The 57,671-nt window shown below is 72.3% G+C and carries 47 protein-coding genes and 1 pseudogene (2 of these 48 only partly in view); 31 read left to right on the forward strand and 17 right to left on the reverse strand.

What is annotated here, in order from left to right; genetic code table 11:
- Positions 1–451: the 5' portion of a PEP-utilizing enzyme gene (locus AIF0345_RS03215; protein ID WP_285297137.1), read on the reverse strand. The gene continues 110 nt to the left of window position 1, outside the view; only the first 451 of its 561 coding nucleotides appear in the window; the start codon lies at positions 449–451; the stop codon falls past the left edge of the window.
- A 640-nt stretch (positions 452–1,091) separates the two neighbouring features.
- Here AIF0345_RS03215 and AIF0345_RS03220 point away from each other — a divergent pair.
- Positions 1,092–1,487 carry a VOC family protein gene (locus AIF0345_RS03220; protein WP_268918175.1) on the forward strand — a complete coding sequence of 132 codons (396 nt, stop codon included), beginning with the start codon at positions 1,092–1,094 and terminating at the stop codon, positions 1,485–1,487.
- A gap of 68 nt (positions 1,488–1,555) precedes the next feature.
- Here AIF0345_RS03220 and AIF0345_RS03225 read toward each other — a convergent pair whose 3' ends face one another.
- The 3 genes from AIF0345_RS03225 to AIF0345_RS03235 all read right to left on the reverse strand — a co-directional run bounded on the left by AIF0345_RS03225 (position 1,556) and on the right by AIF0345_RS03235 (position 4,744).
- On the reverse strand, positions 1,556–2,182 hold the full coding sequence (locus AIF0345_RS03225; RefSeq protein ID WP_268918174.1) for an NAD(P)-dependent oxidoreductase: 627 nt from the start codon (positions 2,180–2,182) through the stop codon (positions 1,556–1,558).
- Between the two features lie 114 nt (positions 2,183–2,296).
- Positions 2,297–2,989, reverse strand: a complete 693-nt coding sequence (locus tag AIF0345_RS03230) for an MgtC/SapB family protein (RefSeq protein WP_268918173.1) — start codon at positions 2,987–2,989, stop codon at positions 2,297–2,299.
- Positions 2,990–3,136: 147 nt separating this feature from the next.
- Positions 3,137–4,744: a succinic semialdehyde dehydrogenase gene (locus tag AIF0345_RS03235; RefSeq protein ID WP_285297138.1), complete on the reverse strand. Its 1,608-nt coding sequence runs from the start codon at positions 4,742–4,744 to the stop codon at positions 3,137–3,139.
- Between the two features lie 516 nt (positions 4,745–5,260).
- Here AIF0345_RS03235 and AIF0345_RS03240 point away from each other — a divergent pair.
- The 5 genes from AIF0345_RS03240 (at position 5,261) to AIF0345_RS03260 (ending at position 9,646) form a co-directional block, all read left to right on the forward strand.
- Complete coding sequence (locus tag AIF0345_RS03240; protein WP_268918171.1) at positions 5,261–6,082, forward strand: class I SAM-dependent methyltransferase; 822 nt, start codon at positions 5,261–5,263, stop codon at positions 6,080–6,082.
- A 310-nt stretch (positions 6,083–6,392) separates the two neighbouring features.
- A complete protein-coding gene (locus tag AIF0345_RS03245; protein ID WP_268918170.1) occupies positions 6,393–6,620 on the forward strand; it encodes a FitA-like ribbon-helix-helix domain-containing protein in 228 nt (75 codons plus the stop codon).
- A complete protein-coding gene (locus AIF0345_RS03250) occupies positions 6,617–7,012 on the forward strand; it encodes a type II toxin-antitoxin system VapC family toxin (protein WP_268918169.1) in 396 nt (131 codons plus the stop codon). Before AIF0345_RS03245 ends, AIF0345_RS03250 begins: the two co-directional genes overlap by 4 nt.
- Positions 7,013–7,222: 210 nt before the next feature.
- The gene (locus AIF0345_RS03255; RefSeq protein ID WP_268918168.1) at positions 7,223–7,936 is read left to right on the forward strand and encodes a TetR/AcrR family transcriptional regulator; all 714 of its coding nucleotides are present in this window, start codon (positions 7,223–7,225) and stop codon (positions 7,934–7,936) included.
- 63 nt (positions 7,937–7,999) lie between these two features.
- Positions 8,000–9,646 (forward strand): MDR family MFS transporter, encoded by a 1,647-nt coding sequence (locus tag AIF0345_RS03260; RefSeq protein ID WP_052374877.1) that lies wholly within the window; start codon positions 8,000–8,002, stop codon positions 9,644–9,646.
- A 395-nt stretch (positions 9,647–10,041) separates the two neighbouring features.
- On the opposite strand, the gene AIF0345_RS03265 is transcribed toward AIF0345_RS03260, so the two are convergent.
- The gene (locus tag AIF0345_RS03265) at positions 10,042–10,557 is read right to left on the reverse strand and encodes a lipoprotein LpqH (protein WP_285297140.1); all 516 of its coding nucleotides are present in this window, start codon (positions 10,555–10,557) and stop codon (positions 10,042–10,044) included.
- Positions 10,558–11,604: 1,047 nt separating this feature from the next.
- Positions 11,605–12,852, reverse strand: coding sequence for a hypothetical protein (locus AIF0345_RS03270; RefSeq protein WP_285297141.1), 1,248 nt, complete (start codon positions 12,850–12,852; stop codon positions 11,605–11,607).
- Between the two features lie 777 nt (positions 12,853–13,629).
- On the opposite strand from AIF0345_RS03270, the gene AIF0345_RS03275 reads away from it, so the two are divergent.
- The 3 genes and pseudogenes from AIF0345_RS03275 (at position 13,630) to AIF0345_RS03285 (ending at position 16,193) form a co-directional block, all read left to right on the forward strand.
- Entirely contained in the window at positions 13,630–14,031 is a 402-nt protein-coding gene (locus tag AIF0345_RS03275) for a hypothetical protein (RefSeq protein ID WP_285297142.1), read from the forward strand.
- A 401-nt stretch (positions 14,032–14,432) separates the two neighbouring features.
- Positions 14,433–14,912: pseudogene (locus AIF0345_RS03280) on the forward strand (glutamine synthetase); the annotation flags it as partial.
- 213 nt (positions 14,913–15,125) lie between these two features.
- A complete protein-coding gene (locus tag AIF0345_RS03285) occupies positions 15,126–16,193 on the forward strand; it encodes an LLM class flavin-dependent oxidoreductase (protein ID WP_285297144.1) in 1,068 nt (355 codons plus the stop codon).
- Here the strand turns inward: AIF0345_RS03285 and AIF0345_RS03290 are convergent.
- Both AIF0345_RS03290 and AIF0345_RS03295 read right to left on the reverse strand, forming a co-directional pair.
- On the reverse strand, positions 16,175–17,200 hold the full coding sequence (locus AIF0345_RS03290) for a hypothetical protein (RefSeq protein WP_285297145.1): 1,026 nt from the start codon (positions 17,198–17,200) through the stop codon (positions 16,175–16,177). The two genes, AIF0345_RS03285 and AIF0345_RS03290, sit on opposite strands and share 19 nt — an antisense overlap.
- Before the next feature lie 677 nt (positions 17,201–17,877).
- Positions 17,878–18,783, reverse strand: a complete 906-nt coding sequence (locus AIF0345_RS03295) for a MinD/ParA family ATP-binding protein (RefSeq protein WP_273168713.1) — start codon at positions 18,781–18,783, stop codon at positions 17,878–17,880.
- Here AIF0345_RS03295 and AIF0345_RS03300 point away from each other — a divergent pair.
- The 4 genes from AIF0345_RS03300 (at position 18,770) to AIF0345_RS03315 (ending at position 22,258) form a co-directional block, all read left to right on the forward strand.
- Entirely contained in the window at positions 18,770–18,985 is a 216-nt protein-coding gene (locus tag AIF0345_RS03300; RefSeq protein ID WP_229118455.1) for a hypothetical protein, read from the forward strand. The two genes, AIF0345_RS03295 and AIF0345_RS03300, sit on opposite strands and share 14 nt — an antisense overlap.
- 3 nt (positions 18,986–18,988) lie before the next feature.
- Positions 18,989–19,504, forward strand: a complete 516-nt coding sequence (locus AIF0345_RS03305; protein ID WP_285297147.1) for a hypothetical protein — start codon at positions 18,989–18,991, stop codon at positions 19,502–19,504.
- Between the two features lie 1,171 nt (positions 19,505–20,675).
- Positions 20,676–21,623 (forward strand): CAP domain-containing protein, encoded by a 948-nt coding sequence (locus AIF0345_RS03310; protein WP_285297148.1) that lies wholly within the window; start codon positions 20,676–20,678, stop codon positions 21,621–21,623.
- 26 nt (positions 21,624–21,649) lie between these two features.
- Positions 21,650–22,258, forward strand: coding sequence for a GNAT family N-acetyltransferase (locus AIF0345_RS03315; protein ID WP_285297149.1), 609 nt, complete (start codon positions 21,650–21,652; stop codon positions 22,256–22,258).
- Positions 22,259–22,292: 34 nt separating this feature from the next.
- Here AIF0345_RS03315 and AIF0345_RS03320 read toward each other — a convergent pair whose 3' ends face one another.
- Positions 22,293–23,459, reverse strand: a complete 1,167-nt coding sequence (locus tag AIF0345_RS03320) for a M48 family metallopeptidase (RefSeq protein WP_285297150.1) — start codon at positions 23,457–23,459, stop codon at positions 22,293–22,295.
- 152 nt (positions 23,460–23,611) lie between these two features.
- Between AIF0345_RS03320 and AIF0345_RS03325 the strand changes: the two genes are divergently transcribed.
- Entirely contained in the window at positions 23,612–24,358 is a 747-nt protein-coding gene (locus AIF0345_RS03325) for an aminoacyl-tRNA hydrolase (protein WP_268918154.1), read from the forward strand.
- A 170-nt stretch (positions 24,359–24,528) separates the two neighbouring features.
- On the opposite strand, the gene AIF0345_RS03330 is transcribed toward AIF0345_RS03325, so the two are convergent.
- From AIF0345_RS03330 to AIF0345_RS03350, 5 genes are all read right to left on the reverse strand, one after another.
- Positions 24,529–25,155, reverse strand: a complete 627-nt coding sequence (locus AIF0345_RS03330; protein WP_268918152.1) for a GtrA family protein — start codon at positions 25,153–25,155, stop codon at positions 24,529–24,531.
- A 149-nt stretch (positions 25,156–25,304) separates the two neighbouring features.
- A complete protein-coding gene (locus AIF0345_RS03335; protein WP_268918151.1) occupies positions 25,305–25,958 on the reverse strand; it encodes an HAD-IA family hydrolase in 654 nt (217 codons plus the stop codon).
- Positions 25,959–26,025: 67 nt separating this feature from the next.
- Entirely contained in the window at positions 26,026–27,033 is a 1,008-nt protein-coding gene (locus AIF0345_RS03340) for a LacI family DNA-binding transcriptional regulator (protein ID WP_043562263.1), read from the reverse strand.
- An 88-nt stretch (positions 27,034–27,121) separates the two neighbouring features.
- Positions 27,122–28,441: an anaerobic C4-dicarboxylate transporter family protein gene (locus AIF0345_RS03345; protein WP_285297152.1), complete on the reverse strand. Its 1,320-nt coding sequence runs from the start codon at positions 28,439–28,441 to the stop codon at positions 27,122–27,124.
- 168 nt (positions 28,442–28,609) lie between these two features.
- Positions 28,610–29,554 carry a dihydrodipicolinate synthase family protein gene (locus AIF0345_RS03350; RefSeq protein ID WP_285297154.1) on the reverse strand — a complete coding sequence of 315 codons (945 nt, stop codon included), beginning with the start codon at positions 29,552–29,554 and terminating at the stop codon, positions 28,610–28,612.
- A 248-nt stretch (positions 29,555–29,802) separates the two neighbouring features.
- Between AIF0345_RS03350 and AIF0345_RS03355 the strand changes: the two genes are divergently transcribed.
- Positions 29,803–31,131, forward strand: a complete 1,329-nt coding sequence (locus AIF0345_RS03355; protein ID WP_285297155.1) for a M18 family aminopeptidase — start codon at positions 29,803–29,805, stop codon at positions 31,129–31,131.
- Between the two features lie 86 nt (positions 31,132–31,217).
- Here AIF0345_RS03355 and AIF0345_RS03360 read toward each other — a convergent pair whose 3' ends face one another.
- Complete coding sequence (locus tag AIF0345_RS03360; RefSeq protein WP_285297156.1) at positions 31,218–32,345, reverse strand: oxidoreductase; 1,128 nt, start codon at positions 32,343–32,345, stop codon at positions 31,218–31,220.
- Between the two features lie 143 nt (positions 32,346–32,488).
- Here AIF0345_RS03360 and AIF0345_RS03365 point away from each other — a divergent pair, with 143 nt between their 5' ends.
- Positions 32,489–33,433, forward strand: a complete 945-nt coding sequence (locus AIF0345_RS03365; RefSeq protein ID WP_285297158.1) for a patatin-like phospholipase family protein — start codon at positions 32,489–32,491, stop codon at positions 33,431–33,433.
- 79 nt (positions 33,434–33,512) lie between these two features.
- Here the strand turns inward: AIF0345_RS03365 and AIF0345_RS03370 are convergent, their stop codons facing one another.
- The gene (locus tag AIF0345_RS03370) at positions 33,513–34,031 is read right to left on the reverse strand and encodes an NUDIX hydrolase (protein WP_285297159.1); all 519 of its coding nucleotides are present in this window, start codon (positions 34,029–34,031) and stop codon (positions 33,513–33,515) included.
- Positions 34,032–34,073: 42 nt separating this feature from the next.
- Positions 34,074–35,153 carry a hypothetical protein gene (locus AIF0345_RS03375; protein WP_285297160.1) on the reverse strand — a complete coding sequence of 360 codons (1,080 nt, stop codon included), beginning with the start codon at positions 35,151–35,153 and terminating at the stop codon, positions 34,074–34,076.
- Positions 35,154–35,221: 68 nt separating this feature from the next.
- Here AIF0345_RS03375 and AIF0345_RS03380 point away from each other — a divergent pair, with 68 nt between their 5' ends.
- The 15 genes from AIF0345_RS03380 to AIF0345_RS03450 form a co-directional block, all read left to right on the forward strand.
- Entirely contained in the window at positions 35,222–36,241 is a 1,020-nt protein-coding gene (locus AIF0345_RS03380) for an alpha/beta fold hydrolase (RefSeq protein ID WP_285297161.1), read from the forward strand.
- Positions 36,242–36,320: 79 nt separating this feature from the next.
- Positions 36,321–36,923, forward strand: a complete 603-nt coding sequence (locus tag AIF0345_RS03385) for a biotin transporter BioY (protein ID WP_268918048.1) — start codon at positions 36,321–36,323, stop codon at positions 36,921–36,923.
- Positions 36,924–37,064: 141 nt separating this feature from the next.
- Entirely contained in the window at positions 37,065–38,084 is a 1,020-nt protein-coding gene (locus AIF0345_RS03390; RefSeq protein ID WP_052374882.1) for a bile acid:sodium symporter family protein, read from the forward strand.
- Positions 38,085–38,146: 62 nt separating this feature from the next.
- Positions 38,147–39,229, forward strand: a complete 1,083-nt coding sequence (locus AIF0345_RS03395; protein WP_268918047.1) for an MsnO8 family LLM class oxidoreductase — start codon at positions 38,147–38,149, stop codon at positions 39,227–39,229.
- Positions 39,230–39,393: 164 nt separating this feature from the next.
- Positions 39,394–41,034: an ABC transporter substrate-binding protein gene (locus tag AIF0345_RS03400; protein ID WP_285297162.1), complete on the forward strand. Its 1,641-nt coding sequence runs from the start codon at positions 39,394–39,396 to the stop codon at positions 41,032–41,034.
- 82 nt (positions 41,035–41,116) lie between these two features.
- Positions 41,117–42,046, forward strand: coding sequence for an ABC transporter permease (locus AIF0345_RS03405; protein ID WP_043562278.1), 930 nt, complete (start codon positions 41,117–41,119; stop codon positions 42,044–42,046).
- Positions 42,039–43,040: an ABC transporter permease gene (locus AIF0345_RS03410; protein ID WP_229118459.1), complete on the forward strand. Its 1,002-nt coding sequence runs from the start codon at positions 42,039–42,041 to the stop codon at positions 43,038–43,040. The genes AIF0345_RS03405 and AIF0345_RS03410 overlap by 8 nt, the downstream gene beginning before the upstream one ends.
- Positions 43,037–44,878 carry a dipeptide ABC transporter ATP-binding protein gene (locus tag AIF0345_RS03415; RefSeq protein ID WP_043562279.1) on the forward strand — a complete coding sequence of 614 codons (1,842 nt, stop codon included), beginning with the start codon at positions 43,037–43,039 and terminating at the stop codon, positions 44,876–44,878. The genes AIF0345_RS03410 and AIF0345_RS03415 overlap by 4 nt, the downstream gene beginning before the upstream one ends.
- Before the next feature lie 244 nt (positions 44,879–45,122).
- Complete coding sequence (locus AIF0345_RS03420; protein WP_043562280.1) at positions 45,123–46,082, forward strand: ABC transporter permease; 960 nt, start codon at positions 45,123–45,125, stop codon at positions 46,080–46,082.
- 29 nt (positions 46,083–46,111) lie between these two features.
- Positions 46,112–47,104 (forward strand): ABC transporter permease, encoded by a 993-nt coding sequence (locus tag AIF0345_RS03425; RefSeq protein WP_285297880.1) that lies wholly within the window; start codon positions 46,112–46,114, stop codon positions 47,102–47,104.
- Entirely contained in the window at positions 47,101–49,269 is a 2,169-nt protein-coding gene (locus tag AIF0345_RS03430; RefSeq protein WP_043562281.1) for an ABC transporter ATP-binding protein, read from the forward strand. Before AIF0345_RS03425 ends, AIF0345_RS03430 begins: the two co-directional genes overlap by 4 nt.
- Positions 49,270–49,503: 234 nt before the next feature.
- Positions 49,504–51,177 (forward strand): ABC transporter family substrate-binding protein, encoded by a 1,674-nt coding sequence (locus AIF0345_RS03435; RefSeq protein WP_285297167.1) that lies wholly within the window; start codon positions 49,504–49,506, stop codon positions 51,175–51,177.
- 200 nt (positions 51,178–51,377) lie between these two features.
- Positions 51,378–52,181 carry a PH domain-containing protein gene (locus tag AIF0345_RS03440; RefSeq protein WP_285297169.1) on the forward strand — a complete coding sequence of 268 codons (804 nt, stop codon included), beginning with the start codon at positions 51,378–51,380 and terminating at the stop codon, positions 52,179–52,181.
- A gap of 150 nt (positions 52,182–52,331) precedes the next feature.
- The gene (gene typA, locus AIF0345_RS03445; RefSeq protein WP_285297171.1) at positions 52,332–54,254 is read left to right on the forward strand and encodes a translational GTPase TypA; all 1,923 of its coding nucleotides are present in this window, start codon (positions 52,332–52,334) and stop codon (positions 54,252–54,254) included.
- 14 nt (positions 54,255–54,268) lie between these two features.
- Positions 54,269–57,671, forward strand: partial view of a VanW family protein gene (locus tag AIF0345_RS03450; RefSeq protein ID WP_285297173.1) — the 5' portion only. It continues 35 nt past the right edge of the window; only the first 3,403 of its 3,438 coding nucleotides appear in the window; the start codon lies at positions 54,269–54,271; its stop codon lies beyond the right edge, outside the window.

The raw sequence follows: 57,671 nt of genomic DNA on the forward strand, positions 1-57,671 counted from the left end.
CCCTGGCGACAATGGCCGCGTGCGAGAGCCGGCCGCCGGTCTCGGCCACGACCCCCGCGGCCAGGGCGAACAGCGGGGTCCAGGCCGGGTCGGTCGCTCGGCACACCAGGATGTCGCCCTCCCTCAGCCGCTTGAAGTCGGCGGGCCCGGCGACCACTCGTGCCGGGCCGGTCGCCGCGCCCGGGCTGGCCGCGGTCCCCATCAGCCCGTCGCCGGGGGCGGACTCGACTTGCCGGCCCTCGTTCCACGCCGCCTGCGCGCGCGGCCGGGCCCGGACGCGCCGCTCGACGTCGACGTCGACGGCCCCCGTGCGCAGCCAGCCCAGCAGCTCGTCGAGGGTGAGGCAGCGGACCTGCTCGGGCTCGGCGACCAGCCCGGCCTCCGCCATACGCCGCCCCGCCTCCAGCGCCAGCCGGCGGACGACGGCGCCCAGCTCCTCGAACTCGACCACCGAGGCCTACCAGAATGTGCTGACATCACTGTGTCTGTTCGACCCGGTCCCGGCGTGGGAGTCGGGCGGCAGCCTGCTGACTCGCCTCGGACGCGCTCCCAAGCACCACCTCGCCGATCCGGCGCTCGCCGCAGGACTGCTCGGTCTCACCCCTGCCTCGCTCCTTGACGGCGACGGAGCGCCATTGGGGTCTCGGACCGATGGCATGCTGGGGGCGCTGCTCGAGTCGCGCTCCTGGGCCCCTGACAGGCCCCGTTCTGAGATAACTGGACACGGGTGGCGCCCACAGCGCCCACCCTGTTCTTCTGACACCCATCTCCAGAAGAGCGGGAGAAAAGCACATTCACGTGACGAGCCTCCGCTGACATTGAGGCGTCCGGTACGCCCGGCAGCCCAACCGGGCTCGAGGCGATCACGGCCCGAGTCCATGTTGACGACACCACGAGTCAGCGCGTGCTGGAGGCCGCGGGATTCCGACTGGTCGGAGACACGCGCAACCGGGAGACCGATCACCTCGACAGGCACTTCCGGCTGGAGCGGCCCGCTCGCACCTGATCGGGACCGTCCCCGCCGCGCTCCTCGTCCCGCCGATCTGGTGCGGGAGCACCTCACCGCGGGACTCGCGGGAGACAATCATCCCGTGCGCGTCACCGGCATCGACCACCTCGTCCTCACCGTCGCCTCCATCGAGGCCGCCGTCGACTTCTACTCGCGCGTCCTGGGGATGGAGGTCATCGCCTTCGGTCAGGGGCGGACCGCGCTGCGGCTGGGCGACCAGAAGATCAACCTCCACGCCGCCCGGGCCCCGATCGCCCCGCACGCCGACCGCCCCGTGCCCGGCAGTGCGGACCTGTGCCTGGTCGCCGTCGGCGGGATCGACGCCGCGGCCGCGCACCTGGCGGCCTGCGGCGTGCCCGTCGAGCTCGGCCCCGTGGAACGCGCCGGCGCTCGCGGGCCCGTCCGGAGCCTCTACGTGCGCGACCCCGACCGGAACCTCGTCGAGCTCGCCTTCTACGACGGGGCCGCCGGAACCTGAGGCCGCCCAAGAGGGTGGTTTCCCGCTCCTCCGCCACACGCCGGCGGATGGCGCAGGCGCGGCCCCGCTCAGCCGGTGATGACCGCGTCCCGGCAGATCCACTCGGGATCGTGAGCCGCCTTGCGCATGAAGCGGCCGACGTCGGCCCGGCTGATGCGCGGCATCCCCCTCATGGGGATGCTCTCGGCCGCGCGGTAGGCGCCCTTCGCCGGGTCGTTCGTCAGGGTGGTGGGATAGACGATCGTCAGCTCCAGGTCGCTGGCTCGCAGGATCTGCTCGGACGCCGCCTTGTCCGCATAGATGTCGCGCAGGATGGTGCGGTATATGAGGCGCTGCGGCAGCGACGCGGTCCGGATCGTCTCGCCAACGCCGTAGGAGGACAGCCAGACCAGCCGCTTCACGCCCGCCCGGCCCATCGCCTCGGCGACGGCCCTGGCGGCGCTTGTGAAAAGACCCTCCGCACGCAGCGAGCCCCCGCGCCCGAGGGCGGCGATGACCGCGTCCCGGCCCTCCACGGCGCGGGCGACGTCGTCGACCGAGGTGGCGTCCCCCTGGAGGACCGTGATCCGGTCCCCGACCTCGGTCAGCGCCTCGGGGCGGCGCGCCAGGACGGACACGGCGTCACCCGCCTCCAGGGCGCTTGCCAGGACGTGGCCGCCGGTCGGGCCGGTGGCGCCGAGGATCAACACCTTCATAATCGTGCTCCTTAGCCGGATGCGAGCCGTGCCCAGTCTAAATGATCGTCCCTGGGGACGAGCGGTTGTCCGACGTCGCCCGCCCCCGCCGGGCGCGCACGTCCGCAGCAGGGCTCAGCGCTCGTCGTCGAGCACCTCGACCTCCGTCACCCCCTCCACCATGGACAGGGCGGCCACGAGTAAGGAGATGTCCTTCCTGCCGCTGACCCGCAGGTCGATGACGGCGCCCCTCCAGTCCCTGCGCACGATCTGACGGCTGGCCGTCACCATGGTCTCGAAGTCCAGGTCGGTGGCCCTGAGCAGGAGCGTCCGCAGGATTCCCCTCCCGTCGGTGTAGGTGATCCGCAGCCGGCCCTCGGCTCCCCGACGGAGCAGCCGGCGGGTGATGGGCGCCAGCGCGAGGGTGGTGACGAAGTACAGCCCGACGATCAGGGCGGCGACGGCGATCATCCCGGCCCCGCACGACATCCCGACGGCGGCCGCCACCCAGATGGCGCTCGCCGTCGTCAGGCCCCGCACGCTGTCGTGCTCGAAGAAGATGACTCCCGCCCCGATGAAGCCGATCCCCGAGACCACCTGGGCCGCGATGCGCGACGCGTCCCAGCGCATATTGCCCGTGAGCGCCGCCGGGACGCCGTACAGCGACACCAGGGTGAACAGGCAGCTCCCCAGCCCGACGAGAATATGGGTCCGGATGCCCGCGTCCTTGCGGTGCACCTCCCGCTCCAGCCCGATGAGGCCGCACAGGAGCACAACGAAGAGGGCGGGAACGATCTCCCTGGCGGACGGCACGGCGAACAGCTCCATCTGGGCCTACTCTCGCGGCTGTATGACAACGCTCAATATGACGAGCCTACGCGCACGGGCCCCGGTCCGCTGCCGCTCGGCGGGCCGGGGGAGGCCGGTAGCGGCCGCGGCGGCGCATACGGGTGGTGTCCGACGACGGCGCCGCGGCTACCGGTCCAGCCCGGGCAGGCGCCGGGCCAGGCGCAGCCAGGCGGTCAGCGCCGCCGCCCACCGCTCCCCGCCGACGCCCGGCGGCGCCTGGAGGGGCATGAGGCGCTGGACGGCGATCGTCTGGGACTGGGTGTACTTGAGGATGCCCTCGGGGCCGTGGCGGCGCCCGAGCCCCGAGGCGCCCATTCCGCCCATGGGGGCGGCCGTGGAGCCCCACGCCGCCGCGTAGCCCTCGTTGACGTTGACGGTCCCGGCGCGGATGCGTCCGGCCAGCGCGGCGCCGGCGCGCGGGTCGGCGGTCCACACCGAGGCGTTGAGCCCGTAGGGGGAGGCGTTGGCCGCCCACACGGCCTCCTCGTCCCCGCTCACGCGGTACAGCGCCGCCACCGGCCCGAAGGTCTCGGCGGAGTGGACCTCCATGTCCCCGGTGACGCCGGCCAGGAGCGTGGGGGCGTAGGCGGTGGGGCCGACCTCCTCCAGGGCGCGCCCGCCGGTGAGGACCGTGGCGCCCCTGGCGACGGCGTCGTCCACGTGCGCCGCGACCCTGGCCCGGTGCTCGGCGCTGATGAGCGGGCCCATGTCGGTCTCCCAGCCCATGGTGGCGCCCACGCGCAGGGCGCCAGTGGCCCGCACGAGGGCGGGGACGAACCGGTCCCACACGTCCCGGTGGACGTAGACGCGCTCGATGGAGACGCACAGCTGGCCGGCGTTGGAGAAGCAGGCCCTGACGGTGCCGCGCACGGTGCGGGCCAGGGGGGCGTCGGCGCGCACAATGAGCGGGTTCTTCCCGCCGAGCTCGGCGGAGACGGGTGTGAGGCGCGCCCCAGCCCGGGAGGCCACCGCCGAGCCGGTGGCCGCGGAGCCGGTGAACATGAGGGCGTCGACGGCGTCGATGAGCGGGGCCCCGAGCGCGGTGCCCGCCCCGGTGACGACCTGGAGGAGGCCTGGGTCGGCCCCGGCGCGCACGAGCAGGGAGCGCACGGCCAGGGCCGTGAACGGGGTGGCCGAGTCCGGTTTGAGGACGACGGCGTTGCCCGCCATGAGCGCCGCGACGGCGTCGGAGGCGGCCAGGGTCAGGGGGTAGTTCCACGGCGAGATCATGCCGACGACGCCCACGGGCCGGTGGTGGACGGCCACCCCGGTCAGCCCCGGCACCGCCCCGCGGCGCCGCTCGGCGGCGAGGTGGCGGGCGCCGGTGCGGGCGTAGTAGCGGGCCGTCATGGCGGTGTCGGCCAGCTCCTCGAAGGCGTGGGCGCGGGCCTTGCCCGACTCCCACTGGACGAGGTCGAGGAGCGGGCCGCGCAGCCTCAGGACCAGGTCGTGGAGGGCGAGCAGCACCCGGGAGCGCTCGCGCACGGGCGTGCGCGCCCACTGCTCCTGGGCGGCGCGGGCCCGCCGGGCGGCCCGGACGACGTCGTCGGGGCCGAGACGGGGGACCCGGCCGATGGGCGAGCCGGTCAGGGGTGAGACGACGTCGATGACGTCCCCGGCGAGGGCCGCACCGTCGTCCAGCCCGAGGGCCCGCAGCGCCGCCCTGCCGCGGGCGTCGCAGTCCCAACGGCCGCCGTCCGCGGCCCTGGGCGGACGCGCTGCCGGCACTGTCACGGGCGCCTCCTTCCCCCGGGTATTGTCCTGGCTCCACTGTAGGCGACCGGCTCTTCAGGGGCGCGGTCGCGCCGCATTCGCTCGATGCTTGGTCCCGACGGCCCGGGGCGCGCCGGGCGGGCCCGCGATCCCTCCCCCTCGTCGAGATCGGTTCGCTTCCGCGTCGAGATCGGTCCGGGGAGTCCGGCGGAGCGCGAACCGGGCGTCTCCAACTGCCCCGGAGCCAGTCATCTCGGCGACCGGCTCGGGCACGGGAGAAGTGACGGCTCCATGCGCCTCCAGGGCGGCCGACTCCCACGGCGCCGTGGGAGTCGGCGCGATTCCGCGGTTCTGCCATGGGCGGGAGTGAGGTGCGAGCGTTGAAAGCGCGTGGGAGCCACCTTCTTGAGAGCCCCGGCGCACAGCAGGCGCCAGGCGGGCGCCGAACGAGCGCCTCGAACCGATCTCGATGAGAGGGACACCGCCACCGGTGCGGCCCTCTCCCGTACTCCGTCGTCAATCACCTAAGGTGCGGGCATGATTGACGCCGGCGTCCAGGAGACGCTCTTCCTCCCCCTGCTGGGGCGCGCCCGGGCCGCGCGCACCTGGCCGACCTGCTTCCGCGACCCGTGGTCCGAGCGGGCCGTCTCACTGGCCGCGGCGGTCCGTCCCGACATTCAGGACAGGGACATGGGGGAGATGCCCGCGGCCATCTACGCCCTGCGCCACCTGGCCGCCGTCACCGAGATCCGCCGCTACCTGCAGGACCGCCCGGCGGCCGCTGTCGTTGACCTGGGCTGCGGGCTCGACCGCCTCATCGACGACGTCGACAACGGCGGCGCGACCGTCTACAACCTCGACTTCCCCGAGGTCCTTCGGCTCCGCTCCACCTGGATGGAGCCCCACGAGCGCGAGCGCGACCTGCCGGCCTCCCTGACCGACCACGCCTGGATGGACCGGGTCGACGCCGGCGGCGGACTGATCGCCGTCGCCTCCGGGGTCTTCTACTTCCTGGAGAACGCCCAGGTGGCCGGGCTCGTCGATGCCATGGCCCGGCGCTTCCCGGGCGGGCGCCTCGTCTACGACGCCGAGTCCCCCGAGCTCGTCGCCGCCAGCGAGCAGGCTGTGCGGGAACGCGGGATCGACGCCGCCCCCATGCCCTTCCGCGTGGCCGACCCGTACGCGCCGCAGACCTGGAGCCGGGCCGTCGCCGACGTCCGGGTCGACTTCGACCTGTCCTCCTACGCTCCCGACCCGGGTGCGCTGCCGCAGGAGGTGCGCGACGGCTTCGCCGGCCTGAGGGCGAGCAGGGGCCTGTACGAGGTCGTCGTCGACTTCGCCCCGGCCGCGACGGGCTGACGCCCCCATGCGCGGGGGCCGGGTGCGGCGGTGCGTTGAGGCTGCGCACGCGCGCCTCCGCCTGTGCTGCCGGCGTCTCGGTGGCTGCGCCCAGAGCCAGGGGGGATGCCGGTCAGGGGAGCGGGCGGGTGGTGCGGGTGCTCCTGGCCCTCCTGCTGCCCTTGGCCGATCTCGGTGCGGAGACCTGCCGGTCTCGAGCCGGAGTACGACCGATCTCGGTGAGGGGTGCGGGGAGGCCGGCGCCGGTCGGGCGGGACGGCGGCGGGGCCTCGCCGCGAATCGCCTGATTGCAGAGTGCTAGCATGGAGGCGTGGCGACGCTTTACGTTCGGGACGTGCCTGAGGACGTGACCGAGGAGCTCAAGGCGCGGGCGGCCGCCGAAGGAGTCTCCCTGTCCGCCTACGTCGCCGCGCAGCTCGCCCTCATCGCGTCGCGCCCCACGAACGCGCAGGTCGTGCAGCGCCTGCGGACGCAGAACCGAGCCGATGGCCCCAGCACGGCTCAGGTCGTGGCGGCGGTGAGGGTGGGGCGCGGATGATCGTCGTCGATGCCTCCGCGGTGGTGGAGGCGCTGGTCGGCCGTGAGGTCGATCCGACGCTTCTGGACGCCATGGCGGGAGACCTGGCCGCACCGCACCTGCTGGACGTCGAGGTGCTCTCCGCCCTGCGCGGCATGGTCCTGGGAGGGGCCCTGGCTCTCGCCGACGCGGAGGAGGCCCGTCGCCTCTACGCGGACCTGACCATCACGCGGTACGAGGCGGCGCTCCTGTCCGACCGGGTGTGGGCGCTGCGCAATCGGTACACCAGCTACGACGCCACCTACCTGGCGCTCGCGGAGGGCCTGGGCGTCCCGGTCGTCACCTGCGACAAGAAGCTGGACGCCGGCGGGCACCACGCCACGATCCTGGTGTACCCCAACCATGGTCAGTGAGGGTGGCGCTGCTGCGGGCGCGATGTTCGGGCTTGCCGCCGCCAGCGGCGTCAGTAGGTGAGGGCGGTGCTGCTGCGGGTGCGGCACTCGGCGCCCCGGGCGCGGAGGCGCGGAGACGGGCGCGGGCGGCTCCGACGATCGGTCGCCGAGTGACCGACCTCTCGGTAGGTGCACTTGGTGCAAGTGTGCACTCAGTGCATGATTGAGGTCGTGACTCGAACCGACCTGCGCGCCGCCCGTGCCCGGCGCACCCGCGCCGCCATTCGGGCGGCCGCACTCGCCCTGGTCCGTGAGTGCGGCTACACCGCCATGACGGTCGATGACGTCGCCGCCCTCGCCGGGGTCTCACGGCGCACCGTCTTCAACCACTTCTCCTCCAAGGCCGACCTGCTCCTCATCGGCCCGGACGCCCCCGAGCCCGAGGCGGTCGAGGCCTTCGCGAGCGGGGACGGGCCGCTGCTGGAGGACCTTGCCGACCTCCTGACCTCAGGGGCGCAGTCCCTGGAGCCCGACCAGGACTGGCTCCTGGCCTTTCCCGAGGTCGTGCGCGACAACCCGGAGGTCGAGCGCGCCGTTCAAGAGCGCTTCGAGGCGGTCGAGCGCGTCCTGGAGGAGGCCGCCGGCCGGCGCCTCGGCCTGCCGGTCACCGACGCCCGGGTGATCGCCGTCGTCGGCCTGTGCGTCGCGGTGCAGAAGGGCGCGGTCCGCCTGTGGGCCTCCGCCTGCGGAGCCCCCGCCTGCGGCGGTCCTGGCGGCCCGGGCGGCGCCGACGGCGTTTCGGACGCCGAGCCGCGGCCCCCTGCCGATGCGGACGACGGGGCGCGCCCCGGCCTGGCCGACGCCGTCCGCGCCGTGACTGCGGCCATGGGCGAGGTCCTGGCCGTATCCGGGGCCGAGGGCCGGATGCCGAGCCCACCCGGGTGACCGCCGTCGTCCCCCACCCGCCAGACCCCCCCTCAACCTCCTCAACCCGAAAAGGCACTACCCGTGACTCACACCGCTACGGCGCCGGAGACCGGCGCGAACCCCGCCAGCCCGGGAAGCGACTTCCGCCCCGACCGCCGCTTCTGGGCGGTCTACTCCTCCCTCCTGGTCGTCATGTTCCTGTCCGCCATGGACCAGACCATCGTCGGCACCGCCCTGCCCACCATCGTGGGCGACCTCGGCGGCGCCGCCCACATGGCCTGGATCCTGACCGCCTACACCCTGGCCATCACCGTGGCCATGCCCGTCTACGGCAAGCTCGGCGACCTCGTGGGGCGCAAGAGCCTCTTCCTGGTGGCCATCGGACTGTTCCTGGTCGGCTCGGCCCTGTGCGGCACCGCCGCCTCGATGACCCAGCTCATCGTCTACCGCGCCCTCCAGGGCCTGGGCGGCGGCGGCCTCATGATCTCCTCCCAGGCGATCACCGGCGACATCATCCCGCCGCGCGTGCGCGGCACCTACATGGCCCCCATGGGCGCCATGTTCGGCATCGCCTCCATCCTGGGCCCGATCGTGGGCGGCTGGCTCACCGACTCGGTCTCCTGGCGGTGGACCTTCTGGATCAACCTGCCGCTGGGCGTCCTGGCCTTCGCCGCCGTCGCCCTCGTGCTGCGCCTGCCCGCCCGCCCGCTGACGGAGAGGATCGACTGGTGGGGCCTGGCCCTCATGAACGCCGGCGCCGTGGCCATCGTCCTCATGGCCACCTGGGGCGGCAACCAGCTCGAATGGACCAGCCCGGTCATTATCGCCCTGGGAGCGGCGGGCCTGGCCTGCTGGGCGCTCTTCGCTCTGGTGGAGACGCGCGCCGCCGAGCCGATCCTGCCGTGGGCGATCCTGAGCAACAGGACCTTCGTCGTGGCCACGGTCGTGGGCATGCTCGCCATGGGCGGGATGATCGGCGTCATGAGCTATCTGCCCACCTACCTGCAGATGGTCTACGGCTACTCGGCCACCGCCTCCGGGCTGCTCCTGGTGCCCATGACCATCGGCATGCTGGCGGCCTCGATTCTCTCCGGCGTCCTGGTGGCGCGCCGCAACCGCTACCGGGTCTACCCCGTGGCCGGCGCGCTCATCGCGGCCGGAGCCGTCTTCTGGCTCTCCAGGCTGACGACGTCGACCCCCGTGTGGCAGGTCTCGGCCGCCACCCTCGTCATGGGCGCGGGCATTGGCCTGTTCTTCCAGCTCCTGATCACCGTCGTCCAGAACGCCGTCCCCGCCCGGCACCTGGGCACAGCGACCAGCGGCAACAACTTCTTCCGCGAGGTGGCGGTGGCGCTGGGCGCCTCGATCATCGGCGCGGCCTTCTCCTCGGGACTGACGGCCGGCCTGACCGAACAGATCGGGGCGCTGGCCCGCAGCTCGGACCCGGCGGTGGTCGCGGCGCTGGCCCAGTTCCAGGGGCAGGACACCTCCTCTCTCACGCCCGCCCTGGTGGGCCAGCTGCCGGCAGCGCTGCACGACGCCGTCGCGAGCTCCTACGCGGACGCCCTGCTGCCGATCTTCGGCTGGATGATCCCCCTGTTCGTGGCCACCGCGGTCATCGCGCTCCTCCTGCCGGAGGTGCCGCTGTCCCGCAAGACCGGAATGGAGCAGGTCGCCGAGGCCGAGGCGGCCGTGGCGACGGCCCGCAGCTCGAAGGAGCTGCCGTAGCAGGGCTGAGGAGGCGGAGGCGAGCACGGATGGCGCCGCCTCCCGGCAGTCCAGTGTGCGCACCGCCCCCTCCGACGTCACAAGTACCCCGAACCGCCTCCCCAACACCATCGCACGCACCACACCCCAGGGGCGGCAGCTCAGGGCCCTCGCGGAAGCGGCGGCCGGCGCCAGCACACGAGCCACGGCCCACGTCGCCGAGCGGCCGGTCGCCCAGCGCGGGGACTCGAGGCGCTCGGCGTCTTCCCGTCCAGCCTCATCGACTTCCGGGTCGAGCGGCTCACCGCCCCGGGTGACGAGGGGCGGCGCGAGGAGACCGCCGGGCCCGCGCCCGGGTCGAGGACCTGGTGGCCCGGTACTTCGGTGACCGGACCGGGGCTCGGGCTGCGGGCGTGTCAGGGGCAGGTGATCGTCACGTCGAAGGGCTTGCTCCCGGAGGCTGTGGGGTCATCCAGGTCCACGTACCGGGCCTCGCCCGTGATGGTGTAGGTCGAGCCGCTGACCGTGGCGCTGACGCTGCCGGGGCCCCCGTCGAGGTACCTGATCCCCCGACCGCTCGTCGCGCCCATGGTGACCAGGCTGACGGAGCCGTCGTCGATGACCACCATGATGTCCCCGGCGCCACCGGGGTACCGGGAGCTGACATCAAGGACCATGGCGTCGCCGTCCTTGTCGCAGGTGATGATGGGGTTGTCGACGGTGTAGGGCTCGCCGTCGATCGAGGCGCTGTAGGAGCCGCTCTCGGCCCCCGCGGGCCCGCCGGCGCTCGGCGCGCTGCCGGCCGTGGCGCCCGTCGCGGAGGAGGAGTCGCCGGCCCGCCCCCTGTCGTGATGGCTGCAGGCGCCCAGGCCGAGCGTGAGAGCGGCCGCGGCGGACAGGGTCGTGATGGTCTTGACCGTCATGGTGTTCATGGTGGCTGTTTCCTCATCCGGGGCCCGGTTCCAGTGGTGGCAGGACCGATGATCGGCGGTGCGCGCGCCCGGGCTCAATGGGTACTTCTGTCCGCACCCGGTCAACCAGCACTGATTGTTATCTCGCCGTGACCGGTGAGCCCCGAATGGGCTACCGCAACTAGGCTCCGACTCGAGAGAACGACCGATGAGGGCCCCAGCCCGCTGGCGCTGGCCGCCGCTGCCGTGCCCCTGGCGGCAGCCTCTGCGGTTCCCGCGCAGCAGGGTCTGGTCGTCATGGTCGGCACCGCGGTCAGCCCGGCCGCGATCAGCGCGGACGGGGCTGCCTACGCCGATGCCATCCTGGCTAGGGTCAACGAGCTGCGCGCCGGGCTGGGGCTCGCCCCCTCACCCGGTACGCCCGGATCGACGCCGTCGCCTGGGCGTGGTCCGAGTAGATGGCCACCGCCGGCCTCACCCCGACGGGCAGCACGACCTCCACTTCGCAGGCGCCGTCCGCCACCTCCGCGGCGAAGCCGACCGCGCCCGCCTCCTCCGCCCCCGCGGCCCCGAGCCCTCCGCCGCCCCGGTGACCGGCGTGCCGACGCCGCCCACGGCGCAGCGGCCGACGGCGCCGGTGTCCCGGGCCGCCGAGGCCGAGGCGGCCGTGGGACCCGACGGCGGGGGCGCGCCCGCGGCCGGGGACGGGGCCCACCGAGCCCGCCGGGGGGCGGGGGCAGCGAGGACGACGCCGGTGATGCCGGGAGCGCCGACTCCGAGCAGCCCCGCAGCGCCATGGAGGTTCCGGCCGACGCGTGATCCCAGGCGCGTGGGCCCGCCGTGACCGAGTGACGGGAACCCGTGCTCGCTGGCGTTTCTCTCGCAGCGCGCCGGTGCGGTGCCATGGTCGCGGGCAGGGCCCGCCGCGAGTCGCCGACGTCGGGGCCCCTCCGGCGCGCCCGATGGGGCGCGCCTGGCCCGCGGCGGCGGATCCCGTCGGCGCGAGCGCCCTCGCGGCCCGATGCCCGTGACCTGAGCCTGTCCGTCGCGCCGGACCGTTGGACCGGCCTACGGCCGGGCCGATGCGTCTGCGCGGGCGGGGCGCGGCGCGCGCCGGCACACGATCATGAGCCCGCCGACCAGGGGAACAATCGCCAGGGCGGGGAGGGCGGGCATCGCCAGCGCCACGCAGGTCGGCCCCGCGACCACCCCCAGGGCGATGCGCGGCGCCGCGGGCAGGGGCGCCCTGCGGATGATCACCCAGGTGACTGCGGCCCCGACGCAGACGGCCGAGACGGCCGCCGTCGGGGCGGGCCGGTCGAGGAGGGGCGCACCCCGGAAAGCGGTTGCCGCCACGGCGGCGGCCAAGCCCGCCAGCGCGACCGGCCCCCAGGTGTGTACGGGCGCGTACGGCGAGCGCTCCGAGAGGCGCAGCCCGACCGCTGCGAGCAGCGGCAGGAAGGCGAGGAACCCGATCCTCATGGCCGCTGCCAGAAGGCGCGCCCCCTCTCCTGACGTCGCGATCAGGTCCTTGAGGACGCAGCCGACCGCCACCAGCCCGAGAACGGCTGTGCAGGCGCCCAGCGCCCGCACGAATCGACGCGTCGCGGGGGACTCGGGGTCCGCGGGGCTCGCGGCGCGGACCATCCGCAGCCGTCCTGTGGGCCGCAGCGCACAGGACGACGGGGACGGCGCCGTCCCGACGGGCGACGCCGGCGACGGGGCGGGCGGTGCGGCCGGCGGGAAGGGCGGGCGCGGCCTGTAGAGGGTGGCGAGGACCACGAGTGTGGCGGAGGCGCCCGTGACCGCGAACGGGGTCATCATTATTGTGATCCCGACGAGCGGCACCATGGCCAGGCCCGCTCCGATCCCAATGACCGTGCGCGCTACCAGACGCAGCTGCTCGCCGATGAGGCCGTCAAGGGCGATTGCGACCGCGATCGCCCCCGCCGCGCAGGACGCCAGGAAGAGCGCCAGGAAGAGGCGGCTGAGGGCCGGGGCGGGTTGGCCGATGTCGGCGGCATCGAAGCCGGCCAGCCATGCGGCTCGCGCGGCGGCGCCGAGGCCCAGCGCGGCCGCCGCGGCCACGGCCGTCAGAAACGTGTGGACTCTCGGCAGCGGGCCGTACTCGAGTGAGAAGGCGAGGGCGCCGATCACCATGAGCATCGGGGCGAGGTATGTCAGCCCGACCGCCACCCACCCGAGGACGTCGCTGCCGGGTATTGCCGAACCGATGAGGACCGAGGCGAAGGGCGCCAGACTCAGCGGGATCGCGATGATCCCGCACCACAGGGCGATCCTGATGCGGGGACGCATCTCTGCGTGGCGGACGCGGAGTCCGCTGCGAGGCGCGGAGCTCCCCGGCCGGGGACTGCCCGCTGCGACCGCCGGGGACTCGCCCATGCTGTCGGTGCTACTGGTTTCTCGCTGACTAGGTGGAAGCATGAAACTCGCCTCGTTAGGAGCATGCGTCGGCCGATTCCGTCTTGTCAGTCTAGTAAAGATCGTCGTAGGCGCCGAGGGGCAGAGTGTTCCCGGGGGCGCGGTGATCTCCTGACGTGCCGCCGTTCCGGTCGCGGCGCTGCCGGGCCCGGCCGCATACGGGGGGGGCACTATCCTTGACGCGCATGCTTTCTATAGCGTGATCGGGCTGGTCGAGGGGTATCTCGATCACAACGGCACGTAGAACTCGAGATAGGAAAGGGAGTGGCCGTGAGCGGCGGGCGAGTCCGGCGGCCCAGCCCCCGGCACCTACCACTGGGAACCACCAACAAGGTAACGGGCGCCGCTGAGCGGGCCGCGGCCTTACTGCGTGCAGGAGGCCTCCGGGACGAGATTCGATGATGTCGACCCGGGCGCAGGTGATGACGACATGCCGGCCGCGGTCGTCGTCGACGGATGGATAGGCCCGTCCAGCGTCAACGCCGGGAGAGATCGTCGACCGGTGCTTCGGGGAGCTCTACAGGCAGACGACCGACGCGCTGCTCTCGGGCAACGAGGCGTGCGGATCGGGGTGGAGCAAGGTGAAGGCGCCCTATCCGAATGGCAATGCGGCCTTCTCCGTGGTCCCGACTCCGGACCGATGGGCTCGGAATGGATGAGGGTGTGGTCAAGTGTCAGGAGGGGCTGGGTTTGTCGACCACAAGGGAGGAGCGTGAGGTCCGGGTCTCCGCGGGGCGCATGGCCTCGGATCGGAAGGACGACGGCGCGGGCGAGTCGGGAAAGATGATGTGGGACGCTGATACCGGAGGTGAGGAATGGCGGGCGAAGTGCGGCGTCGTCGTGCTCCGCGGCGCCGATGGGCGGGTGGCCGCCAGGAGCGTGGATAAGGGGGAAGAGCTGTGGAGCCTGGAGGCTCCCGCGGACATGCGCTGGGACAATAATGAGAAGAAGGGCGTCGAGGGAGGCTGCTGGAAGGACAGCATCTCCCTGGTCCTTTACTCGGAGTCGCGGGTTCTCATCTACGGGAGAAAGAGGGCTGACGGAGCCAGGTGATTGATTCCGGGGCGGTGGGCGGGCTGGGCGCTCCTCGCCCGGCGCCAGCGGCCCCCGCCCCCTCGCCAAGATCGGTTCGCTTCCGCGGCGAGACCGGTAGTACTCCGACTCGAGATCGGTCCACGGGGCCTGGCGGGCCCCTGCTGGATCGGAGTCAGCCGTCGAGATGACTGATTCCGGGGTGGGACAAGTGGTTGCCCTACACGCTTTTATACCGTTCGGCGGTCTCGGACATGACGGGAATCGGCGTGATTCCGTGGTTCCGCAGTACCGGCTGGGCGGTGCGGGGAGTTAAGAGCGCACAGGACGATCACTGTCCGGGTACAGCGGCGCCCGGCGGCCCCGGCGGGCGTCTCGAACCGATCTCGGTGCGGAACTCGACCGATCTCGATGAAGGAGGCGGAGAGCGCAGGGCCGGAGCGCCATCCGACTCCCGACGGGCGGTCCGCGCCGCAGAACAGGAGACGCGGCCGGGCGAGACCGGCTGCCGCCTGGAGACGCTCGGCGAGCTCGGGTACTACCCGTTCTCGCCGGTCGACGAGCCCTTCGAGGTCGAGGAGCAGCGCTGCTACCACGAGGTCGCCCGCGCTCACGGCATCGAGGTGTCCTTCTCCCCGAAGATCGCCGTCGGCCAGGCCGGCTCAGGCATGCACTTCCACACCCGCCTCATGAAGGACGGCGTCAACCAGTTCTCGCAGGGAGCGGGACTGACCGGTACCGCCCGCCGCGTCATCGGCGGCTACCTGTCCCACGCCGCGTCGCTGACCGCCTTCGGCAACACCGCGCCCGTCTCCTTCCTGCGGCTGGTCCCGCACAGGGAGGCGCCGACGTCGATCTGCTGGGGGAGGGGCAACCGCTCGGTGCTGGTGCGGGTACCGCTGGACTGTGGGCGGGTTGCTGCTCGCGCACGCGGTTGCGCGGCGGAGCCTGCCCGCCGTCGAGGTCGCACCGGCCATGCGGGCCTTTCCCGACGGCGGCCGCGGCGCTGCCCGCCCACGGGCCGCCCGGCCGGAGCAGCCGAGGACCCGGAGGAGCGATGAGCCTCGCGCACCGCCGTCGGGAATGCTGGCGCCACCCAGATAGTTGAACGCTGTATGAAGGCATTTGGATTCCTCAGCTTCGGACACTACGGGCACGGTCGCGGTCCCGGCGACCCGGACGCGCGCCGAGCGCTCCACGACGCCGTCGAGATCGCCGTCGGCGCCGACGAGATCGGCGTCAACGGCGCCTACTGGCGCGTCCACCACTTCGCCCGCCAGGCCGCCTCGCCCGTGCCGCTGCTGGCAGCGGTCGGCGCCCGCACCGGGCGCATCGAGGTCGGCACCGGCGTCATCGACATGCGCTACGAGAACCCGCTCCACCTGGCCGAGGAGATCGCCTCCCTCGACCTGCTCACCGACCGGCGCATCGCCATCGGCATCTCGCGCGGATCGCCGGAGCAGGCCAGGCGCGGCTGGGAGGCCTTCGGCTACGCCGCCGGCAGCGACGAGCGCGGGACCGACGTCGCCCACGCCCACACCGCCCAGCTCCTCGACGCCGTGCGCGGCGTCCCGCAGGCCGACCTCGACACAAGCAACGGGATGGCGCCAGGCGCCTCCGCCCGCCTGCGCATCGAGCCGCACTCGCCCGGCGTGGACCGCCGTCTGTGGTGGGGGGCGGGATCGCGCGAGACGGCCGAGTGGACGGCCCGTCAGGGACTGAACCTCATGAGCTCCACCCTGCTGACCGAGGCCACCGGCGAGGGTCTGGCCGCGCTCCAGGCCGAGCAGATCCGCCGCTACCGCGAGGCATGGCGTCGGGCGGGCCACGACTGGACCCCGCGCGTGAGCGTCTCCCGCTCGATCTTCCCGGTCGTCTCCGAGACCGACCGCAAGCTCTTCGCCCTGCGCGGGGAGGGCTCCCGCGACTACGTCGGCGTCATCGACGGCCTGCGGTCGACCTTCGGGCGCACCTACGCCGCCGAGCCCGACGTCCTCATCGAGCAGCTGGCGCACGACGAGGCCCTGCAGGCCGCCGATACCCTCATGCTCACCATCCCCAGCCAGCTCGGCGTGGACTACAACCTCCACATCCTCCAGTCCTTCGCCGAGCACGTCGCACCGGCCCTGGGCTGGCAGCCCAGCACAGCCGGGCCGGTGACGGGCTACGCGCTGGAGGGCTGAGCCTCGAGGATCGCGTCGAAACGGGGTGCCGGCAGGGACAGGATCGTTCGCGTCCCGTCCTCGGGCACCTCGGCCAGCTCGGGCAGCGCGACCGCCTCGACCTCGCCGTCGGGGGCGCGGTAGAAGATGAACGCGGACAGCAGCGGATCGATGTGCTGGGCGACCTCGTCGTAGATGAACAGCGCCATCGACCGCAGCGCCCACTCCGGGTCCTGCCGGTCCACCGGGTGCAGTCCCAGCGCGTGCTTGTGCGGGACGGCGAAGAGCGCTCCGGCGCTCGTGTCGACGTCGATCTCCTCCAGGACCCTTCCCAGGTTCGCTGCCTTGGACGCCGTGAAGAAGCCCTCGCCGTGCAGGGCCCACGCCCCGGCGCCGATCGGACCGGAGTGGACCAGCGGCGCCTCGTCCGTGTTGCGCTGGCCGGTCTCGAACAGCTCGTCGGTACTCAGCGGGCAGTCCTCCAGGAGCCCGGGGAAGATCGGCGCGACCCCATGGGAGAAGCGCCGGTACAGGCCCAGGACGAGGTTCCCGGCGAAGGGGCGCTGGACAGGCTCCCCCCAGGGGGACGCCTTGGCCGGGTCGACCAGCCGGGTGCGCACGGCGGCGCGCCACTCCTCGGGCGTGCTCAGCGGCTTCTTGACGCTGCTGGTCATGGTGACCGCCTGGGCGACCCGCACGTCCAGGATCTCGTCCCAGGCCGACCTGTCGTGACTCGCCAGCTCGAAGGCCGTCATGTCCAGGTACAGGATCATGCCCTCGTAGGCGCCGGTGCCGTGCAGCTCCGGGCCGGCCGCGCCGCCGGCCAGCTCGGTGGTGATTCCGCGGGCTGCGAGCTTGCCCCGCATCGCCAGGGCGATCTCGAGCAGGGTGGTCTCCTCGAAGGTGTTCTCCGTGGCGCCGGGGGCGTTGGCCGGCTCGAAGGCCGCACCGGTGTGAAGCCTCTGGGCCGGGGTGGTCGGGCGGGGGTGGGAGCGGGAACGGGGACGACGGCGGTTGGTGGTGGGCATGGTGACTCCTCGGCAGGGCTGCGCGACCAGATGCGCAGCATGTGATGGCACGCTAACGACCGGTCCGCTCGGTGCGCGACGAGGCGCTTCGAGTCCTGTGGGCAACGGCTGCCCAGCTGCCCCTGTGGAGCCCCGGGAGAGGCTCCTGACCGCAGGCGCCGCGGGCCCCGTCCTCTTTCCCCTTTCGTCGAGATCGGTTCGTGGACCGATCTCGACGTCACAGCCTGGACTGCTCGCCTGCTGGACGATTGATTCCGACGGAACCGCGAGCGGGTGCAGTCGGACGCGCAATCGGCCCGACCTGCCCCGCGTCCCCGGGCTCAAGCGTCTGGATGATCGAGCCCGGGCGCTCGTCTCTGTACGGCCGCGCCTGGAGCGGCGGGGCCCGGTCGGCCCTGAGGGCTCGTGCGACCGGCGTCGCCCAGCTCGTGTCCCAGGATCTCCCGCTCAGGGGTGGGCGCGGCGGAGGGCAGCGGCTCCCGAGAGTCCCGCGAGGTCCCCGGAGAGCCGACGGGAGAGGCCGCCCGCCCCTTGAACCGGTCCGACGAAAAAGACGCTCCCCGGCGGCACGGACATGAGAACCGCATGAGGACCGGACAGAGCCACCACCCCTGGAATCACTCATCTGGTGTCCCAGCGCTTGCTACGCCTCTTTCCCCGCAGTCTCGCAGCTGGATCTAGGCGAGCCCCGCGGCCAGGGCGGTGCCCGTCCTGAGCCAGGCGCGGCGGGTGGTCGGGTTGAGCGAGTCGAGGATGAGGGGCCTGCCGGCCATGGAGGGGTCGTAGGGGATGCCGACAGCGGCGCGCGCGATCCCCTGGAAGGTCGAGACGAGATGGGCGGGAGAGGGCTCGGCCTTGGAGCCCTGGGAGACGACGACCAGGGCGTTCTCGGCCAGGAGGGCGGCGTGGTCGTCGGTGCCGGCGAGCTCGGCCAGCAGGAGGCGGGCGGACTCGGCGTGGTCGGGGCGCGTCGTGGTGGGCACGACGATGGCGTCGGCCCGCGCGATCATGGCGCGCCACTGCGGGCTGGACTCGTCGTTGCCGGAGTCGACGACCACGAGGCGGTAGTACTTGGTCAGGACTGCGTGGACGGCGTCGAAGGTGTCCGCGTCCCCGGGCTTGGCGTCCGCGAGGACCTCGGGCCGGCTGCGCAGGACGTCATAGCGGTCCTCGCGCTGGTGGTGGACGAACCCGGATATCTCGGCGGCCTGGGCCTGGGGGGACAGGAGGTGGTCCACGTGGGGCAGCAGGTCGATGACGGTGGCGTCGTGCGGGCCCTGCTGGGTGCGCCACCCCAGCGTGCCGCGCGTGGAGTTGTTGTCGTAGGCGACCACCCCGGCGCCGCCGTAGCGGGCGAAGACCGCGGACAGCAGGATCGCCGTCGGCGTCTTGCCGGCGCCGCCCTTGCCGTTGACGACGGCGATGGTGCGCGGCCCCGCCCAGTGCTGGGCGACGGCGGCGGCGTCGGCCCGCTCGGCGCGCTCCCGCGAGGCGGGCGCCAGGTGCAGCCCGAGCTGGTTGAGGGCTCCGCGCAGGCCGGTGGCGGCGGGCGCCTCATTGGTGACCTCGGTGAGCAGCGACATTGAGCGCGCCTGCCCGCGCGCGTCCGGTGGTGCGGCGGAGGGCGAGGCCGGCGTCGCCGCCATCGGGGGCTGCATGGCCGCCGCGGCCGATGCCGGTGACGCCAGCGATGCGGAGTACGGCGTCGCCAGGGTCTCGGGTGAGACAGCCGATGTCTCCGGCGGAGCGATCGAGGGCGACGGCGGTACGGCCAAATTGGAGTAGGGCGTGTCCAGCATCGCGGACGACGACGGCGACGTCTCCGACCGGGTGGGGGGCGAGGGCGCCGAGCGCGTCGGCAGGGGCGCCACCACGGGCCGCGCCGGCGGGGGCGCCACAGGCCGGGAGGGCGAGGGCGCCGAGCGCGTCGGCAGGGGCGCCACCACGGGCCGCGCGGAGGGCGCGGCCGCTCGGGAGCGCGACGTGATCGGCGGCGAGGGGGACTCGGCCGGCGCATCCGGTGACGGGGCCGACACCGCGGGCGGCTCGGGCGCAGGCGCGGCGCGGTGTCGGCGCGGCGCGGTACGGCCCTCGGCGGAGGCGGCCCGGGGCAGAAGCCCGGGGGGCAGCCGGATGCCCGCGGTCGCGGGGGTGTCGGACTCCAGAGCGGGTGCGGCCCGCTGCCTGCGGCGCACCGGCGGCGGGGAGGAGGACCTCGTCGTGACCGACGGCCTGACCCTCGTCTGGGCCGGCGTCGGAGTCGGGGTCAGCGCGCCCTCGGTGATGATGGTGCCGTCCGGGTAGACGGCAATGCGCCAGCTTCCCGCGGGCTCGGTGATGGTGGTGGAGATCGGGTGCCCGAGCGTCCTGGCGCGATGGGACAGGTGCGTGACAACGGCGGCACGGGCCTCTTTCGGGGTCGACTTGCTCAGGTCCGCCTCGATGCCCTCGAAAATGACGTGCGCGTGGCCCTCGGCGCTCAGCAAGACCTCGGCTCGAGGCCACTCTGTTGCGGTGCTCATGTGCGTGTCCTTCGTAGCGGGCGCTACCTGTAAGCGCGTGATGGTGCGTGATTGTGGAGGCCTCAGGGGAGCCGAGTTCCTTGCTGCGACGGCGCGGCAGCGAGGACGGGCGCCCGGCGGTCCGATCAGTGCCGGAGCGCTGCGGGGACCCTGCGCCTGCCCTTACTCACGGTCGTCACGAGTGGAGCGTACCGCGAGAAATACAAAAGTAACGATTTTGTCTCCTTGATGACACCCGCGAGTCTCGGTGCGCCCCGATCGAAATGGTTAGTCGCGCCCGGTGATCGCCGGTGCTCCGATGATCGTCCCGGGCGGCGCCCGGCCGGAGGCCTGCGGCACTCCGGTGCTCTCACCCGGACAGGCCGATGACGGTCGGAAGCGGGTGCGGACCGGCTGGAGGAGCGTTGGCGCCCTCAAGATGACTGCGCTCGCCGGCACCGAGGCCGGCTACGCCATCTCCCAGTCCCCCTCGCTGCGGCGCTTCGACGGGCCCCGGCCCGAAAACCCCTGGGCGGCGGTCGGGGTCAGCCAGGGCCCCGGCGGCCGACGGGCGCCGGCTCACCGCGCAAAGATCCTCGTCGGGACCTTCGAGGGCCTGATGTCGACATGTCGACGCGCGCCCGCGAGCCTGCACGGACCCCGAGGGGGAGCGAGGTGATAGTCACCCCCCGTCGGCGGCGGAGGCGACCGGGTGCGGCGGCCGGTTCGTCTGGCCGCTAGGCTGATCGGCCTGCTGCCCGCGCGCAGCGGCGCCGATTCGGGGCACTGACGGCGCCGGCGACGCTGTCGGCACGGCCGTCGTCGTACGCCGCATCCACAGCATGTAAGACAAATCGATTTCTAGCATAGGTATATGCTCTCAGTGAACAAGAGAGCAGTTACATAGTCGTGATTCGGGTGCCGTGATGAGGTTGGAGGCGTCGTCACGCCTCTGACTGACAGGAGACAGTTCCATGAAGACTCCACGTTCCCTCGCCTTCGTCATGCTCGCCGTCATCCCCCTCGTCGCCGTGCCGGCCGCGCAGGCCGCCCCTGCGGCCGCCGGGCCCGCGCAGGAGCCCGCCGTCGTGGCGGCGCCGGCGGAGGCCACCGCGGAGGGGGCCGGCTACGCGGACACGATCCTGCGCAGGATCAACGAGCTGCGGGCCCAGCAGGGCCTGGCGCCCGTGACCCGCTACACCCAGCTCGACTCGGTCGCCCAGAGGTGGTCCGAGCAAATGGCGGCGCAAAGGTCCATGACCCACAACGCGGCCTTCGCCGACCAGTACCCGGCCGGGTGGACCTCGGCCTCGGAGAACGTCGCCGTGCTGGGCGACCTCGACGGCAGCGACGTCGGGGACCAGCTGTTCGCGCTGTGGCGCGACTCCCCGAGCCACTACGCCAACATGGTCGAGCCCGCCGTCAATGCCGTGGGCATCGGCGTCGCCTACGACTCGGAGACGGGCTCCTGGTACGCCACCCAGGACTTCGCCGTCTACCCTGACCCGGCCGCCGTCGGCCTGACCCCGACGGACGGCGCGGCGAGCCCGGCCCCGTCCGCGCAGCCCGGCGGTGAGTCCGCCGCGCCCACGCCGACCGCCGCGAACGACGGGGCCACCGAGCCGTCGTCCGCCCCGGCCGAGCCGGGGGCCGAGGAGCAGTCCCCGCAGGCCGATCCCGCCGCCCCCTCTGAGGAGGCCGCCCCGGCGCCCGGGGCCGAGGAGGATCCCGCCGGCGCCGCGGACGCGAGCGCCCCCGCCGCCGACCCGGTCATCGCGGTCGCCGCGACGACGCCCGCCGTCGCCAAGCCGGCCCTGCTGACCCTGCCGGTCACCGGAGCCAGCCTGATCGGCGGCGTGGTCGCCCTGATCGCCATCGTGGCCGGACTGGTGCTGCTCTTCCTGCGCCGGCGGCGCCGCTGACCGCGCACATGCGCAAGACTGGGCCGGTGAACGACTTCGCACCCACGCCGCCGCACGGCGCGTCTGCCGCTGGAGTCCTCGTCCGCCCGGCCGAGCCGGGCGACGCCACGCGCGTCGCCCGGCTCCTGGCGCTGCGGGGAACCTCGGTGGAGGAGGCCCGGGAGAGGGCGCCCCACATGATCGCCTCCCTCCCGGTGCTCCTCCTGGCCCTCCTGCCCGCCGCGGAGGCCGCGGGCGAGGAGGGCCCCGCGCACGGCCAGGTGGCGGGCCCCGGGGACCTCGACGACGACCTGCTCGCGCCCGTCGCGCTGTCGGGCGCCTTCCCGCTGCCCGAGAGGCTGCGCGCCTCGCTGCCGGAGCCGGACGATGACACTGAGGCCTGGATGGTCTCGGGACTCGTCGTCGACCCCGTGGCGCGCCGTCGTGGCGTCGGGCGCGTGCTCCTGACCGCGGTGGCCGGCGCCGTGCGGGCCCGAGGGCCCGCCGCGGACCTGTACAGCGTCGTCAACGCCACCAACCACGCCTCCATCGGCCTGCACCTGGTGGTCGGCTTCGAGAAGGTTGCTCAGCTGAGGGCCTTCGGCACTGTCACCTTCGAGGGCGGGAGGGGCGTCCTGCTGCGCCGGGCGGGGTGAGCGGGCGGCGGGTCACCGCTCCGCCCGCCCCTCGTCAGCCGACCGGTCCGTCGGCCCCGGCGGGACCGGGGCGGGGCGGCCCGGACGGGGTCGGGTCCGCCAGGCGCAGCTCGTCGCGGCCCACGGCGTAGGACAGGCCCGGGTATCGGCCGAACTGCTCCTCGGCGCCCGGCACCCGCAGGCCGCTGCCGTCGTCCATGCGGGCGAGCACCTCGGCGGGGGCGGGCCAGCTCCGGCTGCGGTCCCGGCCCACCGGGCTGATCGGCGGGTACCAGGCCGTCTTGGGGCGCACCATGAGGCGCCCCGGGCGGCTGCGGTCCCGCAGCGCGTGCGCTCTCCAGGTCAGGGTCGGGTGGGTCGAGGTCCACTGCACGGCGTGCACCCAGAGCCCTCTCTCGTGTGCGGCGCGGTCCGCGGTCGCGTGCAGGTTGACTTGCGCGCCCAGGTACTTGCCGGCGCCGAGCAGCCCCATGACGCCCGGCACGCCGGCGGGGGCGGCGTCGTAGCCGTGGTTGTCCGCCGTGTACTCTTGGGCGCGCGACAGCGCCTTGCCCAGCAGCGGCACGGAGTAGACGACCTGGAAGACCAGGACGCGCCAGAAGGAGACGTGTCCGGCGGCGAGGTGGCCGACCTCGTGGGAGATGACGAAGCGCAGGGCCTCCGGGTCGCGCGCCGACCCGCCGACCTCGAACAGGTCGGAGTAGACGGCCACGAAGCGGCGGAAGCCGTGCCCGGCGGCGAAGGCGTTGATCCTGCCGTTGCCCAGGACCACATAGGCGTCGGGGACGCGGCGCAGCCCGAAGCGCTCGGCGGCCTCCACCACCATCCGGTAGCCCTCGGGGAACTGGGTCGGGCTCATCTGCACCGAGGAGGCGCGCATCCGCGCGTACAGGAGCGCACGTGCGCCCCACACGCCCAGCGGCAGCAGCGGGACGGCCAGCAGCACCTGGGCGCCCGTCATCGCGTTCCCGCCGACGAAGAAGTCGCGCACCTGCTTGGCCGCCCCGGTCGGGGCGGGCACGACAGCGAGCCAGATCACCAGCGCCAGCCAGGCGGCGAGTGCCGCGGCGCTGACGGCCGCGCTCGCCCACAGCAGGGGCATCTCGGCGCGGTGGCGCAGGCGGCGTATGCCGGCCGGGCCGTGGACAGTGGCGCCGTTGAGCAGCCGGGGGCGCCCGGGGGCGGGGAGCGAAGACGTCATGGGCCCGACCATAGGGGTGCCGGCCGCGACGGGCGTGCGTCGGAGGGATGACGCCCCCGGCCGGCGGCTCCTCCCCGCGGATGAGGCCCGGGTCGCCGGCCTTTGGCGGTGGGCGCGGAGAGCACGGCCGGGCGGGTCGGTAGGGTCGGGGCGTGAGCGACCACGAGACCCCCTGGGGCATGCAGATCGCCGTCCGCTACGACAAGGTCCGCCCGCCGCGCCGCATCGACGTCGCCGAGGCCGCGGCCCGCGCCGTCGTCGCCCTGCTCGCCTCGCCGCCCGCCGCGCCCGGCGGGGCCTGGCACGACGCCGTCGAGCGCTGGAGGAGCAGGCGCATCCGCAAGCTCGTGCGCCGCGCCCGCGGGCGGCGCTGGGAGGAGGTCCAGGAGCTGGCGGGTGTCACCGTCTTCCAGGACGGCCCCGCCGGCTGGGGCACTGCCGCCGCCCGCGCCTTCGTCCCCGGCCCGGTGCGGCCGCTGCCCCCGCCGCTGGCCAAGACACAGGTCGAGGGCACCCACTTCCCCCACGGCGACGAGCTGCCGCCCCCGCCGGCCGCCATCGCCGAGGCCGCCCGCCGCGACGATGGGGCGGCGACGGGCATCGAGCTGACCGGAGAGTCCGTCTCCTCCTCGGCGCTGGTGACGGTCGAGGTCACGCCCCTGGAGGAGATGACCAGCGGCAAGCTGTGCGCGCAGGTCGCCCACGCCGCCCAGCTCGCCTGGCAGAGCCCGGCCATGCCCGAGGCGGTCCGCTCCGCCTGGGCGGCGCAGGACTACCGGGTACGGGTCTCCTTCCCGACGTCGGAGGCCTGGGAGGCCGCGTCCCGGCCGGTCTCGGTCGTGGACGCCGGCTTCACCGAGCTCGACGGGCCGCGGGAGACGGCGCGGGCCCGGTGGTGAGGCTGGGCCGGCCGGTTGTGCCGAGATCGGTCCGCGCCCGGGCGGGGCTCAGCGCATGTGCGATCTGAGCGACCCGCATCGGCGGCCGCGCCCCGCGCCCGGGCGGGGCTCAGCGCATGTGCGATCTGAGCGACCCGCATCGGCGGCCGCGCCCCGCGCCCGGGCGGGGCTCAGGCGGGCTCGGGGGCTCCGGGCTCGTCGTCGGGCTCGGGAGTGCCCCGGAAGACCCAGAGCTTCATGAGGGTGTAGAGATAGACGCCCTCGCAGCAGGCCGAGATGACGCGGGCCAGCTCGGCGTTCACCCCGATCCAGTGCAGGAAGGAGGACAGGCCGAGGATGAAGATGACGTACTGGCTCGCGAGCCCGATCATGTAGCGCGAGCCCTGCGCGGCGAGATGGCCGTGGGCCTGGAAGTTCAGCCACCGGTTGAGCAGCAGCGAGTACGCCCCGGCGATCATGTATCCCAGGGTGACGGCCAGCGGGTAGAACCAGTGAAGCTTGTCGAAGAAGAGCCACAGGAAGCTGATGTCGATGAGGAAGGCCGAGCCGTTGATGAGGGCGTAGCCGATGAAGGTCACGGGCACGCGTCCGCGCAGCCTGCGGGGGAGGAGCCTGTGGATGCGGCTGATGACGTGGAGGAAGGCTCGCGGGGCGCGGCGCGAGGGGTTGTTGAAGCGCTCGTCGAGCCTGTCGGAGATGCGTTCTCGGGCGGATGCGGCGGAGCGTGCAGGCATTGTGACCCTGCGCTTCGGGGCGCAGAACCGGGCTGCGGGTCCAACTGCATCCTGTGTGGTCATATTGTCCTCTCGGGGTGTCTTATGAGTCGAGTTCACCTGTGAGTCGAGTCTTTCGCGACAAGACGTGCCGTACAAGTTTCTACAGGATGAGAAAGACGTCGTGTTGGTCTCCTTCCTCAGAAGGAGGCCGGCGCCCGGTGACCGTCCCGTCAGGCGCTCAGCGCCTCGACCACCCCGCGTCGCAGCACCCGGCCGCCGGCGTCGGTGGGGTGGTGCAGGGTGCGCAGGCCCAGCGCCGCGGCCGCGGCGATGTTCTCGGCGCTGTCGTCCACGAAGAGCGCCTCGCCGGTGCTGACGCCCGCCATCGCCAGGGCGGCGCGGAAGTAATCCGGGTCGGGCTTGGCCGCGCCCAGGAGGCAGGAGTAGGCGTCCACGTCGCACAGGCCGTCGTATCCCAGCGCGGTGCGCATCCACTCGCGGCGCTCCTCGTGCTGGTTGGTGGCCAGGACGGTGAGGTAGCCCGCGGCCCGCAGCTCGCGGACCAGCTGCCAGGCGGGCGGGTCCGGCGTCGCCTGGCGCCACAGGGCCATGAGCTCGTCAGCGCCCCTGGCCAGGTCCAACTCGACGACCAGCCGTTCCAGCAGGTTCCGCAGGCTCTCCCTGCCCGACAGCGCCGGCCCCTCCCGGGACAGGAGCGCCTTGGCGAAGGGCTCCCCGCCGCCGGCGGACAGCGCCCGGTACCAGGGGGTGCCGATGAGCTGGAGGACGCCGTCGGCGTCCAGGAGCACGGCGCGCACCGCCGTCGTGCCCGACGGCGGCAGGGGCGGTGCGGGCGGGGGCTCGGAAGCGGCGTCGGTACTCACGCGCCCATCCTGCCCTACTGCGGGCGGCCGGCGCCCCAGCCCGCCTTCCTGCGGCGCGCCGGGCCCCTCAGCGCTGCCTGCTCGCCGAGCGGCGGGGGATGAGCGTGGGAATCGCCGTGCGGGGGCCGGGCCGGGCCGGTGCGGCGCCCTGCGTCTGCGCGACGAGCAGGTCGAGCGCGCCAGAGGCGATGATGTCGAAGGGCACGCGGACCGTGGTCAGGGGCACGGGGAGCTGCGAGGCCAGGGGCGTGTCGTTGTAGCCGACGACGCTGAGGCCCTCCGGCACGCGGCGGCCCAGCGCGTCCGCCGCCGCCAGCGCGCCCAGGGCCAGCTGGTCGTTGGCGGCGAAGATCGCGGTGGTCCCCGGCGAGGCCGACAGGATCTCGGAGGCGGTGCGGCGCCCCTCCTGGAAGCCGAAGCCGCAGTGGCGGATGCGGTCCGCGGGCGCCTCCAGCCCCTCGTCGGCCATGGCCCGGCCGAATCCGGCCAGGCGGCGCCGGGAGGTCGAGGCGAAGTCCGGTCCGGGCATGACGGCGATCTCGGTGTGGCCCAGGTCGATCAGGTGCCGGGTGGCGAGGTAGCCGCCGAGCTCGTCGTCGCAGACCGAGGAGGGGGACTCGGCATCGGTGCGCACGGCCAGGACGTGGGGGACCTGCTGGTCCCGCAGGGAGGCGGGCAGCGGGTCGTCCAGGCGGGCAGTGGCCAGGACCAGGCCGTCGACGCGCCGCGCCAGGAGGGAGTCGACGGCGGCGCGCTCCCGGTCGGGGTCGTCGCCGCACACCGACACCAGGGCGAACAGGCCGCGGGAGGCGGCGTCGGCGAAGACCGCCTCGAAGAGCATCGCCATGACGGTGTCGGACAGCCGGGGGACGAGCACCCCGACCGTGCCCGTGTCCCCGCGGCGCAGTGCCGAGGCCGCGGCGTCCCGCCGGTAGCCGAGCCTGGCGGCCGCCTCGCGCACGCGCACCGCGGTAGCCGACCGGGAGGCGGGGAGCCGCTCGTCCAGGACCCGCGAGGCCGTGGACACCGAGACGCCGGCCGCTGCGGCGACGTCCTTGAGCGTCGTGGCCTTCACGGGCGAGCACCTCCATCCGGACCGGCGGCGGTCCACGGGCGGCACTGTATCGTGCGGCAGTGCGCGGTTGCGTCCGAAGGCGGCGCGCTCACATGAGGAGTGCCGCCAGGAGGAAGCCGAAGACGACGCTCAGCCCGGTGGCCACGAGGCCCGGGATGAGGAAGGGGTGGTCGAAGAACCTCGTGCCCAGCCGGGTGGAGCCGGTGTCGTCGAGCTCGACGGCGGCCAGCAGGGTCGGGTAGGTCGGCAGTATGAACAGGGCGGAGGTGGCGGGGAAGCAGGCGACGACAGTGGCGGGGGCTACGCCGATGGCCAGCGCCGTCGGGAACAGCGCCTTGGTGGAGGCCGCCTGCGAGTACAGCAGGGAGGAGGCGACGACGACCAGGATGGCGAACAGCCACGGCTTGCCGGACAGGGCCTGGCCGAGGTGGGCCTGGATCCAGTCCTTGTTGGCGGTCATGAAGGTCGTGCCGAGCCAGGCGACCCCCAGGATGCAGGCGCAGGCGTTCATGCCGGTCCTGAAGATCGAGGCGGAGGGGATAGCCTTGGGGCTGGCGCGGCACAGGACGAGGATCGCCCCGGCGGCGGCGAGCATGACCGAGATGCGGCACTGCCCGGCGTCCATGACCGGGTCGGCGATGACCCCGATCTTCTCCGAGGTGAGGATCGAGTAGGACAGGACGATCAGCAGGGCGATGACGAAGATGAGGACCGAGAGCCTGGCACCCGGGCGCAGCTCGCGCACCTCGTGCCTGGGGGCCGTGACCTCTCCCGCGTCCAGGCGCCGCCGGTACTCCTCGACGGAGTCCAGCCTGTCGTTGCCGCGGGCCTTGTCCCACAGCATGAAGAGCACGGCGGTCGTCATGGTTCCCAGGAAGGTCGCGGGGATCGACACGGCGATCAGGTCGATGAAGGTCCAGCCGGTGCCGTCCTCCTCGAGCTTGGTGGACAGGAAGACGACGGCGGCCGAGATCGGCGAGGCGGTGATGCCCAGGAGGGACCCGGCCACGCCCACCGACAGGGAGCGCGTGGGGCGGATGTTGTTCTCCTTGGCGACCTCGACGATGACCGGCATGGTGGCGAAGGAGACCTGGCCGGTGGAGGCGGCCAGGGTGAGCAGGTAGGTCACCAGCGGGGCCAGGACGGCGAGGTACTTGGGGTGGGCGCGCAGGAGGCGGTCGGTGAGGTTGACGAGGTAGTCCAGGCCGCCCGCGACCTGCATCGCCGAGGCGGCGTAGATGACCACCATGATGAAGACGATGACCTGCATTGGCAGGTCTCCGGGCGCGGCCCCCAGCAGTCCGAGGACGACGACCCCGGCGCCTCCCGCGAAGGCGACGCCGATCCCGCCCAGATGGGCTCCGAGAATGATGAACAGGAGGAAGACGAGGAACTGGATGAGAATCACGGCCGACTCCGTTGTGGGGCGTGGTGGTCAGGTGGTTGAGAGGCGGGTCCCGCGCGACTGCGGAGTCCCGGGGCGCGGGCCCGGCGGGGCGGTGCGATCGTCGCCCACCGCCCCGGGCGGGCCCGCGTGCGGGCCGTGGCCGCGAGACCGGACCGGCCCCGGGCGGGGTCAGGCGGGCACCTGCGCCTTGCCCAGGCCGGCGGAGGCCAGGGCGGCGGCGATCTCCTCGTGGGCGCCGGCGGCGAGCGGGCGCAGCGGGGAGCGGACGGTGGCGGTGTCCAGCACGCCCCGTGCGACGAGCGCCTCCTTGAGGGCGACGGTGCCCTCCATGTGCGAGCCGTGGTGGTACACGGTCCTGGTGACCGGGAAGAGCTGGTCGTGGACGGCCCGGGCGGCGTCGTAGTCGTGCGCCTGACCCGCCTTGAGCAGCTTGACGAGCAGCTCGGGGGCGATGTTGCCGTAGCCGACCAGGAGGCCGTCGACGTCGAAGACGGTGTGGAGCAGGTACTCGTCGTGGCAGCTCATGATGGTCAGCTCCGGGAAGGCCTCGCGCAGGGCGGGGATCTCGGTGTCCCAGCGCTTCATGTCGCGCACGCCGTTCTTCGTGTAGTGCACGCCGGGCAGGGCGGCGATGGCGAGCTGGGTGTCCAGGTCGTAGGAGCACTTGGTGACGTCCGGGTACTGGAAGAGGATCTCGTTGAGGCCGGTCTCCTCGTAGATCGCCCTGTAGCGGTCCTGCGGGGCGCCGGGCTGGAAGCCGAAGCGCAGCCACCCGTGCGAGGGGTAGATGAGGCCGGCGGTGGCGCCGGCGTCGACGGCGCGCCGGGCCTCCTCGACGGCGACCCGGGTGCCCTCACCGGTGATGCCGGCGACGACGGGGACGCGCCCGTCGGTCGAGGCGACGAAGGCCTCGATGACGGCGACCTGCTCGGCCTGGGTGAGGAAGGTGCCCTCACCGGCGTGACCGAGGACGACCAGGGAGGTGACCTCGGGGAAGGTGCCGAGCCAGGAGCCCAGACGCTTGATGGCGGCGAAGTCGATCTCGCCGTCGGGGGTGAAGGGGGTGACGGGGGCCGGGTTGAGGCCGCGGAGGTCGGGGACGGGGAGGGTCATGGCTTGTCTCGCTTCCTTGCGATCGGTGGCGACGGGGTGCCCGAGAAGTATTGCAATCGTTCCCGAGAACGATTGCAAGTCTAGGTTGCGACTGTCGCGCAGTCCATAGGACCCAGGTCCTTGTTATGGGAGTGCGGGGCGGTCGGCATGGGGCGGGGACTGGGGCTCGCGGGGTGGCGCGGATGGCGCGGGCTCGGCTCGTGACGCCGGCGGGCCGGGCGACCGGCCCGGAGTGCCACACTGGGCCCATGCCGACCACATCGCCCCGCCCCGCCGCCCCGGATGACACCCTGTGCGACGACGACGCCTACACCGCCGGCCTGACCGACTTCGTCACCGCCTCCCCGACCAGCTACCACGCGGCCGCCGAGGCGGCTGCGCGCCTGGGCGCCGTCGGCCTGGACGCCGTCGACGAGACCCGGCCCTGGGACGCCGGGCCGCCGCGCCGCGGCTACGTCGTGCGCGACGGCGCGATCATCGCCTGGATCCTGCCCGAGCGGTGCGGGGGGCGTGCGGGCTTCCGGATCATCGGCGCCCACACCGACTCCCCGGCCCTGAGGCTCAAGCCGCGGGCCGCCATGGTGCGCGACGGCCTCCAGGTCCTCGACGTCGAGGTCTACGGCGGCCCGCTGCTCAACTCCTTCCTGGACCGCGAGCTCGGCCTGGCCGGGCGGCTGGTCACCCGCGACGGCGCCGTCCACCTGGTGCGCACCGGCCCGGTCGCGCGCGTGGCCCAGGTCGCCCCGCACCTGGACCGCAGCGTCAACGACTCCCTCCGCCTCGACAGGCAGGCCCACCTGCTGCCGCTGTGGGGCCTGGCCGACGACGGCGCCCGCCCCGACGACCCGGAGCGCTACCTGTGCGGGCTCGCCGGAATCGACCCCGACCAGCTCGCCTTCCACGACGTCCTCACCTTCCCCACCGAGCCGCCCGCCCGCTTCGGGCGCCACGGCGAGCTCCTCGCCTCCTCGCGGCTGGACAACCTCTCCTCCGTCCACGCGGCCCTGGCGGCCCTGGAGGCCATCGCCCGCGGCGGCGAGACCGGCGAGCCGATCGTCCTGGTCGCCAACGACCACGAGGAGGTCGGCTCCCAGACCCGCTCGGGGGCGGGCGGCCCCTTCCTGGAGACGGTCCTGGGGCGCCTGGCCGGGGCGCTCGGCGTCGACGGCGACGCCCGGGCGGCCATGCTCGCCCGCTCGGTCTGCGTGTCGGCCGACGCCGGGCACGCCGTCCACCCCGGCTACCCCCACCTGCACGACCCGGCGGTCAGGCCCGCCCTCAACCGGGGGCCGCTGATCAAGATCAACGCCCAGCAGCGCTACGCCACCGACGCCGTCGGCACCGCCGTGTGGCTTCGCGCCTGCGATGCCGCAGGCGTGCCCGTGCAGAACTTCGTGTCCAACAACGCCGTCCCCTGCGGGACGACCATCGGCCCCATCACCGCCACGCGGCTGGGGATCACCACGGTGGACGTCGGCCAGGCCCTGCTGTCCATGCACTCCCAGCGGGAGATGTGCGGCGTCGCCGACGGCCCCTGGCTGGCCCAGGCCATGCGGGCCTTCTGGCTGGGGGCGTGAGCCGGCCCTCCCCGCCCTGTTCTCGCCTCGGCCCCCTTCGCCGAGATCGGTTCGAGAACCGATCTCGGCGAAGGGGACGGCGGGTGTCAGCGCCAGGCGCCGCGCCAGTACTGCACCGGCAGCCCGGCCGCCTTCCAGTCGTTGACGCCCAGGTCGTGGGCCCAGCGCACCGGCAGGTACGGCTCGCGCAGGGCCGGGCGGCCCACGGCGACGGCGTCGGCCTGCCCGGTGCCGACGATCTGCTCGGCCTGGGCAGCCTCGGTGATGACGCCGACCGTCACGACCACCGGCTCGCCGCCGCCCGGTGTCGTCGTCCCCGCCACGGCCGCCTTGACCTGCGCGGCCAGGGGCACCTGGTAGCCGGGCCCCACGGGCACCTGGGCCGGCACGTTCGCCCCGCTCGAGACGTGCAGAACGTCCACGCCCGCTGCCACGAGCAGGGGCGCGAGGGCGGCGGTGTCCTCGCCGGTCAGGCCGCCCTCGGTCCAGTCGGTCGCCGACAGGCGGATGTCCAGGACCGCGTCCTCCCCGACCGCCTCGCGCACGGCGGCCGCGGTCTCGAGGGCGAAGCGGCGCCGGCCCTCGGCGGACCCGCCGTAGGCGTCGTCGCGGGTGTTGGACAGCGGGGAGAGGAACTCGTGGATGAGGTAGCCGTGGGCCCCGTGCAGCTCGACGACGTCGTAGCCGGCTGCGACGGCGCGGCGCGCGGCAGCGGCGAAGGCGGCCGTCGTCGCGCGGACCTCCTCCTCGGTGAGCGCGTGCGGCTCGGCGTGCTTCGGGTAGGCGATGGCGCTGGGGCCCACCAGGTCCCAGCCCTCGATGGTGGCGGTGCGCGCCCCCGAGCCGCCGCCGGGGCGCCACGGGGGAGTGCCCGCCTTGCGCCCGCCGTGGCCGAGCTGGACGCCGGCCAGGGCGCCGGCGGCGTGGACCGCCTCGACGATGCGGCGGTGCCCGGCGACCTGAGCGTCGTCCCACAGCCCCAGGTCGAAGGGCGACAGGCGGCCGTTGGGGGTCACCGCCGTGGCCTCCACGATCACGGTGCCGAAGCCTCCCGTGGCGCGCGTGGCGTAGTGCAGGACGTGCCAGTCGGTGGCGACGCCGTCGCGGGCGTCGACGGAGTACATGCACATGGGCGGCAGCCACAGGCGGTTGCGCGCGGTCAGGCCGCGCATGGTCAGAGGCGTCAGGATGGTCGGCGTCGTTGACGGTGTCATGAGAGGCACGCTACGCGCCGGGAGCCCCGCGCGGTACCCCGCGCCGCCCCTTCTCCCCGCCGACGACGGCGCCCGTCCGCGGGGGCGACGAGTGCTGGACGGCCCGGCCGTCACCGGGCCGGCGGCGATAGCCTGAGCCCACCATGACTACCGCGCCGCTACGCCCTCGCCCCGCCCCCTACGGACAGCCCGGCCACGCCCCGGCCCCGATCACCCGCCGTGTGAACGGCGTCGCCCTCGTCTTCGAGGGGGGCGGCATGCGGGGGACCTACACCGCCGCCCTCGTCCAGGTCCTGCTGGAGGCGGGCCTGTTCTTCCCGTGGGTCGGCGGGATCTCGGCGGGCTGCACCAACACCGTCAACATGGTCTCGCGGGACCTGTGGCGCACGCGCGAGGCCTTCGTCGGGCTGACCACGGACCCGCGCACCGGCGGGTGGGGCAGCTTCGTCCGCCGCCAGGGCTACTTCAACTCCGAGTACATCTACCGGCACACCTCCGCCCCCGACGAGACCATCCCCTTCGACTGGCCCGCCTTCAGCAGCACCGAGGCGACCGTGCGCATCGGCTCCTTCCGCTGCGACACCGGCGAGGAGGTCTACTGGGGGCTGGAGGACATGGACGAGATGGCCGATCTCCTGCCGCGCTGCCAGGCGTCGTCGTCCATGCCCGTGCTCATGCCGATCGTCCACATCGACGGCGCCCCCTACCTCGACGGCGCCCTGGGGCCCACGGGCGGCTTCGCCACCGACGCCGCCGCGGCGGACGGATACGAGCGCATGCTGGTGGTCTCCACCCGCCCGGCCGGGTACCGCAAGCCCGAGGAGAAGCGCCCCGGCACCTACCGGCGGCTCTTCCGCCGCTACCCGGCGGTGGCCGAGGGGATCATCTCCCGCCCGTCGAACTACAACCGGACCATGGAGGAGCTCGAGGCGGCGCGCAGCGAGGGCCGCGTCCACCTCTTCCAGCCCGACCGCATGGCGATCGCCAACGGCGAGCTGCGCTACGACCGGGTCGTGGGCGCCTACGAGGCCGGACTCGTCCAGGCGCGCCGGGAGCTGCCGCGCATCCTGGACTTCCTCGGCCTCTGAGCGCCGGGCGCCGCGGTCCGCGGGACAGACATCTTCGGACGAAACAGACGGTGACACCGCCTTCCTCGCCCGAAAATGTCTATCTCGACGAGGCAGGGGCGAAGCCGAAGGCCGTGATCGCCGGGACCGGCCGGCCGCCGTCGAGCTGGGCGGCGAGCAGGTCCATAACGGCCCGCTCGTGCGGGGGCACCCGCTCAGGCAGCTCGTCGAGCGCGAACCAGCGCAGCCCCGCGTTCCTCTCCGGCTCGGCCGCCGCCGGCTCCCCGCTCCAGCGGCGGGCCGTGAAGAAGAAGTCGACCCGCTGCTCCAGGGCGGCCCCGCCGACGTCGTTGGAGCGGTGCACAACCGTCAGCGGCCTCAGGTCCCCGGGCGCGACGCCGACACCGACCTCCTCGGCCGCCTCGCGCACGACGGCCTGCACCACCGACTCCCCGGCCTCGACGTGCCCGGCCGCCCCGCAGGCCCAGTGGCCGTCCATGTAGCCGGTGTTGCGCCGCAGCTGGAGGAGCACCCTGGTGCGCCGCCGACCGCCCTCCCGCACGTGACGCAGCATGAGCAGGTAGGCGGCCGGGACGAGGGCGAAGGAGGTGGCGGTCATGGGGCCACGCTAGCGCCTCGCGCGCCGTGCCCCGGGCCGGGCTCAGTCCTCGTCCAGCGCCGCGCCGACCAGACTGGCCAGCTCCTCGACCCGCCCCGGCTCGTCGGTCGGCACGGTGACGACGCTCGGCCACGCGCGAGCGCCCGCGTCCGGGTCGGACCAGCTCACCGGCCCCCACAGCCCCGCGCGCGCCAGAGCCTCCTCGACCGCGCCGAGCGCGCCCGCCGGCCCGCCGTCCGGGCCCGCCGCACCCAGGGCCACGCAGCCCGCCGACACCGGGTTGACGACCCGCAGGCCCCGCGCCCGCAGGCCCGCGTCCAGGCGCTCCCGCAGACGGCGGGCCGCCCGCGCCCGCGGTCGCAGGCCCCGCGGTCCCAGCCCCTCCAGCAGCGCGACCGTCCGCGCGCTCGCGGGCACGGGGGGCAGCGCGGACTCAATGGCCGCCTCGTGCCGGGCGGCGATCCGGCAGGCCTCCAGGCGCAGCTCCTCGCGGCGCCCGCCGCGGGCGGCGCGCATGGCCTCCAGGGTGCGGCTGAGCCCGGCCCCGAGCGCTGCGGCGCGCTCGTCCGCCGGCCGCCGCCCGGGCAGGGTCGCGACGGCGCGCGCCAGGCGCGCCGCCAGCGGGGAGGCGTCCGGCCAGGCCAGCCAGGCGCCGTCGGGCACGGGCAGCAGCTTGCGGGCGCTGGCCACGACGGCGTCCCAGCCCGGGGCCCCGGCGCCCGGCCCCGCCCCGCCCCCGGCCGGCGACCCGCCGGCCGGGGGCGGGGCGCCGATCAGCCGGTCCACCACCGAGTGCGTCGCGTCCAGCACCACCGGGTGGCCGAGCCCCCTGGCGGCGCCGAGCACCGACGCCAGCTCCCGCCCGCCGCGGTTGCCGTAGGTCTCGCAGTGCAGCACGGCCGCGCCGGGCTCCCGGGCCAGGGCCTCGCGCAGCGCGCGCGGGTCGGCCAGCAGGTCCGCGCCGACGTCGACCGGGCGCGCCCTCATCCCCTCCAGCGCGAAGGGCAGCACCATGGTCTCGCAGCGATAGCGCGGCACCAGGACAGTGCCGACCCCGCCCGCCCGCAGCGCGCGGGCGATGAGCGCCAGGGCCTGCTTCCCGTTGCCCACGAAGGTACGCACCCCGGCAGGCTACCCGCGCCCGCCCGGCCCCGGGCCGCGGAGCCCCGGCTCCCCGCTACCCTGGCGCCGTGCAGACCGCCCTGACCCACATGACCGCCGACGACGGCGCCCGCCTGGCCGTGCGCACCTGGCTGCCCGACGGCGCCGCCCGGCTGCGCACGGACGCCGGCGCCAGGGGCGGCGCGGGCGCCGGCTCGCCGCCCGCCGAGCCGGCGGACCCGCCCCGCGGCGAGCCGCCGAGGGCCATCATCCAGGTCGTCCACGGCATGACCGAGCACTCGGCGCGCTACGAGCGCCTCGCGACCGCGGCGGTTGCGGCCGGCTACGGCGTGGTCGCCGACGACCACCGCGGCCACGGCCTGACCGCCCCGCCCGGCGGCCTCGGGCACGTCGCCGACTGCGGCGGCTGGGGGCGCGTCCTGGCCGACATATCCGCCGTCCTCGACGCGGTGCGCGCCTCGTGGCCCGGCGCGCCCGTCGTCCTGCTGGGCCACTCCTGGGGCTCCTTCCTGGTACGGCTGCTCGCCGCGCGCCGGGGCCGGGACCTGGCGGGACTGATCGTCATGGGCACGGGCGGGGACCCGGGAGCCGCCGGCCGGCTCGGAGGCGCACTGGGCGCGCTGCTGTGCCGCCTGCGAGGGCCCGCCACCCCCGGCAGGCTGCTGCACGCCCTGGCCTTCGGAGGATTCAGCGGGTTCAACAGGCCCTTCGCCCCGGCTCGCACCGAGGTCGACTGGCTCAGCCGGGACGAGGCCGAGGTGGACGCCTACGTGGCCGACCCGCTGTGCGGCTTCGTGTGCTCCAACGCCTTCTTCCGCGACCTCGCGGCCGGGCCGGGCGCGGCGGCCAGGCCCGCCGTCTACCGGGCGACGCCGAGGGACCTGCCCGTCCTGGTCGCCTCCGGGGACCGGGACCCGGTCGGCGCGGCCGGGAGGGGGCCGCGCCAGGTGGCCGACGCCTACCGGCGCGCGGGCGTGCACGACGTCGTCCTGAGGCTGTACCCCGGCGCGCGCCACGAGGTGCTCAACGAGACCAACCGCGAGGAGGTCACCCGGGACCTGCTCGACTGGATCTCCGCCCACCTCTGAGGAAACCTACAAGAGCCGTCAGCCGGAACCGGCGCGCATCGGGGATGCTGCGGCGATGGTGCTCACCTACGGTTGTGGCATGGCAATGAACACATCCTCCTTCGCTGACCTGGACGCCGAGAGTGCCCCCGGCGCTGAGAGCACCGCGGGCGCAGCGGCCCGCCCGCTCCCCGCGACCCTCGCCCGCGAGGCCGGGCTCGTCGCGGCAGGCACCCTCGCGCTCACCCTCATCGGCCAGATCTCGCTGCCGCTTCCCTTCACGCCCGTGCCGGTCACGCTCGGCACCCTCGCCGCGCTCGGGGTCGGCGGCCTGCTCGGCGCGCGCCGGGCACTCGGGTCGGTCGCCCTGTACGCCGCCGCGGGCGCTGCCGGCGCGCCGGTCCTGGCGGGGTGGAGCAGCGGCGCGACCGCGTCCTTCGGGTACGTGCTGGGCTACGCCCTGGCCGCCGTCATCGCCGGGTACGCCCTGACCCGCACCGCCGACGGCGCCCGGCGCCCGCTCCCGGCGCGCATCGGCCTCATGCTGCTCGCCTCCGCGGCCGTCTACGTCCCCGGCCTGGTCTGGCTCAAGATCGCCACCGGCGTCGCCTGGGGCTCCGCCGTCGCGCTGGGCCTGGCGCCCTTCATCGTCGGCGACGCCCTGAAGTCGCTCGTGGCCGCCCTGCTGCCCTCGCGCCGCTGACCGGCGGCTGCGCGCAGTCGGGCCCCGCGGCCGCGCGCCCGGGCCGCCCCCGCCGCCGGCCCGACAGGCTCGACAGGTTCGACAGGTTCGACTGCCAAGACGGATCATCCGCGTGAGCGGCGTGCGAAGTAAGACAGGGCCATGACATCCCCGACATCCCCGACATCCCCCGAGTCCCCGAGCGCCGAGGACCGCTCCGCCCGCATCGCCGTCACCGTCTTCCCCGTCCTCATCCTGGCGGCGTTCGCGGTCTCCCTGGTCGCGCCCGCGCGGCTCTCCCCGCTGTCGGCGTGGACCAGCATCGCCCTGGGCATCATCATGTTCGGCATGGGCCTGACCCTGACTCCGCCGGACTTCGCGCTCGTCGCCAGGCGGCCGCTGCCGGTCCTGGTCGGCGTCGTCGCCCAGTTCGTCATCATGCCGACGCTCGCCTGGATCCTGGCCAAGGTCTTCGGGCTCGACCCGGCGCTCGCCGCCGGCGTCATCCTCGTCGGCTGCGCGCCGGGCGGCACCTCCTCCAACGTCATCTCCTACCTCGCCAAGGGCGATGTCGCCCTCAGCGTCACCATGACCTCCATCTCCACCCTGCTCGCCCCGCTCATGACGCCGCTGCTCACCAGCTGGCTCGCCGGCCAGTACATGCCGGTCGACGCCGGGGCCATGACCATGAGCATTGTCAAGATGGTCCTGGTCCCCGTCGTCGGCGGCCTGGTCGTCCGCATCCTGTTCGCCAGGGCGGTGGAGAGGGTCCTGCCGGCCATGCCCTGGGTCTCGGTGCTCGGCATCTGCTACGTGGTGCTCGCCGTCGTGTCCAAGTCCGCCGAGAAGATCCTGTCCGCCGGGCTGCTGATCCTCCTCGTCGTCGCCTGCCACAACGTGCTGGGCTACCTGCTCGGCTACGGCGCCGGCCGGATGCTCGGCCGCGACGCCCGGGTGTGCCGGACCATCTCCATCGAGGTCGGCATGCAGAACTCGGGCCTGGCCGCCACCCTGGCGGTGGCCTACTTCTCGCCCGCGGCCGCCCTGCCCGGCGCCGTCTTCTCCACCTGGCACAACCTGTCCGGGGCCGTGCTCGCCGCGATCTACCGCCGCCTGGACGGCCGGTCGCCCGCGGCCGCCCGGGCGGGCGCGCTGTCCGCCCCGCTGCCCTCGCGACGCTGAGGCGGGGCGGAAGGCGGGCCGCGACCGGCGGGGGCGCGCGCGACGGGCCGTAAAGTGCCTCCATGAACGCCGCGCGCCCCGTGCTGTCCGTCCTCGACCTCGTGCCCGCCTCGGCCGGGCGCACCCGCGCCGACGCCCTGCGGGAGATGGTGGACCTGGCCCGCGCCGCCGACGGGGCCGGCTACGCCCGCTACTGGCTCGCCGAGCACCACGGCTCCACCACCTACCTCGCCTCGGCGACCACCATCCTCATGGGGCAGGTCCTGGCCGCCACCGGCCGCATCGGGGTCGCCAGCGGCGGCATTATGCTGCCCAACCACGCGCCCCTGGCCATCGCCGAGCAGATCGGCACGCTGGCCACGCTCTACCCCGGGCGGGTGTGCCTGGGGCTGGGGCGGGCGCCGCGCACCGACCGCATGACCGCGGCGGCCCTGCGCCGTCGCCGGGCCGATCCCGCCAGCTTCGCCGACGAGGTCCTGGAGACCCTGGCCTATCTCGGCGCGATCCCCGACCGCGCGCTGGCGCCGGTCCCGGGCGCGGGCGGGGACGAGCCGGCGGCGCCCGCCCGCCCCACCGGCCCGGAGCCCCGCGTGCGCGCCATCCCGGGCGAGGGCACCGACCCGGCCGCATGGATCCTCGGCTCGTCGGTCAACGGCGCGCGCGTCGCCGGCACGCTCGGCCTGCCCTTCGCGGTCGCCTCGCACTTCGCGCCCGCCCAGGCGGAGGCCGCCATCACCACCTATCGCGGCCACTTCGGGGGCGACGCCGCCGCCCGCCCGCTGTCCCGGGACGGGAGGCCGCACGTGGCCGCGGGCGTCAACGCCGTCGTCGCCCCGAGCCGGGAGGAGGCCGAGCGGCTGTTCACCACCGCCATGGCGGCCGCCGCGCGCGTCGTCGGCGGCCGGCCCGGGCCGCTGGACGCGCCCGACGACGATCCGCGGGCATGGCGGGCCCTGGCGCCGGGGCGCGAGGACGCGGTGGAGGCGTCCATGGGCCTGTCCTTCGTCGGCACCCCCGACGCCGTCGCCTCCGGCGTCCGCGAGCTGGCCGCGCGCTGGGGCCTGGAGGAGGTCCTGGTGGTCACCTACGTCCACGACGCCGCCGCACGCCGCCGCTCCTACGAGCTGCTCGCCGCCGCCTGGTGAGGCCGGCCCGGGGGCGGGGTGATCGATTCGGCGAAGTATTCGGTCAGGCATTTATGTCCGCAAGGTTACCGAATGGTGTTTAGTATCACTGTTGCGCTGTCAGCGCATCCCCGCCCGGGATACAGCTCGGCTGCTGCTGACAGTGCCGTACGGAGGTAGTTCCCTTGAGCAATCCCAAGATCTCGCGCCGTCACTTCGGCCTGGGGGCCGCAACGGTCGCGGTGCTGTTCGCCGCCGCCTGTGGATCTGACGCGCCCGACGGCGACGCCACCGCCGGCTCGGACGGCCAGGCCGCCGCGAGCGGCGGCAGGCTGACGCTCGCCTACAACTCGGACGGACCGCACAAGGCCTGGGTCGAGGCCGTGTGCAACTCTGTCAGCAACACGCTGGGCATCTCCATGGAGCCGCTGCCCTACGCGCAGTTCTCCGAGCTGCGCCAGCAGATCACCGACCACACGCTCATCGGCGCCTTCCGCTCCGGTTGGCAGGGCGACTACCCCTCCATGGGGAACTTCCTCGGCAGCGTCTACCAGACGGGTGCCGGCTCGAACGACGCCCAGTACTCCGATGCCAACTTCGACGATCTCCTGGCCAAGGCCGCGGCCGCCAAGGACGACAAGACGGCGCTCGGCTTCTACGAGCAGGCCCAGCAGCAGCTCTTCGCGGACCTTCCTGCCGTCCCCCTGTGGTACCAGAACGGCTTCGGCGGGTACTCCAAGAACGTCAGCGGCGTGGCCTTCGACTGGCACGCCGTGCCCCGCTACGAGGCCATCACCACCACCGCCTCCGACGGCATTGTGCGCGCCAATGACACCGAGCCCCAGAACCCCCTGGTCCCCTCCAACACGAATGAGGTGGGCGGGGGCCGTGTTGTCGATCTGCTCTTCGCCGGGCTGGTCGCCTACGAGGCCGACGGCAGCGTGAAGAACGAGGTCGCCGAGTCCATCGAGACGTCCGACAACCAGAGCTTCACGGTCAAGCTCAAGGACGGCTGGACCTTCTCCGACGGCACCCCCGTCACCTCCGACTCCTTCATCAAGGCCTGGAGCTACGGCGCCCTGGCGTCCAACACCCAGCTGTCCAGCTATTTCTACGAGCTCATCGAGGGCTATTCCGATGAGAAGGACTCCGAGCTCTCCGGGCTGAAGAAGGTCGACGACCTGACATTCACGATCAAGCTCACCGCCCCGGCCTCCGACTTCAAGCTGCGCCTGGGCTACTCCGCCTTCTACCCACTGCCCGAGTCCGCCTATGAGGACATGGCGGCCTTCGGTCAGAAGCCCATCGGCAACGGCCCCTACACCCTGACCAGCTGGGAGCACGACTCCCAGATCGAGCTCGCCGCTAATCCCTCCTACCAGGGCGTCCGCCCGGCCAAGAACAAGGGCATCACCTTCACCATCTACACCGATTACGACTCGGCGTACAACGACCTGCTCGCCGATACCCTCGACGTGCTCGACGCGATTCCGGACTCGGCCCTGTCCTCCTTCAAGGACGAGCTCGGCGAGCGGGCCATCAACCAGCCCGGCGCCGTCATCCAGTGCTTCGCCATCGACGTCAACACCGAGCACTGGAAGATGGACGACGAGGGCCGGGCACGCCGAGCCGCACTGTCCCGCGCCATCGACCGCAAGCAGATCTGCGACACCCTGTACTACGAGACCCGCACCCCCGCGTCGGACTTCACCAGCCCCGTCATCGCCGGATGGAAGGACAAGGTGACCGGCAACGAGGTCCTCCAGTTCGATGAGGCCGAGGCCAAGAGCCTGTGGGACAAGGCGGAGGCAATCTCCTCGTACTGATCGACCGCCGGCCGGGCATCGTGCCCGGAGGCTCCGCACACCCGTACGCCCTCCCGCTCCCACCCGCTCTAAGGAGATGCCGATGCTCCGCTACGCCGGGCGCAGGCTCCTGCAGATGATCCCCGTGTTCTTCGGGGCCACACTGCTCATCTACGCCATGGTCTTCGCGCTGCCGGGCGACCCCGTCGCCGCCCTGGGCGGAGACCGTGCGCTTTCCCCCGCCCTCCAGGCCCAGATCCGCGCCCAGTACAACCTGGACCAGCCCTTCTTCGTCCAGTACCTCCTGTTCCTCAAGGGGATCGCGACCTTCGACCTGGGCACCACCATCCGTGGCTCCAGACCGATTGTCGACGTGCTCGCGGGCGCCTACCCGGTCACGGTCAAGCTCTCGCTCATGGCGCTCGCCTTCGAGGCTGTGGCGGGTATCGCCATTGGCCTGCTCGCCGGAGTGCGCAAGGGCGGGATCTTCGACGCCACGGTCCTGGTCCTGTCTCTCGTGGTCATCGCCGTGCCGACCTTCGTCATCGGCTTCCTCCTGCAGTTCTTCATCGGCGTCAAGCTCGGGTGGCTGCCGGTGACCGTGGGGAGCACCCCGGGATTCAAAGAGCTGCTCATGCCCGCGATCGTGCTCGGGGCGGTCTCCTTCGCCTACGTCCTGCGGCTGACGCGCACGGAGGTCGGGGAGAACCTCTCGGCGGACCACGTCCGCACGGCGCGCGCCAAGGGCCTGTCGGGCGCTCGGGTCATGATCGTGCACGTCCTGCGCAACTCGCTGGTGCCGGTCGTCACCTTCCTCGGCGCGGACCTGGGCTCGCTCATGGGCGGCGCCATCGTGACCGAGGGGATCTTCAACATCAACGGCGTGGGCGGCACGCTCTACCGGGCCATTCTCAATGGAGAGGGCCCCACGGTCGTCGCCTTCACGACGGTGCTCATCCTGGTGTTCATCATCTCCAACCTCCTTGTCGACCTCCTGTACGCAGCCCTCGACCCGAGGATCCGCTATGCCTGACAGCACCGTGAACCAGACTCAGGGCCTGCCCGGGGACCGCCATCGGACCGGGGCGGCCGTCGCCCGCCCGGGCCAGGAGCACTTCGTGGCCGAGACCGACGAGCAGGGCCTGGGCGCCGTCGACGCCGTCGATGACGACTCGGCGCCGGCCTCGATGTGGGGAGAGGCCTGGAAGCAGCTGCGCCGTCGGCCCATCTTCTGGGTCTCCGCCCTGCTCATCGCCGTCGCGGTCCTGCTCGCCGTGGCCCCCGGGCTGATCGCCCGCGCCACCCCCACCTACTGCCAGCTGTCCAACTCCTACGGCCCGCCCACCGCCCAGCACCCCTTCGGCTTCAACCAGCAGGGCTGCGACATCTTCGCCAGGACCGTGTACGGCGCCCGCGCCTCGGTGACCGTGGGTGTGCTCACAACGCTCCTGGTCACCCTGCTGGGTGGGCTCATCGGTGCGCTCGCGGGGTTCTTCGGGGGATTCTTCGACGCGCTGCTCTCGCGCATCACCGACGTGTTCTTCGCCGTGCCCTTCGTGCTGGCCGCCATCGTCGTCATGCAGATGTTCAAGGGCCGATCATCGGTCATCACCGTCGTCATCGTGCTGGCGATGTTCGGGTGGCCGCAGATCGCCCGCATCACCCGGGGCGCGGTCATGAGCGTGAAGAACGAGGACTTCATCACCGCCTCGGTCTCGCTGGGCAGCGGACGGCTCGCCATCCTGGTGCGCCACGTCCTGCCCAACGCCGCCGCGCCGATCATCGTCACCGCCACCGTCGAGCTCGGCGTCTTCATCGTTGCCGAGGCGACCCTGTCCTTCCTGGGGATCGGGCTGCCTGCCACCATGGTCTCCTGGGGCGCCGACATCGCCGCGGCCAATGCGGCGCTGCGCGACCACATCTCCGTCCTGCTGTACCCCGCGGGCGCCCTCGCGCTCACCGTGCTCGGCTTCGTCATGATGGGCGACGCGGTGCGCGACGCCCTCGATCCGAAGGCTCGCAAGTGACTACTGACAACAACACCGCCGACGGCGCATCCGCCGTGTCCGCCGACGCGTCTGCTGGGGCCGCCGCGTCCGCGGGCGCGCCGTTGCTGCGCGTCGAGGACCTCGAGGTGGCCTTCCGCTCCTCCACCGGGATGGTCCCGGCCGTTCGCCGGGCGAACCTGACGATCTACCCGGGGCAGAGCGTGGCCATCGTCGGGGAGTCCGGCTCGGGGAAGACCACCCTGGCCAATGCCGTCATCGGCCTGCTGCCGGGGACCGGGCGGGTGACCGGGGGCCGCATTCTGTTCGACGGCGAGGACATTGCGCACGCCTCCGACAAGCAGATGCAGCGTCTGCGCGGAAGCCAGATCGGGCTGGTCCCCCAGGACCCCATGACCAACCTCAACCCGGTGTGGTCCATCGGCTTCCAGGTGCGCGAGGCGCTGCGGGCCAACGGGCTGGCGGGCGTGGCGGACGACCGCCTCGCCAAGTTCGCCCCCAGGGAGGCGGGCCCGAGCCAGCCGGGCGAGGACGGGCGGGCGTCCCGGGCTCAGGGCAGGATCGCCGTCTCCGAGCAGGTGGCCCTCCTGCTCGAGGACGCCGGGCTTCCCGACGCCGCCCGCCGCGCCGGGCAGTACCCGCATGAGTTCTCCGGGGGCATGCGCCAGCGCGCCCTGATCGCCATCGGCCTGGCGGCGCGCCCCCGCCTGCTCATTGCCGACGAGCCCACCAGCGCCCTGGACGTGACCGTCCAGCGCCGCATCCTGGACCACCTCGGGCGCCTCACCCACGAGCTGGGCGCGGCGATGCTCTTCGTCACCCACGACCTCGGCCTTGCCGCGGAGCGGGCCGCGCACGTCGTCGTCATGCACCGCGGCCGCGTCGTGGAGTCCGGCCCGAGCCTGGACGTGCTCCAGAACCCGCGCCACCCCTACACCCGCCGACTCGTCGAGGCGGCGCCCTCGCTGGCCTCCCACCGCATCGAGGCCGCGCACGCCGAAGGCATCCAGGTCGCCTCCGACGAGCTGGGCGTCCACGAGATCGCGGAGGACGCCCCGGAGATCCTCCGGGTGGAGCACCTGACCAAGGTCTTCGACGTGCGCGGGGCCAAGGGCGCGGACGCGCATGTGAAGGCCGTCGATGACGTCACCTTCGGGGTGCGCCGCGGCACGACGACGGCTCTGGTCGGGGAGTCCGGCTCGGGCAAGTCCACGGTGGCGAACATCATCCTCAACCTGATCGACCCCACCGAGGGCAAGGTCTTCCACGACGGCGTCGACCTGTCGACCCTGAGGGGCAAGCAGCTCTTCGAGCTGCGGCGCATTATGCAGCCCGTCTTCCAGAACCCCTACGGCTCTCTGGACCCGATGTACTCCATCTACCGGATCGTCGAGGAGCCGCTGCGGGTGCACGGCGTGGGCGGTCGCAAGGAGCGCAACGAGCGCATCGCCGAGCTGCTCGACATGGTCGCCCTGCCGCGCTCGGTCATGCGGCGCTATCCCAATGAGCTCTCCGGCGGCCAGCGCCAGCGCGTGGCCATCGCCCGGGCCCTGGCCCTGCGACCCGAGATCGTCGTGCTGGACGAGGCCGTCTCGGCTCTCGACGTGCTCGTCCAGGCGCAGATTCTGCGGCTGCTGGCCGATCTGCAGGGAGAGCTGGACCTGACCTACCTGTTCATCACCCACGACCTGGCGGTCGTGCGCCAGATCGCCGACGACATCGTGGTCATGGAGAAGGGGCGCGTGGTCGAGACCGGGCACGCGGACGACCTGTTCGCCCGCCCGCGCGAGGCCTACACGCGCGAGCTGATCGACGCCGTCCCGGGCGCCCGGATCGCCCTGTACGGGGCGGCGGACTGACGCCCGGCACGGGACCCGCCGGCGGCGGGCACCGCCGTGGGGCCCGCCGCCTGTGAGATGTGCATCACGCGGAGTGTGTACGCCTGGTTTCGCGATGCGGGTACCCTGTCCCAGAACCGTCAGGACATGACGCCTGGTCCTCATCAGGGCTGGGTGCGGTGCTGGCGGGGATGTCCGCAACACCGGCCGGACGGTCACTCGTCGCCCGTCCGAACCCCGTCGGTATCCCGGAAGAGAAGACCGAATGCTCCCGTATCTAGCGAGACGGATCGCGAACTACGCGCTCCTGCTGTTCATCGCGACATCCTTGGCGTACATCCTCGCCTCGGCCTCCCTGGACCCCGCGAATAACTGGAACCGCGAGGACACCACCCTCAACTGGGAGGCGATCAACGCCAACCTCATCCAGTACAACATCAGCTCCGAGCTGCCCGTGTGGGGGCGCTACGTCACCTGGCTCAAGACCGTGGTCACGTCATGGGACTGGGGGGTGACTCCCAAGGGCGAGTCGATCAACGGCCTGATAGGCACCAAGATCGCGGTGTCTGTCCGCCTGGTCTTCCTCGGTGCCGCCATCGGCATGATCGGCGGCGTGGCGCTGGGCGCGTGGACCGCTACCCGCCAGTACCGGTTCTCGGACCGCGTCGTGTCCCTCATCGCCATGATCGTCATCTCCACCCCGGCCATGGTCATCGCCATCATGCTGCAGGTCATCGCCGTACAGATCAACCAGCGCACCGGCTACCGGATCTTCGAGTTCACCGGTGAGGGGGAGGGAGTCGCGGGCAGGCTTCAGCACCTGCTGCTGCCGACCCTGTCGATGTCCTTGGGGGCGGTCGCCTCCTACTCCCGCTACCAGCGCAATCTCATGCTCGACACCCTGGGCGCCGACTACGTGCGCACCGCGCGGGCCAAGGGACTCGTCAAGCGCAAGGCCGTCACCCGGCACGCCCTGCGCACCGCCCTGATCCCCATGGCCACCTACTTCGCCTTCGCCCTGGCGGCCCTGTTCACCGGGGCCGCGATCACCGAGCGCGTCTACGGCTGGCACGGCATGGGCGAGTACTCCATCAACTCCATCTCCCAGTACGACATCAACGGCATCACGGCTGTGGTCGCTTTCTCCGGCTTGTGCACGCTCACCGGCGCGCTCCTGTCCGACGTCTTCGTCGCCATCGTCGATCCGCGAGTGAGGGTGAGCTGACCGTGACGACCACCAGGAACCCCAACGGCATGGACTCGATCGGCAAGCCCAGCACGGTTGGCGCCGCCGCATCACCGGCTGCCGAGCAGCTGGGGGAGTCCCCCCTGACCGGTCACGAGGCGGGCGAGGGCACCAAGGACAACCCTCGGGAGTCCAAGCGCCTGACGCGCGGCCAGATCACCGTGCGCCGCTTCCTGCGCAACAGGACCGCGGTCATGGGCGTGATCGGCTTCGCAGTGATCGCCCTCATGGCGCTCTTCGGCAATCACATCGGCCAGTGGGGGTACACCGACGTCGACAACACCGCCTTCCTGGCCCCGCCCGGACCGAGGCACTGGTTCGGCACCACCCAGGGGGGGCGAGACGTTTTCGCTCTGGTGGTCGAGGGCACCCGCAAGTCAATGCTCATCGGCGTGTGCGTCGCCCTCCTCCAGACCGGCATCGCGGCGATCATCGGATCCTCGGCCGCCTACTTCGGCGGCTGGTGGGAGCGGATCGCCCTGTGGTTCACCGACATGCTTCTGGTGGTGCCCTCCTTCCTCATTATCGCCATCCTGTCCCAGCGGGCCGGCGCGGCGAGGGGGTCGATCGTCCTGTTCATTGTGCTCCTGGCGGGATTCGGGTGGATGCTCACCGCGCGCGTGGTGCGCTCCCTGACTCTGAGCGTGAAGAACCTCGACTACGTGAACGCTGCTCGCTTCATGAACGTGCGCAGCCCCATTATTATCGCCCGTCACATTATCCCGAACATCGCATCACTGCTCATTATCGACGCCACCGTCAATGTTGCTTACGCCGTCATCAGTGAGACCACACTGTCCTACTTCGGCTTCGGTGTCCAGGCGCCCAACACCTCGCTGGGCACCCTCATCGCCGAGGGCCAGCGTTCGGCGACCACTTACCCGTGGATCTTCCTGGCTCCCGCTTTCGTCCTGGTGGTGATGCTCGTGTGCGTCAATTTCATGGGCGATGGCCTGCGGGACGCTATTGACCCCTCGTCCAAGTCCGGAGGCAAGGCATGAGCCGTACCCGAACCGCCGCCAAGGCCAAGAACGCAGCCCCGGAGGCTCTGCCCGACCCGACGGCGGACGCCCCTCTGCTGGAGGTGAAGGACCTGGCGGTCTCCTTCCCCTCCGAGGACGGGCGCGTCAACGCCGTGCGCGGGGTCAGTATCTCGGTGGCTCGCGGCGAGGTCCTCGCACTGGTGGGCGAGTCCGGCTCAGGCAAGTCGGTCACCTCGACCGCGGTCATGGGTCTGCTCGATGAGTCCGCCGAGGTCTCCGGATCGGTGCGCCTGCACGGGACCGAGCTGCTGGGGCGCTCGGACGCCTACATGTCGAAGATTCGCGGCGTTCAGCTCTCCATGGTCTTCCAGGACCCTCTCAGCGCCCTGACGCCCGTCTATACGGTCGGGGACCAGATCGTCGAGGCGCTCAAGATCCACAGCTCGGACATGTCCGACGCCGACGCCGGCGCCCGCGCCGTCGAGCTGCTCGACCTGGTGGGCATCCCCAACCCCGAGGTGCGCGCCAAGGCCTATCCGCACGAGTTCTCGGGCGGGATGCGCCAGCGCGCCATTATCGCTATTGCGATCGCCAACGACCCCGACCTGATCATCGCCGATGAGCCCACCACCGCTCTGGACGTCACCATCCAGGCCCAGATCCTCGACGTGCTGCGCACCGCCCAGAGGGAGACGGGCGCCGGCGTCATTATGATCACCCACGACCTGGGAGTTGTGGCCGGCATGGCGGACCGGGTCGCGGTCATGTACGCCGGACGGATCGTGGAGACCGGGGACGTCGATGACATCTTCTACCGCTCCCGGATGCCCTACACGATCGGCCTGCTCGGCTCGCTGCCGCGCCTGGACGCCCGCAAGGACTCGGCCCTGGCCACGCTGGACGGCAATCCGCCCTCCTTGCTCGAGCTGCCCGAGGGGTGCCCCTTCGCGCCCCGCTGCCCCATGTCCACCGCGGAGTGCCTCGACGGCGAGCCCGAACTCGTGCCTGTGCGGGAAACGAGTACCGACGCCTTGGGCGACCCGGCGGCCGAGACGCAGCGCAGCGCCTGCCGCCGCTTCGCCGAGATCGAGGCGCGCGGCCTGGACTACACCGACATCTTCCCGGTGCCCGAGCTCAAGACCGCCGAGGTCATGGACCTGCCGCACGCCAAGCGCCCGGAGGTGCTGCGAGTGACGGACATGGTCAAGGAGTTCCCGCTCATGAAGGGAGCGGTGTTCAAGCGGCGCGTGGGCACCGTCCACGCCGTGGACGGCATCTCCTTCGATGTCCGCAAGGGCGAGACCCTGGCGATCGTCGGCGAATCAGGATGCGGCAAGACGACAACCCTTATGGAGGTTCTGGGCCTTCAGGCCCCCCAGAAGGGTAAGATCGTCGTCCTGGGAAAGGACACCTCCGGGCTCCGGCGCTCGGGACGCAAGGCGGTGCGGCGCGATCTGCAGATCGTCTTCCAGGACCCCATGGCCTCCCTGGACCCCCGGTTGCCGATCTACGACATCATTGCCGAGCCGCTGCGCGCCAACGGCTGGAAGAAGGAGACTATTGGACCGCGGGTCGATGAGCTCATGAAGCTCGTGGGCCTGGAGCCGAGCCACGCCAATCGCTACCCGCGCAACTTCTCCGGAGGCCAGCGTCAACGCATCGGCATTGCTCGGGCGCTCGCCCTGGAGCCCAAGATCCTGGTGCTGGACGAGCCGGTCTCGGCCCTGGACGTGTCCATCCAGGCCGGTGTCATCAACCTGCTTGACGAGCTGCGTGCGACGCTGGGGCTGAGCTACCTCTTTGTGGCCCACGACCTGTCGGTTGTGCGGCACATCGCCGATCGGGTCGCCGTGATGTACCTGGGGCGGATCGTGGAGATCGGGGACGTCGACACGGTCTTCGAGGCCCCGGCCCATCCGTACACCCAGGCGCTGCTCTCCGCGATCCCCATCCCGGATCCCGCCAAGGAACGCGACCGCAGCCGCATTATTCTCCAGGGAGACCTGCCCAACCCCGCGAACCCGCCCTCAGGATGCCGCTTCCGCACGCGCTGCCAGAAGTTCGCCAACGAGCTCTCCGACGACCAGCGGCTGGCCTGCGTGGAGGCCATGCCGCGTTTCACCGGGCTCGGAGAGGATCACAGGGTGGCCTGCCACTACTCGGAGCAGGCGAATGTGTTCTGAGTCGTGGGGCGCCTGCAGCCCGGCACCTGGGGGAGGGCCTCGTTGTCCCGGGAAGGCGGATGCCGGTCAGCCGCGGCCTGGCGCGGGTGTTGACTGCGGTGCCTCCCCATTGTATGAGATATTTGACATTGTCCCCGACGGCGGGGACATCCTCCGGAGGTCTCCTCCCCGAGACCCGACCCGGGTAATGGCACGCGGGTCGTCTTCCGCCAACCCCATATGAACGGAGTTCCCATGATGATCAATCGACGACTCTTCCTCGGAGGGTCCGCTTCCGCGGCCGCCCTCGCTGTTCTCGCGGCATGCGCGAAGACTGACTCGGGGGAGGGCTCCGGAGGCGGCGCTTCCGGCTTCAACCCTCAGGATCGTTCGGCTCTCAAGCAGGGCGGCGAGCTGAGGTTCTCGATCACCTCGACGATCGCCAACTGGAACCGGTCCACAGTGGACGGCAACAGCGTCAACCTGGACAATATCTATGCCTTCGTCATGCCCTACGCCGTTCTGTGGGCGGAGGACGGCTCTCCTTCTCCCAACCCCAACTTCTTCACCACCCTGGAGGCGGAGGACGCCGGCGGCAAGACGGTGGTGACCGCGACTCTCAATGACAAGGCCGTATGGGGCAATGGGCGCCCCATGGACTCCGAGGACATTCGCGAGAGCTTGATTCACGGCACGGACGAGAACTATGCCTGGGCCTCCACCGACAACTACGACCAGATCGAGAAGATTGACATCGTCGACAAGCTCACGGCGAAGATCACCTTCAAGACGATCTTCCCCGACTGGACGAACATGGTGGCCTCTCTCGCCCCCAAGGAGCTCATGGCCAAGGCTGACACCTTCAACAAGTCCATGGCGGGCAACGGGGCCTTCAACAACGACTACTTCGCCGGGCCCTTCAAGATCGATTCCTATGATGAGTCCCAGCAGCTGGTCGCCCTCGTTCCCAATGACAAGTGGTGGGGAGACGCCCCGCTCCTGGACAAGGTGACCTTCCGGGTTCTCGACTCCGCAGCCGAGGCCACGTCCTTCGCGAACAGCGCTATCGACGTCATCTCCTACATCATCTCCGCCGACGTCTACAACCAGGCCAGCGGCCGTTCTGATGCCGAGATTCGTCAGAACGACGGCCGTCAGTGGCGCCACTTCACCATTAACGCCTCCTCCGGCCCTCTGGCCGAGGAACCCGTTCGCCAGGCCATCCTGCGCGCCTGCGACCGTGAGGCGATCGCCGCCTCCGACCTGGCCGGGCTGCCGGTGGAGGTCGACAAGCTGCTGCTGGGCAACCGCTTCTTCCTCACCGTCCAGGAGGGCTACCAGGACAACTCCGGGGACTGGAGCCACGACCCCGAGGCGGCCAAGAAGCTCCTCGACGATGCGGGCTGGAAGGAGGGCTCCGACGGCATCCGTGTGAAGAACGGCCAGCGACTCACCTTCGCCTTCACCCTTCCATCGGGGACGCCGACCAGCGAGAACGAGGGCAACCTCCTGCAGTCGCAGCTCAAGGACGTGGGCATTGAGATGACGATGCAGACCGTGGAGACGAACAAGTACTTCACTGACTACGTGAACCCGAAGAACTATGGGATCACCGCCTTCACCTGGCAGAAGACCCAGTACCCGATGGCCAATATCAAGCAGATCTACGGCACGGGCAGCGAGTCCAACTTCACCGGCCAGTCGGTCCCCGAGATTGACGACTACATTGTCAAGATCTCTACCACGAACGATGCGCAGGAGCGCTACCGGATGACCAACGAGGTCGACAAGCTCGTCTGGCAGCATGTCATGAATATCCCGATCTACGAGCGCCGCGAGCTCACCGCCGTGCCCAAGAACCTGGCGAACTACGGCGCCATGGGCCTGTCCTCGGTGTACGCCGAGAACATCGGCTACATGGCCGACTGAGCCGCGCGCTCTGCGCGCCACCGGCCCGGGCCGTATCCCGTACAATCCCGCGCACGCATGGCGGGGAGCGGCCCGGGCCGGTTCGCGTGGACGGCGGTGCTCGGGCCGCCGGTGGGGGAATCGTGACCGAGAGGTTCCTGCGGGTGGGAGCGCAGGTCGCTCGTGCGGCTGGGAGACGGCCGACTGAGTAGGATTGGGGAGTGCCCACCATTATTGTCCGTTCGCTGCTCGGCCGTCTGGGAACGCTCGTTGTGGGCGTGGGGGCTGTCTACGTGGTCGCCGCGGTCTGGCTGTCAGGCGGTGCCGTCCACGGACTTAGGGCGCTGGCCTGGGGCGGCCTGCTGCTCCTGGCGGTGTGGGCGCTGTGGTGGGCGCCGCAGCTGCGTCTGGACGACGACGCCCTGGTCGTGCGTAACGCCTGGCGCAGCCACAGTCTCGCCTGGGAGAGTGTGAAGACTTGCCATACCCGCTGGATCCTGGAGGTGGTCACCCATGATGGGGCGATTGTCAGGGCCTCGGCGGCTCAGCGTGCTGGTGGGCTGAGCGCCTCGATGCGCGGACGGCGGGAGATGCTTCGCAGAGCTGGGAAGGGGACGCGGGATACTGTCGATGCTGTCGCCGGCGCTCTGGGGCACCGCCCGATCCGCGATGAGTATCTCGATCCGGGCGAGTCGATCTATCGCACGCGCCTGGATGCTGACGCGGCCGGTGACCTTATCAGCGCCTATGCTGCCAGGCGCGCCGACCATCAGCGCCTTCAGGCGCGTCAGGCGCGCCGACGGGCGAGGATGGACAGGCGACGGGACCCAGAAGGCGCACGCGCCGGCAGCGGCTCCCCTCAGAGGGCCGGGGACGGCAATGTCGAAGATAGCAGCGCCGCCGGCGCGGTGGACGGGGGCGTCACCCAGGGCGGCTGGGTCCGCTCCCGGATCAATCTGCTACCCATCGTCGTCGGCTGCGGGCTTCTGCTCCTGCTCGCCTGCACGCAGATTGTCGCGGCCTGAGAGGGGGAGTGAGAGGGCGCACAGTGCCCGTGTCATCCCCGTCATGGCGGCCGCCGCGCCGCGACCTCTACCCTTGGCCCGCTGTGCGCCAGCGGCGGGCCCGCGCCCTGACCGCGCCCCGGCGCCCCTCGGACGGAAGAAGTGCCTTACATGACAGTGCGCCAGGACCTGCGCAACGTCGCCATCGTCGCCCATGTCGACCACGGCAAGACGACCCTCGTCGACGCCATGCTCTGGGAGGCCGGGGCCTTCGGCGCCCGCGCCACCGAGGAGAACACGACCGAGCGCGTCATGGACTCCGGCGAGCTCGAGCGCGAGAAGGGCATCACCATCCTGGCCAAGAACACGGCCGTCCACTACCGCGGTCCCGCCGCCGTCGCCGCCGGGCTTCCCGAGGGCATCACCATTAACGTCATCGACACCCCCGGGCACGCCGACTTCGGCGGCGAGGTCGAGCGCGGCCTGTCCATGGTCGACGGCGTCGTCCTGCTCGTGGACGCCTCGGAGGGGCCGCTGCCGCAGACCCGCTTCGTGCTGCGCAAGGCGCTGGCCGCGAGCCTGCCGGTCATCCTCGTGGTCAACAAGGTTGACCGCCCCGACTCGCGCATCGGCGAGGTCGTCTCTGAGTCCACCGACCTGCTGCTCTCGCTGGCCTCCGACCTGGCCGACGAGCACCCCGACATCGACCTGGACGCCGTCCTCGACCTTCCCGTCATCTACGCCTCCGCCAAGGCGCGCCGCGCCGACACCGCCCAGCCCGCCGACGGCGATCTGCCCGCCAGCAAGAACCTCGAGCCGCTCTTCCGCACCATTATCGAGCGCATCCCCGGCCCCTCCTACGACGAGGGCGCCCCCCTCCAGGCGCACGTGACCAACCTGGACGCCTCGCCATTCCTCGGCCGCCTCGCCCTGCTGCGCATCCGGGGCGGGTCCCTGCGCAAGGGGCAGGTCGTGGCCTGGGCAAGGCACGACGGCTCCCTGTCCACCGCCCGGGTCTCCGAGCTGCTCGTCACCGAGGGCCTGGACCGCAGGCCCGCCGAGGAGGCCCACGCGGGCGACATCGTCGCCGTCGCCGGCATTGAGGACATCACCATCGGCGAGTCCCTCGTCGATCCCGACGACCCGCGCCCTCTCCCGCTGATCACGGTGGACGACCCGGCCATCTCCATGACCATCGGCATCAACACCTCCCCCATGGCCGGCCGTACCAAGGGCGCCAAGGTCACGGCCCGCCAGGTCAAGGACCGCCTGGACCGCGAGCTGGTCGGCAACGTCTCCCTGCGCGTGCTGCCCGCCGGGCGCCCCGACGCCTGGGAGGTCCAGGGGCGCGGCGAGCTGGCGCTGGCGATCCTGGTGGAGCAGATGCGCCGCGAGGGCTTCGAGCTGACCGTCGGCAAGCCGCAGGTCGTCACCCGCACCATCGACGGCAGGCGCCACGAGCCGGTCGAGCGCACGACCATTGACGTCCCCGAGGAGTACCTGGGCGCCGTCACCCAGCTCATGGCCGCCCGCAAGGGCCGTATGGAGACCATGATCAACCACGGCACCGGCTGGATCCGCATGGAGTTCCTGGTGCCGGCGCGCGGGCTCATCGGCTTCCGTACCCAGTTCCTCACCGAGACCCGCGGCACGGGCATCGCCTCGTCCATCGCCGAGGGCTACGAGTCCTGGGCCGGGCAGATCGTGGCCCGCACCACCGGCTCGCTCGTCTCCGACCGCGCCGGGGCCGTCACCGCCTACGCCCTCATCCGCCTGGCGGACCGCGGCACCTTCTTCGTCGAGCCCGGGCAGGAGACCTATGAGGGCCAGGTCGTCGGCGAGAACCCGCGCAACGAGGACATGGACGTCAATGTGGTCCGCGAGAAGCAGCAGACCAACATGCGCTCGTCCACGGCCGACTCCTTCGAGGGCCTTGTGCCGCCGCGCAGGCTGTCCCTGGAGGAGGCCCTTGAGTTCGCCTCCGACGACGAGTGCGTCGAGGTCACCCCGGAGGCCGTGCGCATCCGCAAGGTCATCCTCAATTCCCAGGAGCGGTTCAAGGACGCCGCTCGCCGCCGCCGTGCCAACGCTTGAGTAAGAATGCGACCATGACCGACGACGTCACCCCTCCCGCCGGCACCCGTCACAACGAGGATGCCGTGGCCGCCCCACAGACGGCCGACGCCCGCATCTCCTCTCCGGAGGAGATCTCCCACGACCTCAGCGCCACAACGCCGGATATTGCGGGCGAGCCGCACCCGGAGGACGGCGGTGCTGGTGGTGTGGAATCCGACGACGATCCCACGGCCCAGGCCGACGCTGTCGAGCCTGCTGAGCCTGCCGGCGACGGGGACTCGGCGCCCGAGCCCGCTGAGGCCGGGGGCGCGGACGCTGAGTCCGAGGAGCCCGGGCCCGCTGAGGGTGCTGAGGCCGGGGTCTCGGAGGAGCCGGAGGCTTCCCAGGCTGAGTCCGACGCCGGGGCTGAGTCGGGTGCTGACGCCGTTGAGTCGGATGACGCCGGCTCGGTGGAGGCCGACGCGGATGTTGAGGCCGAGTCCGACGCTGTCGAGCCTGCTGAGCCTGCCGGCGACGGGGACTCGGCGCCCGAGCCCGCTGAGGCCGGGGGCGCGGACGTTGAGTCCGAGGAGCCCGGGCCCGCTGAGGGTGCTGAGGCCGGGGTCTCGGAGGAGCCGGAGGCTTCCCAGGCTGAGTCCGACGCCGGGGCTGAGTCGGGTGCTGACGCCGTTGAGTCGGATGACGCCGGCTCGGTGGAGGCCGACGCGGATGTTGAGGCCGAGTCCGACGCTGTCGAGCCTGCTGAGCCTGCCGGCGACGGGGACTCGGCGCCCGAGCCCGCTGAGGCCGGGGGCGCGGACGTTGAGTCCGAGGAGCCCGGGCCCGCTGAGGGTGCTGAGGCCGGGGTCTCGGAGGAGCCGGAGGCTTCCCAGGCTGAGTCCGACGCCGGGGCTGAGTCGGGTGCTGACGCCGTTGAGTCGGATGACGCCGGCTCGGTGGAGGCCGACGCGGATGTTGAGGCCGAGTCCGACGCTGTCGAGCCTGCTGAGCCTGCCGGCGGCGGGGACTCGGCGCCCGAGCCCGCTGAGGCCGGGGGCGCGGACGCTGAGTCCGAGGAGCCCGGGCCCGCTGAGGGTGCTGAGGCCGGGGTCTCGGAGGAGCCGGAGGCTTCCCAGGCTGAGTCCGCCGCCGGGGCTGAGTCGGGTGCTGACGCCGTTGAGTCGGATGACGCCGGCTCGGTGGAGGCCGACGCGGATGTTGAGGCCGAGTCCGACGCTGTCGAGCCTGCTGAGCCTGCCGGCGGCGGGGACTCGGCGCCCGAGCCCGCTGAGGCCGGGGGCGCGGACGCTGAGTCCGAGGAGCCCGCTGGGCCTGCCGACGCTGAGCCGGAAGCTGAGAAGGCCGAATCCGAGCCCGTTGACACTGAGTCGGGAGCCGAGACTCCCGACGTCGAGTCGGAGGCTGGCGCGGCCGAGACGACGGATGTCGTGGCCACACCGATGGCCGACACCCTTGCAGCCATGTCTGCGCGTACCCCAGCAGAGGCGGCCTCGGACGGGGCATCCGAGGTCGAGACCGCTGGCTCCAAAACCGCCGGGCCTGAGGCCTCCAGACCGAGGTCCTTCACACCCGCTGGCTCCGAGCCCGCAGAACCCGAGGTCTCCGAGCCCGCAGAGGGCGCGTCTGCTGCCGAGGGCCCGTCCGAGGCTGCCTCGGCGACCGCCGCCAGCTCCGCTCTCACCGGGATCATGGCAGTCCTCGCCAAGATCAAGGCTGTGCCGACGGGTCTGCCGCACAGACGCAGGCTGAACCGCGGCGTGCTCGCAGGAATCATCGGTGCGGGCCTGCTCGTCCTGGTCTGGGGAGGCGCCGCCATCGCCGCCACCCAGCACGTCTTCGCCGGATCGACGGTCTCCGGCGTCGACGTCGGAGACATGAGCCCCGACGAGGCCCGCCAGGTCGTGGCTGACCAGATCGGCGCCGAGCTCGCGCAGCCCGTCACCCTCAGTGCCAACGACTCCACCGACACGCTCGTGCCGGCCGACTCCGGAGTGAGCGTCGACGCTGCCGCCAGCATCAACCGGCTGATCGACCCCACCATCAACCCGGTCACGCTCATCAAACGTCTGAGCGGTACCAGTGTTGACGCCGTCACCACCGTCGACTCTGATGCGCTCACCAACGCCCTCAACGCCCGGCTCGGCACGCTTGCCACCGGCACGGCCGACGCCGTCGTCACCCTCGAAGGCACCACCCCCGTGGTGACCCCGGGCACAGACGGAACCGGCATGGACGTCGATGCCTCCGTCAAGGCCCTGAGCGCCGGCTGGCCCCTCGGCCAGGAGGAGATCGCCATGGTCGAGGGCACCGCGAGGCCCGCCATCACCGATGACGACGCTGAGGCCTTCGTCGACTCCGTGCTCACCCCCCTGCTCTCCGACAGCCTCACCGTCACGGCCGCCGACACGAGCGTGGAGAAGACCGCCGCCACCAAGCAGGTCGTCCTCTCGCCCGAACAGATCGCCGACCTGACCACCATCTCCACGGACGACGGCGAGCTCTCCGCCGTCCTGGACTCTCAGCGGCTCCACGACACGATCATCGACGCCATGGGCGGGATCGAGACCGCGCCCACGAACGCCGGATGGACCATCGACGGCTCAGCGGAGAGCGCCGCCGGCGCCAAGCCGCAGTACGTGGCCCCATCCCCCGGGGAGGGCATCGACATGGACGCCCTGACCCAGCAGCTCGTGGACGCCGGCACCACCGGCACCGCCTCGGCCGACAGGACCGTGGCTCTCACCATGATCACCACCCAGCCGGAGATCACCACGCCCGAGAAGGACTGGGGCATTACCGAGGTCACCGGCGAGTTCGCCACCCCCTTCAACTCGGAGCCCGGACGCGATCAGAACCTCATCCGCGGCGCCGAGCAGATGAACGGCCAGATCGTCATGCCCGGGGAGACCTTCTCCGTCGAGCAGGCGCTCGGCCCGGTCGACTACGAGCACGGCTTCACCGATGCCGGCGTCATCTCGAACGGCCAGCACGTCGACGCGCTGGGCGGCGGCCTGTCCCAGATCGGCACCACCATGTTCAACGTCGGCTTCGAGGCCGGCATGGACGACATCGAGCACCATCCGCACTCCTACTACTTCGACCGGTACCCGGCGGGGCGCGAGGCGACGCTCTGGACCGGTCAGAAGGACGTCAAGTTCGCCAACTCCACGCCGTACGCGGCACTCATCCAGGCCTGGGTCGCCGACGGCGAGGTCCACACCCGCATCTGGTCCACGCACTACTACGACGTGTCCATCACCAGCTCGGAGCGCTACAACTATCGGCCCGTCCAGACGATCACCCGTCCGGCGGGCGCGGGGTGCCAGGCGTACTCCGGCGGCAACCCGGGCTTCGACATCACCGTCACCCGCACTCGCACGGCCCCGGACAAGGCCATGCCCGACGACGTCCTGACCACCACCTACGACGCGGACA

Origin of the sequence: Actinomyces israelii, assembly GCF_030253495.1 — a bacterium.
GTDB classification, from domain to species: domain Bacteria; phylum Actinomycetota; class Actinomycetes; order Actinomycetales; family Actinomycetaceae; genus Actinomyces; species Actinomyces israelii.

What these genes read in the sequence shown, in the direction of transcription:
- AIF0345_RS03330 (WP_268918152.1), bottom strand. Translation starts at nt 25,155, where the DNA reads ATGACCACACAGGATGCAGTTGGACCCGCAGCCCGGTTCTGCGCCCCG.
- AIF0345_RS03425 (WP_285297880.1), top strand. Translation starts at nt 46,112, where the DNA reads ATGGACTCGATCGGCAAGCCCAGCACGGTTGGCGCCGCCGCATCACCG.
- AIF0345_RS03270 (WP_285297141.1), bottom strand. Translation starts at nt 12,852, where the DNA reads ATGCGTCCCCGCATCAGGATCGCCCTGTGGTGCGGGATCATCGCGATC.
- AIF0345_RS03410 (WP_229118459.1), top strand. Translation starts at nt 42,039, where the DNA reads ATGCCTGACAGCACCGTGAACCAGACTCAGGGCCTGCCCGGGGACCGC.
- AIF0345_RS03275 (WP_285297142.1), top strand. Translation starts at nt 13,630, where the DNA reads ATGGATGAGGGTGTGGTCAAGTGTCAGGAGGGGCTGGGTTTGTCGACC.
- AIF0345_RS03350 (WP_285297154.1), bottom strand. Translation starts at nt 29,554, where the DNA reads ATGACCCTCCCCGTCCCCGACCTCCGCGGCCTCAACCCGGCCCCCGTC.
- AIF0345_RS03310 (WP_285297148.1), top strand. Translation starts at nt 20,676, where the DNA reads ATGAAGACTCCACGTTCCCTCGCCTTCGTCATGCTCGCCGTCATCCCC.
- AIF0345_RS03225 (WP_268918174.1), bottom strand. Translation starts at nt 2,182, where the DNA reads ATGAAGGTGTTGATCCTCGGCGCCACCGGCCCGACCGGCGGCCACGTC.
- AIF0345_RS03395 (WP_268918047.1), top strand. Translation starts at nt 38,147, where the DNA reads ATGAACGCCGCGCGCCCCGTGCTGTCCGTCCTCGACCTCGTGCCCGCC.
- AIF0345_RS03250 (WP_268918169.1), top strand. Translation starts at nt 6,617, where the DNA reads ATGATCGTCGTCGATGCCTCCGCGGTGGTGGAGGCGCTGGTCGGCCGT.
- AIF0345_RS03365 (WP_285297158.1), top strand. Translation starts at nt 32,489, where the DNA reads ATGACTACCGCGCCGCTACGCCCTCGCCCCGCCCCCTACGGACAGCCC.
- AIF0345_RS03230 (WP_268918173.1), bottom strand. Translation starts at nt 2,989, where the DNA reads ATGGAGCTGTTCGCCGTGCCGTCCGCCAGGGAGATCGTTCCCGCCCTC.
- AIF0345_RS03430 (WP_043562281.1), top strand. Translation starts at nt 47,101, where the DNA reads ATGAGCCGTACCCGAACCGCCGCCAAGGCCAAGAACGCAGCCCCGGAG.
- AIF0345_RS03435 (WP_285297167.1), top strand. Translation starts at nt 49,504, where the DNA reads ATGATGATCAATCGACGACTCTTCCTCGGAGGGTCCGCTTCCGCGGCC.
- AIF0345_RS03285 (WP_285297144.1), top strand. Translation starts at nt 15,126, where the DNA reads ATGAAGGCATTTGGATTCCTCAGCTTCGGACACTACGGGCACGGTCGC.
- typA (WP_285297171.1), top strand. Translation starts at nt 52,332, where the DNA reads ATGACAGTGCGCCAGGACCTGCGCAACGTCGCCATCGTCGCCCATGTC.
- AIF0345_RS03360 (WP_285297156.1), bottom strand. Translation starts at nt 32,345, where the DNA reads ATGACACCGTCAACGACGCCGACCATCCTGACGCCTCTGACCATGCGC.
- AIF0345_RS03370 (WP_285297159.1), bottom strand. Translation starts at nt 34,031, where the DNA reads ATGACCGCCACCTCCTTCGCCCTCGTCCCGGCCGCCTACCTGCTCATG.
- AIF0345_RS03295 (WP_273168713.1), bottom strand. Translation starts at nt 18,783, where the DNA reads ATGTCGCTGCTCACCGAGGTCACCAATGAGGCGCCCGCCGCCACCGGC.
- AIF0345_RS03320 (WP_285297150.1), bottom strand. Translation starts at nt 23,459, where the DNA reads ATGACGTCTTCGCTCCCCGCCCCCGGGCGCCCCCGGCTGCTCAACGGC.
- AIF0345_RS03265 (WP_285297140.1), bottom strand. Translation starts at nt 10,557, where the DNA reads ATGAACACCATGACGGTCAAGACCATCACGACCCTGTCCGCCGCGGCC.
- AIF0345_RS03240 (WP_268918171.1), top strand. Translation starts at nt 5,261, where the DNA reads ATGATTGACGCCGGCGTCCAGGAGACGCTCTTCCTCCCCCTGCTGGGG.
- AIF0345_RS03385 (WP_268918048.1), top strand. Translation starts at nt 36,321, where the DNA reads ATGGCAATGAACACATCCTCCTTCGCTGACCTGGACGCCGAGAGTGCC.
- AIF0345_RS03355 (WP_285297155.1), top strand. Translation starts at nt 29,803, where the DNA reads ATGCCGACCACATCGCCCCGCCCCGCCGCCCCGGATGACACCCTGTGC.
- AIF0345_RS03290 (WP_285297145.1), bottom strand. Translation starts at nt 17,200, where the DNA reads ATGCCCACCACCAACCGCCGTCGTCCCCGTTCCCGCTCCCACCCCCGC.
- AIF0345_RS03390 (WP_052374882.1), top strand. Translation starts at nt 37,065, where the DNA reads ATGACATCCCCGACATCCCCGACATCCCCCGAGTCCCCGAGCGCCGAG.
- AIF0345_RS03420 (WP_043562280.1), top strand. Translation starts at nt 45,123, where the DNA reads ATGCTCCCGTATCTAGCGAGACGGATCGCGAACTACGCGCTCCTGCTG.
- AIF0345_RS03405 (WP_043562278.1), top strand. Translation starts at nt 41,117, where the DNA reads ATGCTCCGCTACGCCGGGCGCAGGCTCCTGCAGATGATCCCCGTGTTC.